Source organism: Pseudomonas sp. 18.1.10 (assembly GCF_024655625.1).
In the GTDB taxonomy this organism is placed as follows: Bacteria; Pseudomonadota; Gammaproteobacteria; order Pseudomonadales; family Pseudomonadaceae; genus Aquipseudomonas.
In genome coordinates this window covers 1-44069 of record NZ_JANLGL010000029.1, presented here as the reverse complement: position 1 = coordinate 44069, position 44069 = coordinate 1, and the positions used below count along the sequence as shown (strand labels likewise).

Annotated in this window: 19 protein-coding genes; 1 reads left to right on the top strand and 18 read right to left on the bottom strand. The window is 64.2% G+C overall.

From position 1 onward, the window contains the following. Positions 1 to 92: 92 nt before the first annotated feature. The 12 genes from NUV89_RS07750 to NUV89_RS07700 all read right to left on the bottom strand — a co-directional run bounded on the left by NUV89_RS07750 (position 93) and on the right by NUV89_RS07700 (position 37029). Positions 93 to 2045, bottom strand: a complete 1953-nt coding sequence (locus NUV89_RS07750) for a MacB family efflux pump subunit (protein WP_257780855.1) — start codon at positions 2043 to 2045, stop codon at positions 93 to 95. Positions 2046 to 2048: 3 nt separating this feature from the next. Further along, a complete protein-coding gene (macA, locus tag NUV89_RS07745) occupies positions 2049 to 3200 on the bottom strand; it encodes a macrolide transporter subunit MacA (RefSeq protein WP_257780854.1) in 1152 nt (383 codons plus the stop codon). A 178-nt stretch (positions 3201 to 3378) separates the two neighbouring features. After that, positions 3379 to 14682, bottom strand: a complete 11304-nt coding sequence (locus NUV89_RS07740; RefSeq protein ID WP_257780853.1) for a non-ribosomal peptide synthetase — start codon at positions 14680 to 14682, stop codon at positions 3379 to 3381. Then, positions 14679 to 15974: an amino acid adenylation domain-containing protein gene (locus NUV89_RS29905; protein WP_374684465.1), complete on the bottom strand. Its 1296-nt coding sequence runs from the start codon at positions 15972 to 15974 to the stop codon at positions 14679 to 14681. Before NUV89_RS29905 ends, NUV89_RS07740 begins: the two co-directional genes overlap by 4 nt. A 9-nt stretch (positions 15975 to 15983) precedes the next feature. Beyond that, complete coding sequence (locus NUV89_RS07735; RefSeq protein WP_374684464.1) at positions 15984 to 27485, bottom strand: amino acid adenylation domain-containing protein; 11502 nt, start codon at positions 27483 to 27485, stop codon at positions 15984 to 15986. 199 nt (positions 27486 to 27684) lie between these two features. Further along, positions 27685 to 28737, bottom strand: a complete 1053-nt coding sequence (locus tag NUV89_RS07730) for an OmpA family protein (RefSeq protein ID WP_257780852.1) — start codon at positions 28735 to 28737, stop codon at positions 27685 to 27687. A gap of 10 nt (positions 28738 to 28747) precedes the next feature. Next, entirely contained in the window at positions 28748 to 29158 is a 411-nt protein-coding gene (tssE, locus tag NUV89_RS07725) for a type VI secretion system baseplate subunit TssE (protein ID WP_257780851.1), read from the bottom strand. 3 nt (positions 29159 to 29161) lie between these two features. Further along, the gene (gene tssJ, locus NUV89_RS07720) at positions 29162 to 29689 is read right to left on the bottom strand and encodes a type VI secretion system lipoprotein TssJ (RefSeq protein WP_257780850.1); all 528 of its coding nucleotides are present in this window, start codon (positions 29687 to 29689) and stop codon (positions 29162 to 29164) included. Next, positions 29670 to 30758 (bottom strand): type VI secretion system baseplate subunit TssG, encoded by a 1089-nt coding sequence (tssG, locus tag NUV89_RS07715; protein WP_257780849.1) that lies wholly within the window; start codon positions 30756 to 30758, stop codon positions 29670 to 29672. Before tssG ends, tssJ begins: the two co-directional genes overlap by 20 nt. Then, positions 30722 to 32491: a type VI secretion system baseplate subunit TssF gene (gene tssF / locus NUV89_RS07710; protein ID WP_257780848.1), complete on the bottom strand. Its 1770-nt coding sequence runs from the start codon at positions 32489 to 32491 to the stop codon at positions 30722 to 30724. Before tssF ends, tssG begins: the two co-directional genes overlap by 37 nt. Before the next feature lie 24 nt (positions 32492 to 32515). Further along, on the bottom strand, positions 32516 to 34081 hold the full coding sequence (gene tssA / locus NUV89_RS07705; RefSeq protein WP_257780847.1) for a type VI secretion system protein TssA: 1566 nt from the start codon (positions 34079 to 34081) through the stop codon (positions 32516 to 32518). Next, on the bottom strand, positions 34078 to 37029 hold the full coding sequence (locus tag NUV89_RS07700) for an ImcF-related family protein (RefSeq protein ID WP_257780846.1): 2952 nt from the start codon (positions 37027 to 37029) through the stop codon (positions 34078 to 34080). The genes tssA and NUV89_RS07700 overlap by 4 nt, the downstream gene beginning before the upstream one ends. On the opposite strand from NUV89_RS07700, the gene NUV89_RS07695 reads away from it, so the two are divergent. Beyond that, entirely contained in the window at positions 36919 to 37173 is a 255-nt protein-coding gene (locus tag NUV89_RS07695) for a hypothetical protein (protein ID WP_257780856.1), read from the top strand. The two genes, NUV89_RS07700 and NUV89_RS07695, sit on opposite strands and share 111 nt — an antisense overlap. Before the next feature lie 240 nt (positions 37174 to 37413). On the opposite strand, the gene NUV89_RS07690 is transcribed toward NUV89_RS07695, so the two are convergent. The 6 genes from NUV89_RS07690 to NUV89_RS07665 all read right to left on the bottom strand — a co-directional run. Further along, positions 37414 to 38469 (bottom strand): hypothetical protein, encoded by a 1056-nt coding sequence (locus tag NUV89_RS07690; RefSeq protein WP_257780845.1) that lies wholly within the window; start codon positions 38467 to 38469, stop codon positions 37414 to 37416. A gap of 65 nt (positions 38470 to 38534) precedes the next feature. Continuing rightward, complete coding sequence (locus NUV89_RS07685) at positions 38535 to 38798, bottom strand: PAAR domain-containing protein (RefSeq protein WP_257780844.1); 264 nt, start codon at positions 38796 to 38798, stop codon at positions 38535 to 38537. A 73-nt stretch (positions 38799 to 38871) separates the two neighbouring features. Further along, the gene (locus NUV89_RS07680; protein WP_257780843.1) at positions 38872 to 39651 is read right to left on the bottom strand and encodes a hypothetical protein; all 780 of its coding nucleotides are present in this window, start codon (positions 39649 to 39651) and stop codon (positions 38872 to 38874) included. Between the two features lie 274 nt (positions 39652 to 39925). Beyond that, positions 39926 to 40717 carry a hypothetical protein gene (locus NUV89_RS07675; protein WP_257780842.1) on the bottom strand — a complete coding sequence of 264 codons (792 nt, stop codon included), beginning with the start codon at positions 40715 to 40717 and terminating at the stop codon, positions 39926 to 39928. Beyond that, complete coding sequence (locus NUV89_RS07670) at positions 40714 to 43356, bottom strand: glycoside hydrolase family 19 protein (RefSeq protein ID WP_257780841.1); 2643 nt, start codon at positions 43354 to 43356, stop codon at positions 40714 to 40716. Before NUV89_RS07670 ends, NUV89_RS07675 begins: the two co-directional genes overlap by 4 nt. Positions 43357 to 43386: 30 nt before the next feature. Continuing rightward, positions 43387 to 44069, bottom strand: a 683-nt coding sequence (locus NUV89_RS07665) for a DUF2345 domain-containing protein (RefSeq protein WP_257780840.1), incomplete at its 5' end; no start/stop codon positions are given.

Below are 44069 nucleotides of genomic sequence, written 5' to 3'. Positions count from 1 at the left end.
AGCCAATGCATCAGGTGACTGATTCACCGCATTCGCGAGCAAGCCCGCTCCCACATTTTTGACTTTGATTGTTCAGAAAAATCTCGTCCGACTCAATCCCGCGCCAACGCCTCAATCGGGTCCAACCGCGCCGCATTCCGCGCCGGCACAAACCCAAACACAATGCCGATCAACGTCGAACAGGCAAACGCCGTCACCACCGAGCCCAGGGAAAACACCATTTCCCACTCCTTCACAAACAGCGAAAACAACCCGCCCAACGCATACGACAGCGCGATCCCGATGATCCCGCCGATCAAGCACACCATCACCGCCTCCACCAGGAACTGCTGGCGGATATCCGACTGCCGCGCCCCCACCGCCATGCGAATGCCGATCTCACGGGTGCGCTCCGTCACCGACACCAACATGATGTTCATCACCCCGATGCCGCCCACCAGCAAGGAAATCACCGCGATCAACGACAGCAGCAACGCCAGCGAGCGGCTGGTTTTCTGCACCGTCTGCATGATGCTGTCGAGGTTGTTGGTGAAGAAATCCTTAGTGCCGTGGCGTTGCAGCATCAGCTGGTTGACGTTGTCTTCCACCACCTTGCTCGGCTGGCCGTCCTTGATGCGCACGGTGATGCTGTCCAGATGGCGCTGCCCGAGCAAGCGCCCCGCCGCCGTTTCGTAAGGCACCCACACGTTCAACGCCTTGCTCGCGGCAAACATGTTCTTGTTGTCGGCGGTCACGCCAATCACCGTGCACGGCAGGTTGCCCACCAGGATCACCTGGCCCAACGGGTCAACGTTGGGCCCAAACAGGCGCTGGCGGGTGTTGTGGTCGATCACCACCACTTGCGCCTGGCGCCGCGCGTCGCTTTCGCTGAAGGCGATGCCGGCTTCGAGTTTGAGGCCCTTGACCTTGAAATAACGTTCGCTGACGCCATTGACCTGCGCATCCAGGTCGATATTGCCAAAGCGCAGCAACAGGTGGCGGCCCACCACCGGCGTGGCGCTGTCCACGTAATACAGCTGGTTCAACGCGTCCACATCCGAGGGCAGCAACGTCTCGATGGCCGACGCGCGGCTGTCGCCAAAACTGCTGCCGGGAAAGATATCGATGGTGTTGCTGCCAATCGCCTGGATGTCCTTGAGCACATAGCGCTTGGCGCCTTCGCCGATGGCCGAGATCGACACCACCGAGGTGATGCCGATGACAATCCCGAGCATGGTCAGCAAAGTGCGCATGCGGTGGGACACCAGCGCGACCCAGGCCATGTTGAACGCTTCCTTGAACAACCCCAGGCTCGCCACCAGGCGTCGCGCGCCGCTGCGCTTGGGTTCAATCGGCGCTTCGCCGGGCAGCTCCAGGCCGGTATTGCGCGTGTCACTGACGATTTCACCGTCGCTGACCTCGACGATGCGCTGCGCGTTGGCCGCCACCTTGGGGTCATGGGTGACGATAATCACCGTGTGCCCGGCCGCATGCAGCTCGGCGAGGATCTGCATGACCTCCTTGCCACTCGCCGTGTCGAGGGCGCCGGTGGGTTCGTCGGCGAGGATCACTTCACCGCCGTTCATCAAGGCGCGGGCGATACTCACCCGCTGCTGCTGCCCGCCCGAGAGCTGGCTTGGGCGATGGCCGACATGCCCGGCCAGGCCCAGGCGCGCGAGCAACTCCCGCGCGCGGCTGTGGCGTTGGGTTTGCGGCGTGCCGGCGTAGATCGCCGGCATTTCCACGTTGTGCAACGCGCTCAGGTGCGTCAGCAAGTGGTAACGCTGGAAGATGAACCCGAAGTAGTCGCGGCGCAACTCGGCCAACTGCTCGTCGCCCAACGAGCGGGTCTCGATGCCGTTGATCTTGTAGCTGCCGGCCGTGGCGTAATCGAGGCCGCCGAGGATGTTCATCAGGGTGGACTTGCCCGAACCCGACGCGCCGATGATCGCCAGCATTTCCCCGGCCTCGATCGTCAGGTCGATGCCCTTGAGCGCAATGAACTCACGCTCGCCGGCCATGAAACTGCGGGTGATGCCCTTGAGTTCCAACAGTGGCTGGCTCATCCGTCAGTTCCCCGCCACGGCGGGCGTGGCGTCGCCGATCACCACGGTGTCGCCCTCGGCCAGGCCGTCGAGGATCTGCACCTTGACGTTGTTATTGATACCGGTCTGCACCTCACGCGCCTGCGCCCGCCCTTTGGCGTCGAGCACCCGCACGGCATAACGACCGTCGTTGTTGCGCGGGCCGAGCGCCGCCACCGGCACGATCAACGCCGCCTGGGCGGTGGCGAGCACGATGCGCACCTGGGCGGTCATGGCGATGCGCAGGCGATGGCCGGGGTTGGGCACGTCGAACAGCGCGTTATAGAACACAGCGGTGTTCTGCTTGGGCGTGCCGGCAGCCTGGGTTTCGAGGAAGTTCTGCGGCGCCGGCTCCGTACCGCGCAGCGTGGCGTAGTAGCGCTTGTCGGCCTCGCCGAGGATGGTGAAATACACCTTCTGGCCAGGGCTGATATGAATCACATCCGCCTCCGAGACCTGGGCCTTGACGGTCATGGTGTCCAGGTCCGCCAGCTTCAGCAGCACCGGCGCCAGTTGGCTGGCGATCACCGTCTGGCCTTCCTGGGTGACGATGCCGACCACGTCGCCATCGATGGGCGCGACGATCCGCGTGTAGGCCAGGTTGATCTTGGCGGTGTCGATCTGGATATGCGCGCTCTTGATCTGCGCATCCAGGGACAACAGGTTGGCCTGCTGCACCTGGAACGTCGATTCAGCGCTCTCGAAATCCTGGCGCGACACCGACTCGTCATCCTGCAAGCCCCTGTAGCGCTCATACACCGAGCGCGCCTGCCTGAGCTGCGCCGCCGTCGCGCGGCGCTGGGCCTGGAGGTTTTCTTCATCGACCTGGGCCTTGCGCAGGGTGTTCTGCAGGATCAACGGATCGATTTCCGCCAGCCACTGGCCCTGCTTCACCTTGTCGCCAACCTTGACCTTGAGCGACTTCAACTGCCCGGACACCTGGGCGCCGACGTCGACCTGCTTGATACCCTCCAGCAAACCGGTGGCCAACACGGCGTTTTCGATATCACCGCGCTCGGCCGTCGCGGTGAGGTACTGCGGGCCCTCGGCGGGGGCTTGCACGGTGTAGACAATCAGGCCAATGGCAATGGCCAACACGCTGAACAGACCCGCTTTGCGAAATTTTGAAGTGTGCATAAATGACCATAAACAAGGGGTGAAATGCGCTCTAGCGCGGGCACGGTTCAAAAATGTGGGAGCGGGCTTGCTCGCGAAAGCGGTGTGTCAGTCAAAGATGTTCCAACTGAACCACCGCATTCGCGAGCAAGTCGAATCGTCGCACCGCCGCTCCCACACTGGGTTCGGTGTACATCCGTCACGAAACGCCCTCTCGCACCACCGCACCTTGTAACCACCACTGGGCAAGCCCCTGCACATTCGGCGCCTTGAGCAAGGTGAAGTGATTGCCGCCGCCATACCACACCTCCAACTCCCTGCCCTGGCGGCGCCAGCCCTCGATCATCACGCCCTGCTCGCGCTGATTGCCCGCCGCATCCAATGCCGGGTCTTGCGCCAATACCAGGCGCACCACGCCGTCAAAGCGCCGCCCCGGCCGGTACACCGTGCGCAACGCCGCCCCATAGGTGCGCGCCGGCCCGTCCATCGCCGCCACACTGGCCCGCGCCGGCAACAAACCGACCGCGACCATGCCGGCATGCAAGCTTTGGCGCTGCGCCACCTCATCGCGCCCGGCGAAGTCCAGCGGGTCGATCCCCAACGACTTGCCCGCCGCCAACTGCATCGACTCGATCAAGCGCAGCAACGCCGCCGTGGTCGTGTACGCGCGGCCCGCACCACCCGGTGCTTCGCTGTCGATCACCGTGAGCGACGCCACCTCGCGCCCTTGCGCCTGCAACTGCAACGCCATCTCCAGCGCGACCCAGCCGCCAAACGAATGCCCGACCAGATGCACCGGGCCTTCAGCAGACTCCTGCGCCAGCGCCGCCAGATTCGCCCGCGCCGCCGCTTCCACCTGGCTGTGGGGCACCGCCTCGCCATCCAGGCCACGGGGCTGCAAGCCAAACAGCGGCCAGTCGCGCCCCAGGGCTTCGCTCAAGCCGACAAAACCGGTGACGCTGTCCCCCGCCCCCGGCACGCAGAACAGCGGCGCATGCCCGGCGCGCCCGCCCTGAATGCGCAGCAACGGTGAATGTGCCGCCTGCGCCACGGGCGTGCAGCTCGCCAGTGCCCCGGTGATTGCCTGGCCCAGCGCCTGGATATGCGGCGCCTGCATCATGCTCTGGTGATCGCCCGGCACTTGCACTTGGCATAATTGGCCCGGCACCAGCGCGGCCTCCCAGCCCAGGGAAACGCTACGCCGCGCCAACTCGGTGGGCCGCTCTTGCGCACTGAACAGATGCACCGTCATCGGCAACGGGAACAGGCTGTAGTGCGCCAGCGCATGCCCATGCCCGACTTCCCGTGCCAGGTAATGCGCCAGGTCGGCATCCGTCGCCGCCGCCATTTGCGCGTGCAGCAAGCCGACCGCGCGGCAGCGGTGCAGCAACTCGGCAAATTCCAGCTGGGCCATGTCCGCGTCCAACTGCCCAAGGCGCGCCAGCAAATCTGCCCGGTCCTGGCTTTTCCAGTACGCCGTGCACTGCAACAGCAACTGGCGCTTGAGCGCATCCGCCCCGCTCCAGCGCGCCTTGCCTTGGTCGGTCAGGCGCGGCACGTAGCTGTCGAGCAAACCGAGGAACGCGACCGGTTCATCCGCCCCCAGCAACTGCATCGCCACTTCGTAGGCCAGCACGCCGCCAAACGACCAGCCAGCCAACCGATACGGGCCATGGGGCTGGATGCCGCGGATCAAGCCGACCAACCGCGCGGCCAGGCCCTCCATGCTGTTCAGGTGCGGCTCGCCGAGGGCCACGCCTGGCAGGCCATAGATCGGATAGTCGCCGGGCAGATGCTGGCCCAGCGCCGGGAAATACACGTCCATGCCGCTGAATTCGTGGACCAGGAACAACGGCGCCTGGCTGCCAGCGCTGCGCACCGTGACCACCGGGCTGTCACCCAGCGGCGCGTCGCTGCGCTGGCGCAACAGCGCCGCGACGGCGGCCACATTGGCATGCTGGAACAGCTCGGCCAGGGACACCGGCAACCCCGCCTCCTCCAACACGTTCACCAGGCGGATCGCCAGCAACGAATGCCCGCCCAGCTCGAAAAAGCTGTCATGGCGCCCCACCTGTTCCAGCTTCAGCACCTCGGCCCAGTGCTGTGCCAGGGTTTGCTCCAGCGCATCGGCCGGTGCTTCGAATGCACGGCTGACCAGCGCCTGCAATGGCGGCACGGGCAAGGCCTTGCGATCCACCTTGCCATTGCCGGTCAGCGGCAACCGCGCCAGCGCCACATAGGCCGACGGCAGCATGTACTCCGGCAATTGCTCGAGCAGATGGGCACGCACCTGGTCGATCTCCAGGGGCTGCGCCGCCCAGGTGAAATACGCCACCAGGCGCTTGTCTCCCGGCACGTCCTCGCGGGCCAGCACCACCACGTCCTGGATGGCCGCCAAGGCGCCGAGACGCGCTTCAATCTCGCCCAGTTCGATACGGAAACCACGGATCTTCACCTGGTCGTCATTGCGCCCGATGCACTCCAGCAGACCGTCGGCCGTCCAGCGGCCAAGGTCGCCGGTGCGGTACAGCAGCGCGCCGCCATTGAACGGGTCGGCCACGAACTTCTCAGCGGTCAACGCGGGGCGATTCAAATAGCCCAGGGCCACGCCATCGCCACCGATGCAGATTTCCCCGGCCACGCCCAACGGCACGGGCTGCAAGTGCGCATCCAGCACATGCACCTGGGTGTTGGAGATCGGCCGGCCGACGGGCACGCTGTCGGCGTCAGCGGCCAACGCGCGCACTTCATGGGTGGTGGCGTAGGTGGTGCTTTCCGTCGGCCCGTAGCAATGCACCAGGCGCAATGCCGGCGCCCGCGCCAACAGGCGGCGAAACGCCGCCGGGTCGGCGCGCTCGCCGCCACACAGGAGGATGCGCAAACCCGCCAGGGCCTCGGGGATCAGTTGCACATAGTGGTTGAACAACGCGGTGGTCACGAACAGCACCGTCACCTCGGCCAGGGCCGCGCCGAACGCCACCGGGTCGAGCACGGTGGCGTGGTCGATCACCTGGATCTGCCCACCGTTGAGCAACGGGCCCCACACGTCCATGGTGCTGGCGTCGAACGCCGGGTTGGAAGCGAACGCCACGCGGTCGCTGGCATTGAAGTCGGCATAGCCATTGTTGAGCACCAGCCGCGTGATGCCGCGATGGGGCACCAACACGCCTTTGGGCGTGCCGGTGGAGCCGGAGGTGTACATGATGTACGCCACGCTCTCCGACGACTGCGACAGGCCGGGGTTGTGGCTCGGTTGCGGGTCGAGGGCCAGGGTGTCCAGGTCCAGGCGTTGAACCGCGCCATCGACCACGGCATCGCTGCGCGTCAACACGCAGGCGGCGGCACTGTCTTGCAGCATGAACCCCTGGCGCTCGGCGGGCGCGTGGATGTCCAGCGGCACATAGGCAGCCGCGCACTTCAGCACGGCGAGTTGGCTGACCAGTAGGTCCACGGAGCGCGGCAACAGCAGCGCAACGTTATCGCCGGCCCGCACCCCCAGCCCCAACAGGTGATGGGCCAGGCGGTTGGCGCGACGGTTCAGCTCGCCATAACTCAACCGTTGCGCGCCCTCCACCACGGCCAGCGCGTCAGGCCGCGCCTGGGCCTGGGCTTCGAACAGGCGCTGTACCGTGTGCTCCCGGGGGAACAGGCGCGTGGTGGCATTAAATCCGGCCAACCGCCGGCGCTCGGCAATCGACAGGATCGGCAAGTGGCCGATGGCAACCGCGCTGTCGTGCTCCAACGCCTGCACCAGTTGCTCCACGGCGGTGTGCAGGTAGTCGCAGAGACGCCGCGCACCCTGGCCCACGGCCGTCAAGGTGAACCCATCCGCCAGGTCATCGACACTCAGGGACACGCCGTAGTTGCTGTGTTCCTCGGCCTTGAGCACTTGAATCCCCTGCCAGCCCTGGCTGCCCACCGGCGCGGCACTGTGGCGATAGTTGAACAGCGTGCCAAACAACGGCGTGCCCACCGGCACGCCGCTGCACCGCTGGGCCAGCGCGAGCGGCGCGTGTTCATGGCTGAGCAACTGGGTCAGGCGCCCGTGGGTGGCGCGCAACGCATCCAGTACGCTGTGCTCACCCAGATCGACCCGCAGCGGCAAGGTATTGATAAACACCCCGATGGCGCGCTCGGCGCCGTCACCACCGTGCAAACGGCCGAGCATCACCGTGCCGAACACCACCGGCTCGCGGCCCGCGACCTTGCCCAGCACATGGGCCCAGGCCAGGTGCATCAGGCTCGCGGCGCTCACGCCCGCTTGCCGTGCCTGCGCCCGCAGGCGCTGGCTCAACGGCGCATCAAGCTGGCGCTGGACGTGCTCGTCGGCGCCCAACGCTTCGACGGCGGTCGGCTCATCGATGGCGCCGAGCATCTCGCTAAAGAACGCCGCATGATCGTCCACACCCAGGCGGGTCTGGGCCACATAGTTGCGATACGGCACAGGCGCGCCGAGGGTGTGCGGGGTGCCCAGCAGGAACGCCTGCATCTCGTGTTGCAGGATGTCCAGGGCGATGTGGTCCATCACCAGGTGGTGGAACAGCAAGGTGGCGACCACGCGCTGCGGTTCCTCGGCGTACACCAGGCGCATCAACGGCGCCTGGGCCAGGTCCAGGCGTGGCGGCAACGGCCCCGTTTCCACGCGCAGCACGGCCTCGCGCCACACCACTTGCAGCGGTTCTTCCAGGCCCTCCCAATGGAACGATGAACGCAACGCGTCATGGCGCTGGATCACCGCCTGCAAGGCCTGGGCAAATGCGTCCAGACGCGCGCGACTGTCGAAGGCGAACTGCGCACGCAGCACATAGTCGTCGCGGCCCTGCGCGGCGCGATGGTGGTAGAGCATGCCGGCCTGCAATGGCGCCAGCGGGTAGATGTCCTGCACATTCGCCGCACCACCGGGGATGCAGGCAACCACACGGTCGATGGCCGCTTGCTCCAGGGTGATGAGCGCGAGCATGTCCGGGGTGATGTGCGTGCAATCGGGTGCAATACGATTGGCCGGCACCGCGACTTCGCGCCCGCCGCCCAGCGCGGCGGCCAACGCCGCCAACGTCGGCTGGGCAAACAACACTTTCACATCCGCCGACAGCCCGAGGCGGCGCATGCGCCCCACCAGGCTCACCGCCAACAGCGAATGGCCGCCCAGCGCGAAGAAGTCGTCGTGACGCCCCACCCGCTGCACATTGAGCAATTCGGCCCACAGGCTGGCCAGGGCGATTTCCGTATCGCCCTGGGGCGCTTCGTAGTCGCGGACCAGCACCGCATCCGCGCCCGGTGCGGGCAAGGCCTTGCGGTCGAGCTTGCCGTTGGGGCTCAGGGGCAGCACGTCGAGGTGCACGAACAGCGCTGGCACCATGAACTCCGGCAGGTGCTGCAACAGGTGGGTGCGCAGGGCGTCGATCTCGCTGCGCACGCCGGTGTAATAGGCCACCAGGCGCTCGTCGCGGGCGATCACTGCGGCTTCATCGACGCCCAGATAGTCGATAAGACGGGCGTGGATTTCCCCCAGTTCGATGCGCAGGCCACGGATCTTGACCTGATCGTCATTGCGCCCCAGGTATTCAAGAGTGCCGTCGGGCAGATAGCGGCCGAGGTCACCCGTGCGGTACATGCGCGCGCCGGTGAACGGGTCCTTGAGGAAGCGTTCGGCCGTCAGCTCAGGCCGGTTCAGATACCCCCGCGCCACTTGCACACCGCCGATAAACAGTTCGCCAACCACCCCCAGCGGCACCGGTTGCAGTTGCCCGTCCAATACGTACATGCGCGTGTTGGCGATGGGTTTGCCGATGGGCGTGTTATCCGGCGTGACGGCGCCCGCGCAATGCCAGGCGGTCACATCCACCGCCGCTTCGGTCGGGCCATACAGGTTGTGCAGCTCGCTGCCCGGCAACTGCTGCTTGAAACGCCGCACCAAGCTGCCGGGCAAGGCTTCGCCGCTGCACATCACACGCACCAAGCCGGCGGCCTGGGCGATGTCGCCGTGGGCGAGGAACACATCGAGCATCGACGGCACGAAGTGCAGCGTGGTGATCTGCTCGGCCGCGATCACTTCGCACAGGTACAGCGGGTCTTTGTGCCCACCCGGGCGCGCCATGACCAACCGCGCGCCAGTGAACAGCGGCCAGAAAAATTCCCACACCGACACGTCGAAGCTGAACGGGGTTTTCTGCAAGACCGTGTCAGCGGCAGTCAGGCCGTAGGCGTCCTGCATCCACAGCAAGCGGTTGACCACACCTGCGTGGTCGTTGATTACGCCCTTGGGTTGGCCGGTGGAGCCGGAGGTGTAGATCACGTAGGCGCCCACGGCGCTGACCTGCGGGTTGTCGGTGGATTGCTGCAACCAGGTCGGTTGCTCCAGGTCGATCACCGCTACCGCGCCCAACAGCGCGCGCGTCGATGCCTGGGCCAGCACCACGACTGGCGCGCTGTCTGCAAGCATGTAGGCCAGGCGTTCTGGCGGATACGCCGGGTCCAGCGGCACATAGGCGGCGCCGGCCTTGAGGATCGCGTACAGGCCGACCACCATGTCCACGCCACGCTCCACGCAGATCGCCACCCGCGAATCCACCTGCACGCCCTGCGCCAGCAGGTGATGGGCCAACTGGTTGGCCCGTGCGTTCAGCTCGGCATAGGTCAACACAAGGTCGCCCGCCTTCAGCGCAATGGCTTGCGGCGTGCGGGCCACTTGCGCTTCGAACATCCTGTGCAAGGTCTGGTCGAGGTTGTAAGCCACTTCGGTCGCGTTGAATTCACCCAATAGCTGCTGGCGCTCACGCTCATCCACCAGCGGCGCATGCGCCAGCACCGCCTGATCGTTATCGACCATGGCCTGCAACACGCGGGTGAGGTAACCGGCATAACGGCGCACGGTGGCTTCATCGAACAAGGCCTGCGCATATTCCAGCGCGCCGAGAATGGCGCCCTGCACTTCGCCCAGGTCCAGGGACAGGTCGAACTTGGCGAAGTGGCTGTGTTCGACGATGCCTTCCAGCGCCAGGTCGCCCAAGGCCAGGGCCGGCGCGCTGCTGTCCTGCCAGGTGAGCAAGGTCTGGAACACCGGGCTGTGGGCCAGGCTGCGAGTGGGCCGGGTGATTTCCACCACTTGCTCGAACGGCAGGTCCTGATGGGCCTGGGCGGCCAGCGCCTGGGCCTTGACCCGCGCCAACAGCGCTTCGCTGCTCACGTCGCCCGAGGTGTCGATGCGCACCGCCAGGGTGTTGACGAACAGGCCGATCAGCCCTTCCACCTCGACGCGGTTGCGATTGGCCACGGGGGAGCCGATCACCAACTCCGACTGCCCGGACAGCCGCGTCAACAGCGACGCCCACGCCGTCATCAGGATCATGTAGAGCGTGGTGCCATGCCGTTGGCCTAGGGCCTTGAGCGCGGCCGTCAGGCGCTCATCCAGGCGCACCTCGACGCTGCTGCCGGCGTAGTCCTGCCGCGCCGGGCGCGGGCGGTCGGTGGGCAAGGTGAGCAACACCGGCGCACCGGCCAGCGCTTGCTGCCAGTAAGCGCTTTGCCGATGCAGCACTTCACCGCTGAGCCACAGGCGCTGCCACACCGCAAAGTCGCCGTACTGGATCGCCAGCGGCGGCAACGGGTCGGCTTGCCCAAGGCTGAACGCCTTGTACAACGCCATCAATTCGCGGGTGAGCACGCCCATGGAGCCGCCATCGGAGACGATATGGTGCAGGGTCAGCAACAGCACATGGTGATCGTCGGCCATCACGATCAAGCGCCCGCGCAGCAGCGGGCCGCGCTCCAGGTCGAACGGCGCGGACGCCTCGCCGTGGATCAACGCCTCCAGCGCCTGCTGCGGTTGCGCGTGGTGGCGCAGGTCCTGCACTTGCAGGGGCAGCACGTCTTCCGGTGGCAGGATCAGCACCCGCGCCTCGTCGCCGTGCTGGGCGAAGCGGCTGCGCAGGGTTTCATGCCGCGCGACAATCCGCGCCAGCGCCCGTTGCAGCGCCTCCACATGCAATTGCCCGCGCAAACGCAGGCCGATGGGAATGTTGTAGGCGGTGTTGGCCCCTTCCAGCAGCGCGAGGAACCACAGGCGTTGCTGGGCGAACGACAGCGGCACGGCGTCGTCGCGATTGGCCGGGAGGATGTCCGGCAAGGTGCTGCGCCCGGCGCTGGCCAATACGTCGGCGACGGCGGCCAGTTCGGCGTTGGCGAACAGGTCGCCGAGCAACAGCTCCACACCGAGGCGCTGGCGCACCTGCGAGACCATGCGCATCGCCAGCAGCGAATGCCCGCCCAGTTCGAAAAAGTGATCCCGTCGCCCTACGCGCTCAACCTGCAACACATCGGCCCAGATCTGCGCCAGCACGCTTTCGATCTCGCCCTCGGGCGCGGCGTACTCGCGGCTGAAGACGGCGGCCATGTCCGGCGCCGGCAGGGCCTTGCGGTCGAGCTTGCCGTTGGCGGTCAGGGGCAGTGCAGGCAGTTTTACGTAAGCTACCGGCACCAGAGTGTCCGGCAGGTGCGCCTGCAAGTGCGCGCGGATTTCGCCTACCGTCAGTGCGTCGAACTGCGGGTTCTCGGTGAAGTACGCCACCAAGCGTTCTTCGCGCACCAGCACCACCGCTTCCTGGACGCTGGGCAGTTGGTTGAGCTGGCTTTCGATTTCACCCAGTTCGATGCGCACCCCGCGAATCTTCACCTGATCGTCGTTGCGCCCCAGGTACTCCAGGTTGCCATCGGGCAACCAGCGCGCCAGGTCGCCCGTGCGGTACATGCGCCCGGCGTTGAACGGGTCGTGCAGGAAGCGTTCGGCCGTCAGCTGCGGGCGGTGCAGATAGCCGCGCGCCACGCCCTTGCCGCCCACATACAACTCCCCCGCCACCCCCAACGGCACCGGACGCAGTTGTTCATCCAACAGGTACACCGTGGCATTGGCGATGGGTTTGCCGATATGCAACGGCTGCCCCGCCTCGACCTTGCCCGACGTGGCCACCACCGTGGCCTCGGTGGGGCCGTAGTTGTTGATTACCTCGAAGCGCTGCCCACGGCCAAACTGGCGCAGGCGATCGCCGCCGATCAGCAAGGTGCGCAACGTCGGGTGCTCGATGTGCTGGCTGAAGGCGTACTCGGCCACCGGCGTCGGCAGGAAGCTCACATCCAACGGCTGCGCGCACCACCAGGCCAGCAGTGCGTCGATGTCCTCATTGCCGTCCTGGGCCGGTGGCAGGTGCAGGGTCGCGCCCACGCACAGGGCCGGCCACACTTCCCAGGCCATCGCATCAAAGCCGAAACCGGCAACGCTGGCGGTGTGGCGCCCGGCGCGCAGGTCGAAGGCCTGGCAATGCCAGTCCACCAGGTTGGCCACCGTGTGGTGTTCCACCATCACGCCTTTCGGCTGGCCGGTGGAGCCGGAGGTGTAGATCACATAGGCGAGGTGTGCCGGCGTCACCGCCACCTGGGGATTGCCCGCCGAATGGTGCTGCCAGGTGTAGCGGTCGAGGTGGATCACCGGCATATCGAGGGCCGGCAAGCGCTCCAGCAACGCCTGCTGGGTGAGCACCGCCACCGGCGCACTGTCGCTGAGCAGGTAGTGCAGGCGCTCGGCCGGGTGCGACGGGTCAATCGGCACATAGCAGGCGCCCGCCTTGAGCACCGCGAGCAAGCCGGCCAGGGTGTCGAGGCCACGGCGCGCGACGACGGCCACGCGCTGGTCAGGCTTCACCCCAAGAGCGAGCAGATGATGGGCCAGCAGGTTGGCTTGTTGATTCAGCTCGCTATAGGTCAGTTGCCGGCTTTGCTGCACGGCGGCGATGGCGTCGGGCGTGAGGGCGGCCTGGGCTTCGATGCGCCCGTGCAGTGTGCTGCCCTGGGGGAAATCGGCCCCGGTGGCGTTGAACTGTTCCAGCAGCAACTGCTGTTCGGCGATGGGCACCACCGCGAGCTGGCCCAACGCCGTCAACGGCGCCTGCTCAAGCGCCGTCACCAGATTCTCGAGGGCGGTTTGCAGGTAGGCGCAGACACGCTGCGGATCGACCTGGGTGGTCGCCAGCAGGCGCAGGATAAAGCCGTCACCCAGGTCATCCACACTCAGGGTCAGCGGGTAATTGGTGCGTTCATCCGAGCGCAGCGTCGTGATGCCCTGCCATGCCGCCTGCGCGTCGCTGCTGCCGGTGGCGCTGTGGCGATAGTTGAGCAAGGTGCTGAACAACGGCGTCGGCGCCAGCACGCCGCTGCACCGCTGGGCCAGGGCCAGCGGCGCATGTTCATGGCGCAGCAGGCCGGTGAGGCGTGCGTGGGTGGCCTTGACGGCGCTGCGCACGTCTTCACCGCCCACATCCAGGCGAAACGGCAGGGTGTTGATGAAAATCCCCAAGGCGCGCTCCGTGGTGTGCCCGCCGTGCATGCGGCCCATCAGCACCGTGCCGAACACCACCTGGGACTTGCCCGCCAGCGCACTCAACACCCGGGCCCAGCCCAGGTGGAACAGGCTGGCAACGCTCACCCCCAACAGCCGCGCCTGGGCGCGCAGGCGCTGGTTGAGCGCGTCCGCCAGCGGCCAGTCGAGTTCGTTGATGCCCCGGCCATCGCCCTGCACGTCCTGCAAGCCAAAGGGCAAGGTCGGCTCGACCACATCCCCGAGCATCTGCCGGAAGAACGCCTCATGTTCCTGCTCACTCACCCCCAGCCGCGCCTGGGCCACGTAGTCGCGAAACGGCACCGCCGCGCCCAACTGCGCGCCCTGCCCTTGGAGGAACGCCTGCATTTCATGGCGCACCACCTCCAGGGCGCTGTGGTCGAGGGCCATGTGATGGAACAACAGCATCGCCACGATGCGCTGCTGCGCCGGGTCCGCCGCCCAGGCCAGGCGTAGCAGCGGCGCCTGGGTCACGTCCAGGCGGTAGTGGCGCGCGTCGAAACGGGCGTGCAGTTGTGCGGCGATATCGCCGGCGGCCGGGTCCAGTTCCACCGCCTGCACCGGCAGGCAAGCGTTGCGCCACACCACTTGCGATGGCTGCTGCACGCCCTCCCACACCACGCCGGTGCGCAGGATGTCATGGCGCTCGATCACGCCTTGCAGGGCTTGAGCAAACGCGTCGAAACGCTCGACGCTGTCAAAGGCGAACTGCGACTGCATCACATAGGGGTCGCCCTGGGCGGTGCGCACATGGTGGAACAAGATGCCTTCCTGCAACGGCGCCAGGGGGTAGATGTCCTGGATATTCGCCACGCCACCGTCGACGCTGGCGACGATGCGCTCGATCTCGTCCTGGCTCAGGCTGGACAAGGTCAGCATGGCCGGCGTGAGGTGCTCGGCATCGGCCGGAATGGCATTGGCCGGCACCTCATTGGCGGCCGCGTATTCACCGGCTTTCAGCAGCTCGATCAACGCCGGCTTGTGTTCACGCAAGGCGGCGAGGATCAACGGGTCGCTCAACGCCTGTTTGTTGCCTTGCACCGCCAATTGCTCGCCCTTGAGCGCCAGTTGTACATCCTTGGTTTTCAGTGTCGCCAGCAGTTCGAGGATGCTCACAGGACGATCTCCATTCGTTCAGTTATTGCGGCGTAGCCCGCCAGGGTCGGCTGTTCGAACAACGCACGCACATCGGCTTCCATGCCCACCTGGCGCAAGCGCCCGATCAAGCTCACGGCGAGCAGCGAGTGCCCGCCCAGTTCAAAGAAATTGTCCTGGCGCCCGACCCGCTCCACCTTGAGCAGTTCGGCCCAGAGCTGCGCCAGCAGGATCTCGGTGTCGCCCTCGGGCGCTTCGTACGCGTGTGCACTTAGCGCCTCTACATCCGGCGCCGGCAGGGCCTTGCGGTCGAGCTTGCCGTTGGGGCTCAAGGGCAAGGCGTCGAGGTGTACAAACAACGCGGGCACCATGAATTCCGGCAGGCCGCGCAGCAGATGTTCACGCAAGTCGCTGGCCCGTGTGCCGGTGTAATAGGCGACGAGGCGCTCGTCGCGGGCGACCACGACGGCTTCCTGGACCTGGGGATGCTCCAACAGGCGCGCCTGGATTTCCCCCAGTTCGATGCGCAGGCCACGGATTTTCACCTGGTCATCGTTGCGGCCCAGGTATTCCAGATTGCCGTCGGGCAGGAAGCGCCCGAGGTCGCCGGTGCGGTACATGCGGCCGCTGCTGAACGGATCTTTGAGGAAACGTTCAGCGGTCAGTTCAGGCCGGTTCAGATAACCCCGCGCCACTTGCACACCGCCGATAAACAACTCGCCGACCACCCCCAGCGGCACCGGCTGCAACTGCGCGTCCAGCACATACATGCGCGTATTGGCGATGGGCTTGCCGATCGGCGTGTTGTCCGCCACCTCGGGGCGTGCGCAGTTCCACGCGGTCACGTCGACGGCGGCTTCGGTGGGGCCGTACAGGTTGTACAGGCCTATTCCCGGCAGTTGCTGCTTGAAGCGCCGCACCAGGCTGCCGGGCAAGGCTTCGCCGCTGCACATCACGCGCACCAGCCCGGCCGCCTGGCGCACATCGCCTTGGGCGAGGAACACGTCGAGCATCGACGGCACAAAGTGCAGCGTGGTGATCTGCTCGGCCGCGATCACATCGCGCAGGTACAGCGGGTCCTTGTGCCCGCCGGGGCGCGCCATCACCAGCCGTGCGCCGGTGAACAGCGGCCAGAAGAACTCCCACACCGACACGTCGAAACTGAACGGGGTTTTCTGCAAGACCCGGTCGTGGGGCTTGAGGCCGTAGGCGTCCTGCATCCACAGCAAGCGGTTGACCACACCCGCGTGGTCGTTGATTACGCCCTTGGGTTGGCCGGTGGAGCCGGAGGTGTAGATCACGTAGGCGCCCACGGCGTTGACCTACGGATTGTCGAGGGGTTGGTGCGACCACGCCGGCTGGTCCAGATCGATCACCGCCGCAGTGCCCAGCAACGCACGCGTCGAGCCCTGGGCCAACACCACCACGGGCGCGCTGTCTTGCAGCATGTAGGCCAGGCGTTCTGGCGGATACGCCGGGTCCAGCGGCACATAGGCGGCGCCGGCCTTGAGGATCGCGTACAGGCCAACGACCATGTCCAGGCCGCGTTCCACGCAGATCGCCACGCGGGAATCCGGCTGCACGCCCAGCGCCAACAGGTGGTGCGCCAGCTGGTTGGCCTGCGTGTTCAGCTCGGCGTAGGTCAATACGACGTCGCCCGCCTTGACCGCAATCGCATCCGGCGACCGTGCTACCTGCCGTTCGAACATGCCGTGCAGGGTCTGATCGAGGTCATAGGCCACCTCGGTGGCGTTGAACGCGCCGAGCAACTGCTGGCGCTCCTGGGCCTCCAGCACCGGCAGGCGATTGACCGGCAACTGCGGCGCCTGCTCCAGCGCTTCCACCAGGCCTTGCAAGGTCACTTGCACATAGCCGCAAATGCGTTGCGCACCAATCGGTGTCGCCGCCAGGGCGGTCAGGCGGAAACCGTCGCCCTGGTCATCCACGTTGAGCGTCAACGGGTAGTTGGTGCGCTCTTCGCTGGCCAGTGTCTCGATGCCCTGCCACGCCGCCGACACCGGCGCCTGCCGGCTGTCACTGTGGCGGTAATTGAGCATCGCGCTGAACAACGGCTGCGGCGCGGCGACACCGCTGCACCGCTGGGCCAGCGCCAGCGAGGCGTGTTCATGGCCGAGCAGCGCGCTCAGCCGGACGTGGGTGTGCTTGACCGCAACACGTACGCCGGTGGCGTCGATGTCCACCCGCAGCGGCAAGGTGTTGATGAACATGCCCAACGCGCGGTCGCTGCCTTTGCCGCCTTGCATGCGGCCCAACAGCACGGTGCCGAACACCACATTTTCCTGGCCGGACGTACTCGCCAGCACCCGTGCCCAGGCCAGGTGGAACAGGCTGGCCGCGCTGACCCCAAGCACACGCGCCTGGGCCCGCAGGCGCCTGTTGAGGTCGGGCACCAGGTGCTGCTGGGCCTCTTCGATGGCCGTGCCGTCGCCGCGCACATCCTGCAGGCCGAACGGTAGGGTCGGTTCATCGATATCCGCGAGCATCTCGCGGAAGAAGTGTTCGTGCTCCTGCTCGCTCACCCCCAGGCGCGCCTGGGCCACGTAGTTGCGGTACGGCGTGGCGTCCCCGACGGGCTGCGGCTGGCCGAGCAGGCTGGCTTGCATCTCGTGGCGCACGCGGTCGAGGGCGGTGTGGTCGAGGGCGATGTGGTGGAACAACAGCAGTGCATTCACCCGCTGCTGATCCGGGTCCTGGGCGTACACCAAACGGATCAACGGCGCCTGATCCAGCGGCACGCGGTAATGACGCGGGTCAAAGCCCTGCAGGTCACCGGCCTGCACCTGCAACCGGGCCTTGCGCCACACCACTTGCAGCGGTTGCGCCAGGCCCTCCCAGACCACGGCGGTGCGCAGGATATCGTGACGGTCGATCACCTGTTGCAGCGCCTGGGCAAAGGCCTGCAGGCGATCCAGGCTGGCAAACGCCAGGTGCGATTGCAGCAGGTACGGGTCGCCCTGCCCGGCCGTGATGTGGTGGTACAGAATGCCTTCCTGCAATGGCGCCAGCGGGTAGATGTCCTGCACATTGGCGGCGCCACCGGGGACCTGGGCGACCACTTGGTCAATCGTGCCTTGGTCCAGCGCCACCAGCGACAGCAGGTCCGGGGTGATGCGCTGGCAACCGGCGGGGATGCGATTGGCCGGCACCGCTACCGCGCGGCCACTGCCCACGGCGGCGGCCAATGCGGCCAGGGTCGGCTGGCTGAACAGCACGCGCACATCGGCACCGAGGCCGGCCTGGCGCATGCGTTCGATCAGGCTGACGGCCAGCAGGGAATGGCCGCCCAGTTCAAAGAAGTGGTCATGCCGGCCGACCTGTTCCACCTGCAACACCTCGGCCCAGATCGCCGCCAAGGTGGTTTCCACGCCCCCTTGCGGCGCGACGTACTCACGGCTGAGCACCGCGCCCTGATCGGGTTCAGGCAGGGCCTTGCGGTCGAGCTTGCCGTTGGCGGTCAGGGGCAGCGCGTGCACCTGCACATAGGCCACCGGCACCAGGGCGGCGGGGAGTTGCGCTTGCAGGTGCGTGCGCAAATCCTCGATATCCAGCGGTTGCCGCGCGGTGAACCAGGCGAGCAAACGCGCTTCGCGCACCAGCACTACCGCTTCGCCAACGCCGTCGAGTGCGGCGAGATGGCTTTCGATTTCCCCCAGTTCTACGCGTATGCCGCGCAACTTCACCTGGTCATCGTTACGGCCCAGGTACTCGAGATTGCCATCGGGCAACCAGCGCGCCAGGTCGCCCGTGCGGTACATACGGCCGCCGTTGAACGGGTCCTCCAGGAAGCGCTCGGCCGTGAGGTCCGGGCGGTTCAAGTAACCCCGCGCCACGCCGCTGCCGCCCACGTACAACTCGCCGGCCACGCCCAACGGCACCGGGCGCAAGTGCGCGTCCAGCAGGTAGACGCTGGCATTCGCCATGGGCCGGCCGATATGCAACGCCTGCCCGGCACGCACGCGGCCGGAGGTGGCGACCACCGTGGCTTCGGTGGGGCCGTAGTTGTTGATCACGGCAAAGCGCCGCTCCTGATGGAACTGGCGCAGGCGGTCGCCGCCGATCAGCAGGATGCGCAACGTGGGGTGCAACAGCTGCTGGCTGAAGGCGTACTCGGCCACCGGCGTCGGCAGGAAGCTCACGTCCAGCGGCTGCGCCAGCCACCAGGCGAGCAGCGCGTCGATCTGTTCATTGCCCACCTCGGCGGGCGGCAAGTGCAGGGTCGCGCCGGCACACAGCGCCGGCCAGACTTCCCAGGCCATCGCATCAAAACCAAAGCCGGCAACGCTGCTGGTGTGGCTGCGGGCATCCACGCCAAAGGCGTCGCAGTGCCAGTGCACGAGGTTTTCCACGGTGTGGTGTTCGACCATCACGCCCTTGGGCTGGCCGGTGGAGCCGGAGGTGTAGATCACGTAGGCCAGGTGCGCCGGGGTCAGCGCGCTGAGTTGTGGGTTGCTGGTGGGCTGGTCCAGGCCGTGTGCATGCAGATCGACATACGCGACCGCGCCCAACAGCGCGCCCGTGCTGGCCTCGGCCAGCACCGCCACCGGGGCGCTGTCTTGCAGCAGATAGGCAATGCGCTCGGCGGGATACGCCGGGTCGATGGGCACGTAGCCGGCGCCCGCCTTGAGGATGCCGAGCAAGCCCACCAGCATCTGCGGGCCGCGACGGCAGCAGATCGCGACGCGGTCGTCGGGTTGCACGCCCTGCGACAACAGGTGATGGGCCAATTGGTTGGCGCGCCGGTTGAGCTGCTGATAGGTTAGGGAGACGCCGTCTTGCACCACGGCCACCGCGTTTGGCTCGCGCTCGACCTGGGCTTCAAAGGCACCGTGCACGGTGTGGCCGGTGGGGAAATCGGCAGCGGTCGCGTTGAATGCCCGCAGCAGCGTTTCGCGCTCCGCCGCTGGCAGGCTCGGTAGCTGGGTGAGCGCCGTCGGCGTTGTGTTTTCCAGGCCGGCGACCAGCTGTTCCACGGCGTTGTGCATATAGCCGCACAGGCGCTGGGCGCCGATCTGCGGCAACGCCAGCACCGTCAGGCCAAAGCCGGTGCCGAAGTCATCCACGCTCAAGGTCAGCGGGTAGTTGCTGCGTTCTTCGCCGCCCAGCAACTGCACGCCGGCCCAGATACCCTGGCCGTCGCGGGCCATGGTGTCGGGGCTGCTGTGACGGTAATTGAGCAGGCTGCTGAACAACGGCGCCCCCGCCGCCACGCCGCTGCAGCGCTGGGCCAGGGCCAGCGAGGCATGCTCGTGGCCGAGCAAGGCGCTAAGCCGCGCGTGGGTCGCCTTGAGCGACGACGCCGCGCTCGCCGCCAGGTCCACCCGCAGCGGCAAGGTGTTGATGAACATCCCGAGTGCACGGTCCGCGCCCTCGCCCGCTTGCAGGCGGCCCATCAATACGGTGCCGAACACCACGTCATCACGCCCGCACACCAGCCCCAATACCTGCGCCCAGGCCAGGTGCATCAGGCTCGCAGCGCTAACGCCGCAGCGCCGCGCCTGTTCGCGAACCCGCTGGGCCAGCGTCGCGTCCAGGGCTTGCGCGGCCTCTTCGATATCACGCCCGTCGCCCTGCACATCCTGTACGCCAAACGGCAGGCTGGGTTCATCGATGTCGGCGAGCATCTCGCGGAAGAACTGCTCGTGTTCCGCCTCACTGACACCCAGGCGCGCCTGGGCCACGTAGTTGCGAAACGGTGCGGCAGCCGGCAACGCATGTGCTTGGTTGCACAGAACCACTTGCATCTCTTCGCCGACCACCTCCATGGCGGTGTGGTCCAGCGCCAAGTGATGGAACAGCAGGATCGCCGCCACGCGGCCGTTGGCCGGGTCTTCGGCGTAGACCATGCGCAGCAGCGGCGCCTGGGTGAGGTCCAGGCGATAGTGACGGGCATCGAACCGCGCGTGCAGTTGGGCGATGACGTCACCGTCGGCCGGGTCCAGGGCCACGGCCTGCACGCTCAACTGGGCGTCGCGCCAGACCACTTGCACCGGGTTGTCCAGGCCTTCCCAGACCACGCTAGTACGCAGGATGTCGTGGCGCGCCACCACCTGTTGCAGCGCGCCCATAAAGCCGTGCAAGCGCTCCAGGCTGTCAAAGGCCATGCGCGATTGCAGCAGGTACGGATCGCCCTGCTCGGCGCTGAGGTGGTGGTAGAGGATGCCTTCCTGCAACGGCGCCAGCGGGTAGATGTCCTGCACATTCATCGCGCCACCGGGGACGCTGGCGACGATACGCTCGATGGCCGGCTGATCCAATGTCAGCAGGGTCAGCATCGACGGTGTGATCTGCGTGCAACCGGCGGCAATACCATTGGCCGGCACCACCACTTCGCGCCCACTGCCCACGGCCGCTGCCAACGCCGCCAGGCTTGGCTGGCTGAACAGCACGCGCACGTCGCAGCTGAGGCCGACCTGGCGCATGCGCTCGATCAGGCTGACCGCCAGCAACGAGTGCCCGCCCAGCTCGAAGAAATGATCGTGCCGACCCACGCGTTCCAGCTTGAGCACGTCCTGCCAGATCTGTGCGAGAGAGGTTTCCACCGCGCCTTCCGGCGCTTCAAAGCCACGGCTGAGCAATGCGCTCGCGTCGGGCACCGGCAAGCCTTTACGGTCAAGCTTGCCGTTGGCGGTGAGCGGCAACAGGGCCAGCCACACATAGGCCGATGGCACCATATAGTCCGGCAAGCGGCCTTGCAGATGGGCGCGCAGGGCTTGGATGTCCAGCGCTGCCGGGGCGGTGTAATACGCCACCAGGCGTTTGTCGCCGGGCACGTCTTCGCGGGCCAGCACCACCACGTCTTTCACACCGGGGAAGGCGGCGAGGCAGGTTTCGATTTCCCCGGGCTCGATGCGGAAACCGCGAATCTTCAGTTGCAGGTCACTGCGCCCCTGGTACAGCAGGTTACCGTCGGCCTGCCAGCACGCGAGGTCGCCGCTGCGGTACAGCACGCCGTCGCCAAAGGGGTTGGCGATGAATTTTTCCGCGGTCAGTTGCGCCTGGTTCAGATACCCCAACGCCACGCCTGCGCCGCCGATGTACAGCTCGCCGGTCACGCCCAGGGGCAGCGGTTGTTGGCGCGCGTCCAGCACATAGGCCTGGGCGTTTGCCAGCGGCCGGCCAATGGGAATCGCCGTCGTGCCCGCCGTGGTGATTTCAAAGGTGGTGGAGAACGTCGTTGCTTCGGTCGGCCCGTAGCCGTTGAGCAAGTGTCGCGGCTTGCCATGCTTGAGTACGCGCGCGATCACCAGCGGGTCGAGCACGTCGCCGCCGACGATCAGGTAACGCAGCTGGCGAAACACCGGCAACAAGGCATCGGCGTACTGATGGAACAGCCCGGCGGTCATCCACAACACGCTGACGGCTTGCTCCTCTAGCAACGCGGCGAAGGCGGCCTGGGACAACAGCACCGCCTGCTCGACCACCACCACACAACCGCCGTTGAGCAAGGGCGCCCACACCTCGAGGGTGCTCGCGTCGAACGCCGGGTTGGAGGCGAAGGCCACGCGGTCGCGCGCATTGAAATCGGCATAGCCGTTGTTGAGCACCAAGCGCGAGATCGCGCGATGGGGCACTTGCACGCCCTTTGGCGTGCCGGTGGAACCGGAGGTGTAGAGGATGTAGGCGACGCTTTCCGAAGACTGAACCCGTTCGGGATTGCGCGGCGACTGGGTGTCCAGCGCAAGCACGCTGAGGTCGTCGAGTACCCGGCGGGCGCCGCTGTCCTGCACGATAAAGGCTTGGCGCTCGGCCGGCGCGTTGACGTCCAGCGGTACGTAGACCGCCGCACATTTGAGGATCGCCAGTTCGCAGACCAGCAGGTCCAGGCCGCGCGGCAGGGCAATCGCCACGCTTTCCCCGGGTTGCACGCCTTGTTCGATCAGGTAGTGCGCCAGGCGGTTGGCGCGGCAGTTGAGGTCGCGGTAGCTGAGGGACAACGGGCCGTGCACCGCCGCCACGGCTTCGGGGTGCGCCAGCGCCTGGGCTTCGAACAGGTGGTGCACGGTGCGCTGCGCCGGATAGTCGCGGGCGGTGGCGTTGAAGCCCACCAGCAGTTGGTGACGCTCGGCGGGCGGCAGGATCGATACGGCCTGCAACGGCGTGGTCGGCGCCTGTTGCAGCGCCGTCACCAGGTGGCGCAGCGCGGTGAGCAGGTACTGGCCGACACGTTGCACATCCAGCGTGGCCACGCCTTGCACGGTGAGCGCGAAGTCTGTGCCGAGGTCATCGACGTTGACCACCAGCGGGTAGTTGCTGCGCTCCTCGGAGCTGAGGATCTCGATGCCGCTCGCCGCGAACGGGTTGGCGCCCGGCGCTTCGTCCGCCGCGCTGTGGCGATAGTTGAGCAAGGTGCTGAACAGCGGCAACGAACCCGGCACGCCGCTGCAACGCTGGGCCAGGGACAACGACGCGTGCTCATGCCCAAGCAATTGCGCAAGCCGTGCATGGGTGGCGCGCACGCCCGCTTGCACGCCCACCGCGCCGAGGCTGACGCGCAGCGGCAAGGTGTTGATGAACATGCCCAGCGCCCGGTCCGCGCCCTCGCCGCCCTGCATGCGCCCCAGCAACACGGTGCCGAACACCACGTCTTGCTGGCCGGAAACCTGCGCCAAGACCTGCGCCCAGGCCAGGTGCACCAGGCTCGCCGGGCTCACCCCCAATTGCCGCGCCTGTTCGCGCAGGCCCAGGCTCAGTTCGGGCTCCAGCGCCAGGTGTGCCTCGACGACACCGCTGCCGTCGAGGTTTACGTCGTGCAGACCAAAGGCCAGGGTGGGTTCGTCGATATCGCCGAGCATCGCGCTGAAGAACGCTTCGTGCTGCGCCTGGCTGACGCCGAGCCGCGCCTGCGCCACGTAGTTGCGATACGGCACCGCCACGGGCAAGTGCGCGCTGCGCCCGTCGAGGCTGGCGCTTATCTCTTGCACCAGCACCTGCAAGGCGGTGTGGTCGAGCAGGATATGGTGCAGCAGCAGGATGCCGACAAAACGGCCCTGCTGTTCGCTGTAGGCGAAGTGCATCAGCGGGGCGCGGGACAGGTCGAGGCGAAAGTGCCGGGGATCGAAGCGCTGTTGCAGCTGGGCCAGGGCTTCGTCGATACGCTCGACGGTTAGCGACGCCTGGCGCAGGACCACTTGCACCGGTTCGTCGAGGCCGTCCCAGAGGATCGCCGTGCGCAGGATGTCGTGGCGTTCGATCACGCTGTGCAGGGCGTGGATAAATGCGTCCACCGCCGCTTGCTCGGCAAAGCTGAACTGCACCTGCAACCCATAGGGATCGCCCTCGGTGGTTGCCAGGTGGTGGTACAAAATCCCCGCCTGCAACGGGGCGAGGCCGTAGATGTCCTGCACATTGGCCAGGCCGCCGGGCACGCGGTCGAGGATGTGGTCGATGGCGGCCTGGTCGAGGTCAACCAGGGGCAGCATTTCGGGGGTGATGCGCGTGCCGGCCGGGGTAATGGGGTTGGCCGGCACGTGCACCTCGTCGCCCACCGCGGCGGCCAGTGCAGCCAACGTGGGCTGGCCGAACAGCACGCGCACGTCGGCGCGCAGGTCCACTTGGCGCATGCGTTCGATCAGCTTGACCGCCAGCAGCGAATGCCCGCCCAGCTCGAAGAAATTATCGTCGCGCCCCACGCGGTCGACTTTCAGCAAGTCTTGCCAGATCGCGGCAATGGCGATTTGCGCCGCGCCCTCGGGTGCCTGGTAGTCGCGACGGGCCAACGCCTCGGCATCCGGTGTGGGCAAGGCCTTGCGGTCGAGCTTGCCGTGGGCGGTCAGCGGGAAGGCATCGAGCTGGACAAAGGCACTGGGCAGCATGTAGTCGGCGAGGCTGCGCAGCAGATGGTCACGCAAGGCGCCCGCGCTGAATGCGCCCTCGGCAATCACGTAGGCCACCAGGCGCTGGTCGCCCGGCGCGTCTTCACGGGCAATCACGATGGCCTCGCGCACGCCCTCGGCGGTGGCCAGATGGGCTTCGATTTCACCCAGTTCGATACGGAAACCGCGGATCTTCACCTGATCGTCGTTGCGCCCCAGGTAGTCGACGCTGCCGTCTGCACAGCGGCGGCCAAGGTCACCGGTCTTGTACAGGCGCTGGCCGCTGGCGGGGTCGGTGAGGAAGCGTTCGGCGGTCAGCACCTCACGGTTGAGGTAACCGCGCGCCACACCGGCGCCGCCGACGTACAGCTCACCGACCACGCCAATCGGCACCGGCTCGCGGCGTGCGTCCAGCACGTACAGCTGCAAATCGGGGATGGCCACGCCAATCGGGCTGACGCCGACCCGCTGCGCATCCGCCGCTTCCAGGGCGCGGTAGGTTACGTGCACGGTGGTCTCGGTGATGCCGTACATGTTGACCAATTGCGTACCGGCGTTGAGCGCGCGGGCATACCAGGGCTTGAGCATCCCTGGTTCCAGGGCTTCACCGCCGAAGATCACCTGGCGCAGGGAGTGGGCCTGCGGGTTGTGCTGTTGCGCCGCGATCAACTGGCGGAACGCGCTGGGCGTCTGGTTGAGGATGCTCACGCCGGCATCGCACAGCAGTGCATAGCACTCATCCGGCGCGCGGCTGACCAGTTGCGGCACAATCAGCAACTGGCCGCCGTGGACCAGTGCGCCCCAGATTTCCCACACCGAGAAGTCGAACGCGAAGGAGTGGAACAGCGCCCACACATCGTTGCGGTTGAACCCGAACCAATGCCCCGTGGCGCTGAACAGCCGCGCGACCTGGCGGTGCTCGATCATCACGCCCTTGGGCTGGCCGGTGGAGCCGGAGGTGTAGATCACGTAGGCGAGGTTGGCCGGGCTCAAGTCCAGGCGCGGGTTGACGATGGATTCGTCGCGCAGGCCGTTGAGGTCGATCTGCGCCAGCGCACCCACCCGATGGCGGGTGTTGGCTTGCACGAGCACCGCCAGCGGCGCGCTGTCTTGCAGGGTGTAGGCGATGCGTTCCCGTGGGTAGGCCGGGTCCACCGGCACGTAACCGGCGCCGGCCTTGAGGATGCCCAGCAGGCCGATAATCATCTCCGGGCCGCGCTCCACGCAGATCGCCACGCGGTCATCAAAGCGCACACCTTGGGCCAGCAGGCGATGGGCGACCTGGTTGGCGCGTTCGTTGAGTTGCCGGTACGTGAGGCGTTGTTGCTCGAAACGCAGGGCGATGGCGTCGGGATGGGCGGCGGCGTGGGCTTCGATCTGTTGGTGGATCAGCGGTGTGTCGGCGTAGGTTTCAGGGCTGTGGTTGAAGCTGTGCAGCAGGTGCTGGCGTTGGTCTTTGGTGAGGATCGCCAGACTGTTCAGTGGCGTATCCGGTCGTTTCTCTAGCGCCTCGGCAAGGCTGTCGAGGGCCGTGTGCAGGTAACCGGCAACCTGCCGGGCGTCGAGGGACGCGTGCACCATCACTGTCAGCGCGAAGTCTTCCCCGAGGTCGTCGACGTTGACCGTCAGCGGGTAGTTGGTCCGTTCTGCGGCGCCCAGCACCTGGATGCCGTCGGCGACCTCAATGATGGCCGCCATGTCCGTGGCCGCGCTGTGGCGGTAATTGAGCATGGCGCTGAACAACGGCACGGGGGCCACCACGCCGCTGCAACGCTGGGCCAGGGCCAGGGACGCGTGTTCGTGCTGGAGCAAGCTGGTGAGGCATGCATGGGTCGCCTGGACCCCGGCACGCACGCCCTGCCCGCCCACATCCACACGCAGCGGCAAGGTGTTGATGAACATGCCCAAGGCCCGTTCACCGCCCGCACCGGCGCCCATGCGGCCGAGCATCACGGTGCCGAAGACCACGGCGTCGCGCCCGCACACCACACCGAGGACACGGGCGAACGCCAGGTGCATCATGCTCGCCACGCTGACGCCCAGCGGACGCGCCAGGGCGCGCAGGCGCCGGCTCAGGTGGCTATCGACGGGGATGCGCGCTTCGTCGATACCCTGGCCGTCGCCCTGCACATCCTGCAAACCGAAGGGCAGCGTCGGCGCGTCGATGTCGGCCAGCATCTCGCGGAAAAACCCTTCATGGGCCTGCGCGCTGACGCCATTGCGCACCTGGGCGATGTAGTTGCGAAACGGCACGGGCTCGGCCGCTTGCGCTTGCTGGCCCGCGAGGTACAGCTGGATTTCTTCGCGCACCACGTCGAGGGCGGTGTGATCGAGGATGGTGTGGTGGAACAACAGCAGCGCGTCCACACGCGCGCTGCCGGGGGTTTCGCGATACACCAGGCGCAACAGCGGCGCCTGGCCCAGGTCCAGGCGCACGTTGCGCGGGTCAACGTGCGCCGCTTCGCACACCAGCGGCGCCTTGCGCCACACCACTTGCAGCGGCTCGTCGAGGCGCTCCCAGGCTATCGAGGTGCGCAGGATGTCGTGGCGATCGATCACCCATTGCAGCGCCTCGGCAAACGCGTGCAGGCGGTCGCGGCTGTCGAACACAAACTGCGCGTGCAACACGTAGGGATCACCCTGCTGCGTCGACAGGTGGTGATACAGCATGCCCTCCTGCAGCGGCGCCAGCGGGTAGATGTCCTGCACGTTCGCCGCGCCACCGGGGATGGCGGCGACGATGCGCTCGAGGGCGGCCTGGTCGAGACTGACCAGCGCGAGCATGTCCGGGGTGATGCGATACGCCGGGCTCAGCCAATCGCCGCCATGCTCGGCCACCAGCGCCAGCAGCCGGGGCTTGTGGGCGATCAGTTGGTCCCACACGCCCTCCTCCAGCGCCTCGTCATCGCCCAGGACGATCAGGTCGCCGTCTTCCCGTTGCAGCCGGATCGCATGGGTGGAAATCACTGCCAATAATTCGCTGAACTGCATGGGGGTAACCTGCCTGGTAAGTCACGGTTGAGGAGAAAGTCCGTTTTCAGCTGCCGCTTGGTTCGGGGTATCGATTACAAACTGCGGACGCAGCCGGGCGCCTGAAAGGGCTTCCGGTAGGGGTGAAAAACTAAGGGATTTGGCGGGACGGAGGTGACATGGGAAGCGGGGACAAGGGGAAATCGGTGCAACGCCGAGGTTATTCGCACGCCCCCAGCTGCGGCACCAGCTGGATATCCACACGCCGATTGGCCGCGCGCCCGGCCTCGGTTTGATTGCTCGCAAGCGGTTGGCCCGCGGCCAATCCCTGCACCGCAAAGCAGCTGTCGGCGAGATCGCCCATGCGTTGCATCCAGTCCCGTACGGCGGTGGCGCGCGCATGGGACAGGGCCAGGTTGTGCTCAGGCGCACCGCTCGCATCGGTATGCCCGGCAATGACGATCAACCAGCCCGGTCGGGCCTTGATGCCGATGAGGGCGTTGACCAGGACCTTGGTCGAGCCGGGCTTCAGGGCTGAGCTGCCGCCCTCGAACAGCGCCAGGCTGTCCAGCCGGATCGGTTCGGGCAGCGGGGTTTCAGTCTGTGCTGGCGTGCGCCAGAGCTGCCATCCCGCCCCCATCGCCATGGCGAGTGCTGCAACGCACAACCACAGGCCCCGGCGCGGCATGCGCGTGACCAAGGCGGGAGGCGGCAGCACCACCACCGGCGCCAAGGGTATTGCGCCTGCGGCGGGCGGTGGTTCCAAGCGTTGGCTCATCTGGCCGATGTGCTGCCGCAGCGCTGCCAGTTTCACCAACGGCGCACTGAGCTGAGGAGTCAAGCGCGCCTGCAAACGCGCCAGTTCGGCGTCCAGTTGCACCAGCACGGCAACGCTTGGCGACGTCACCGCGTGGCTGCGCAACAGCAGGTGCAGATGCTCGAACAGCCACTCCAACAGCCCCACGCGCACTGCAGCCATCGGTGGCCAAACCCGTGACCATTCACCGCTCAGCGCGGTGACCAACACCACGCCTTGGAGAACGCCCTCGGGCCCGTAGCGCTGGCCGCGCGCCAAGGTGTAGAAGCAGGCGCCATTGAGCTCCACGCCGTGTGCCTTGAACAGCGCCAGGCAGCCTTGCTCGACTTTTGCCCAGTCCACATCAGGCCGGGCAGGATGGCCGAGCTTCGCCATCTCGGCGTGCAAGGCCGTGAATTCAGGGCAGTGGCGTGGGTCGCCACCGACCTGGATATGCATTTCAAACAGTGCCGTCATTCGACCGTCCTTATCGGTTTAGCGCGACCTTGCCCGCTGGCGCCAGGGTGGTGCCGACCGTCACGTGCTGCCCGTCCTTCAACTGCAGCGCCAGGGCGTATTCAAGATGCCCAGGCAACACCTGGGGCAACAGCTCGATGGCGAGCGCCTGCAGGCGCGGTTCGTACTTGAGCAAGGTGTCGTGCATGACGCCCATCAGGCCGTGGGCCGTGGCGGGCAGGCCTTGCAGGATCAGGCCCATGTCCGGCAGGCCGTAATCGGGCAAATGGCTGAGCGCACCCGCGCGGCTGTTGAGGATGCGTTGCAGGTTGTCCAGGACGGACAGGCTGTACTGGTCGGCCTCGCTGGCGTGATGCAGGGGCAACTCATCGGCGAAATTCTGCAGCAACAACTCGTACAGCGAAGGGTTGGCTTCGCCCATGGCTCAGTCCTCTGCCAAGGGGCGCAGGGTCAAGCGGTTATCCGCCAGTTCGATCACCCGTGGCCGATCAGGGTCGAGGTCGGCGCGGGCCAGTGTCAGGCGCCAGCTGTTCGTGCGGGTATCCGGGCTGCGAAACAGCGCCACCACCGTGACGAACTGTGCCTCTTTGTCCATGGGTACGCTCAGCGGCGCACCCGCGTCGGGCCTCACCACCACCGTGCGTTTGTCCAGCAATGCGCCGGCCAGTAGCTGTGCGTCATCGCCCAGCACGCGGTCGTAGGTCGCCTGTGTCACGGCGTTGGCGTCGCGCAATTGGTACACCCGCACCAGGGTCGGCACCGACAACCCATTCATGTCACCGGCATCGGTATTCAGGGCCGCGCGTGCACTGAAATCCAGGTGCAGGGTTTTCACCTGCTTGTAGAAAATCGCCTGGGTGGTGGCCGCCGTGCCGTCGGCCACGGTCTGCGCCAGGCCACAGCCACCGAGGGGCAGCGCAAGCATCAACAGGCTAAAAAGAGTACGCGACATGCTGAGTCTCCCGGTTGCTGGGGTTTGTCGACAGGCCCTGGTAGCGGCCCAGGTTGATGGTCAGGCGCTGCTGTTCTGGCGCTTGCCAGGCATCGGCGCCCAGGCCCAGCACTGCGGTCATGCCCAGGCGGATCGGCGCGTGCCCGAGTACTGGGACCGGCAAGCTGCGCAGCGGCAGGTTCAGATGCAGCTTCGCCGTACAGCGCCAGCCCAGGTAGACGCGCAGCAGCACCAGCAGGTCCTTGTGCAACGGGCCCGCAGGCAACCAGTCGCGCGCTTCCTGCGGGTCGTTGGTATGGAGCACCAGCCGCAACTGGCTGTTGGCATCGCGGCCGACACGGCCCAGGGGGGCTTGCCGGGCCAGGCGCACCGGACGCTGCGGGCAAAGACTCGCTGGCTGCGCGAGGACAATGTCCTGCGGCCAATGCGCGGTGACTTGCACCCGGGTGCCAGGGGCCAGCAACTTGACCAACGCGCTGATGCCTTCGGCATTGCGCGTGGGCAGGCGCATCACGCTGAGCAAGGCGAGGAAACGCGAGAGCGGCGTGCCGATCTGTTCGGCGGTGCCGGGAATACCCAGGCCGATAAGGCCCAGCAGGCATTGTGACGTCGCGTCAACGCCCCCCGGCTCAAAGGTGGCCGGATAGGAGTACTTGCGCCAGATCCGATAGAACTGGGTGAAGATCCGATGGTTGAACATATCCAGGAAGGCTTCCAGCGCCTCATGGCCTTCCCGGCGTTGGGCAATATCATCCAGATAGGTGCCCGGCAGAGGCGAATCTACCCCGTACAAGCCCAGCAGGCGGGTGCGCACCGTGGCCGGGCCTTCGGCCACGGTTTCAATCCCGCGCAACTCGCCACCGGGAAAGCCCATGCCGGGGTCGGGCCGAAAGCGCACCGCGTCATCGCCCGGATGCGCGGTACTGCCCAGGGGCGGACAGCCGGGCAAGGCCTGCTCCAGCAACTGGCAAAACCGGTACAGGTTGGCTTCGGCCACCGGCCCGCGCAGCACCTCGAGCAAACCGCTGGCGCTCAGCCGGGAATACGTTGATTGTGGTTCTCGTTCCATCGCAGGCACTTTCCGGTGGGTTGCAGGACCAGCGTGAGCTGGGTGTACAGATGCACGTCCGCGTAGAGCGCAAAAAAGCGGTTGAGCATCTCGCCAAACAGGCTGATGTCGCCCTCCCCTGAAAAGCCGTGGGCATCCAGGACAATTTCGATATCCACGCCGCGCAGCAGGAAGCCTTTTTCAAAGCGCTGCACCAGGTGATGGCGGACCTCGGCAATCGCCGCCAGGCGCCGCCGATTCAGCTCGCTGCCCGTCCAGTCATAGAGCGCCAGCGTGCCGCGCAGCACTTCGGCGTTGTCGAGCATCGGCAGGAAATTCGACCCCAGGTGGCTGAGCACCCGCCAGTGGAAGCGGTCGCGGTTCGGCGGGTAACAGGGCATGGTCGGCGCACACAGGTTGCGCACCCGCACGCCGGCCTGGGTGGATTGCACCACGGTGTCGAGCGAGGTGCTTTGCAGGGCCTTGCGGGGCAGTTGACCGTGGGTGCCGGTGAGGCGCAGCGACAGGCTTTTGTGGGCCAGCAACCGGTCCTTGTCGAAGCCCTCACCGCCGAGGATCAGCCAGGTGTCGTGCAGGCCATTGGGCGCGCGCTTGAGGCGCGCATGGAAATAGCGCTCGGGCGCCTCGGCGCGCAACATGCCGCCCTTGTGGCGAAAGCTGGTGAACGGCACATAATCCTCGCGCTCGGCGTTTTCCGAGACGGTGACCCGATCCACCGAATAGATTTCCGTGTGCCCGTCCTGGACTCGCATGGGGCGCAGCAGGTAGTCGGTTTGCAGTGGCGCCAGGGTCAGCGGGTCCGCTTCCAGTGCAAACAGATTGATGACCGGCACGGCGTGCAGGCGGATGTGTTCGCTGCTCAGCTCGAACGTGGCCGGCCAGGGTTCGCGCAATACCACTTCCAGCTCGAACCAGGCCACGCCCGGCGCGATCTGCAATTGCTCCAGCCCGCACAGGGTCACGAACATGAACTTCTCGCGAAAGGCGAAGTACTCCAACAACAGCTGGTAGCCGCTGAAAGCGCTATCACCCTTGGGCCACAACCGGTCCTCATCGGCGAACCCCTTGGGGCTGAAATGCCCGGCCAATGGCTGGCGTTCGGCCTGGCCCGGCCAACGCACATACAGCCCGTGGACATTGAGGGTCAGCGCCTGATGCAGCGCGCTGGCCAGCGGCGCGTCGGCGTTGAGGTACAACGGCAGGCGGCTCAGGTCGATCTGGCTCCAGTCGCTTTGCGGCCCACAGGCAAACCGCAGGCGCAGGCGTGAGCGACCGTCGGCGTCGTAGCCGCGCCCGACTGCCGTCAGGGCCAGTGGCCGCAGGGTCAGGTCCTGGGTGGTGGTGTAACGACACCGGGTACGCTGCGGCCCAATCGGCTGCGACAGCACTTCAAAGCCCTGGGCGATGGTTTCACTGCGCTTCATCTGGTCCAGTTCGGGCACCAGTTCGATCACCGACAGTGAGGGAATCGTGCGCAGGTAATGGGGCCATAACAGGCTGACCAGGCCTTCGGTCAGTTCCGGCAGATCGTCGTCGAGCTTTTCCCGCAGGCGCCCCATCAGGAACGCAAAGCCTTCGAACAGGCGCTCCACATAAGGGTCCTGCGCGCCCGGACGATCCAGGTTGAGCTGCGCCGCCCGGTCGGGAAACGCGTCGGCAAACTCCTTGCCCGCCTCGCGCAGGTAGCGCATCTCGGCATCGAAGTAGCGCAGTGTCAGGTTGTCCATGTCCATCGTTATCATCCTGATTGTTGACGTTCAGCTACACAGCACGGCGGCGCGTACCGGGTCGATGACCACCAGCGCCGCCAGCAAGGCTTCCATCCTGCGGGCCAGGCTGGGTTTGTCGGCGTCGTTGCGCTGGGCTTTGATGCGCAGCAGCTTGAGCAACCGCGCCTTGACCTCGAAATGCAGGTCGGGCTCCCACTCGGCCAGGGCCTGGCGTTGCGCGCTGGCATCCAGTTCGCCCAGCAGGTGGATGGCCAGGTCGCCCTTGCCATGCTGCTCGGCAACACGCGCCATCAACAGCCGCAGCAACCAGCGCTGGCGCCCGGTGTTGATGCCTGGGCGAGCCGCCAGCCAGGCCAGGGCCTGGTCCACGCCGTCGCTGTCGGCCTGGGCCAGTGCTTCGCTTTCCAGCAGCAGGACGTCGGCGGCGTCCGTCGTTGGCACGACGGGTGCAACCGGAAGCCAGGCCTGGGGGCGATTGCCGCAGACGTGCTGGGCGATCCACTCGCGAGTGGTCTCATCGGCGAACGGGCTGGCGTCGCTCCAGCGCAGGTCTTCCAAGCCCGGCAGGCGTTCAAGGAACATGCCCAGGTCACGCTTGGTAATCTCCGCCCAGCCATCCTGGGGCGGCGGTTGCCGGCTCAGGGCCTGGTACAGGTACCACTGCAGATCCAGCCAGAAATGGTGCACGCCCTCGGCGTAGATGCGCTCGACCTGATCGAGCAGTTCGGTCCAGCCCTGTTGCAGGTACAGGCGCTTGAGCTGGGCGCGATAGTCCGCTCGCGGCGGCGCCAGGCGGGTGTTGCCATTGGCCTCTTGCGGGGGCGCCTGGTGCACCGTGTCCCAGCGCAGGCTTTTCATCAGGCGGTGGGCGGCTAGCCAGCCCTGGGGTTGCTCGCGCAGATAACTCGCCAAGGCCCGGCCGCTGTCCAGCAGGTCACGGCCGGAGCGGATCATGGGCGTGGGCGCCGCCGGGCTGGCGCTGTTCTGCGGCACCAGTGCGTCCATGCCACCGGACTGCGCGAGCCGCGCGGTCAACGCCGCATAGAGCGGGCCCAGCGCCGGGCGTTGCGCCTGCGGCCACGCACTCACGCCCCGCTCCAGCCAGGCCAGCGCCGCAGCGGTACGGCTGGCCTCGGCCTTGACCACTTCCGGGTACAACAACAGCGTGTCCAGCACCTTGGCGCTGGCCAGCCATTCCAGGGCCAGCTTGCGGCTGTTGGCGCGCGCGGGCAGCACCTCGGTACCGAAACGCTCCACCAGTGCCGCCAGCAAACACAGACCGTCGGCGAGCCCGGCTTCGCCGTCCTGCTGCAGGCGCGCCCACAAGTAGTACGTGGCCACGCGCAGGTCCTTGCAATGGTGGAGCAACAGGTTCTGCGCCAACTCGGCCACCTGTTCGGCATCCGCCCCCGAGAGCTTGTTGACCTCTTCGCGCATGCGTTGGAAGTCGTCGTTATAGGCCGGGTCTTCGCCAGCGGCGCAGTCAGCGCTGATGGGCAGCAGCCAGGGTTGCCAATGGCCCGCCTCGGCCTGGGCGATGGACAACGCGTCCCGCTCACCCAGGCAGCGATCGATCAGGCTTCGCAGGCTCATGGTGCACTCCCGTTTTGCGCATAAGGCGTGTCCATCCCTTGCTCGCCGAGAAAGATCTGCCGGGGCAGGTTGAACCCTCGCAACTTGAGCAATGCCAACGGCCCTGCCTCCAGTTCGGTGCGCAGATGCCAGACCAGATTCAAGCCATCCGGCGCCTTGAGCACCACGCGGTAGCGGCTGTCGACATCGTCCAGCGGCGTGACCTGGGCTTTTTCCAACAGGCGCAACAGGCCCCAGGTACCGGGAAAGTCGCCGAACAAGCGCTCGCCGGTATGCACGCTGGTCCAGCTCAGACTGGCGCCGGGATAGTCACCGCGCCCCGGCCAGTTGAAGCGCTGCCAGCTTTCCTTTTGGTTGAAATAATCATGGGTTTCGCCATTGAGGATAAAGCGGGTTTGCACCACATCGCGCACCGGCTTGCCTTGCAACTCAAAGCGCAGGCCCATGCCGCCATCGGTGTAGAGCACGTCGGCCAGATCGCTGAGCTGGTTGATCGCACTGAGGAACTGCGGGTTGAAGCGCAGGCCCTGGCTGTGGCGCGGGTCGGCCAGCCAGCGGTTGCCCTCTTTGCGTAACACGCCGCTCAATTGCTGCTGCAAGAACTGTTCGATGCGCCCGGAATCAGCGCGGATCATCTGCCCTAGCATGGGCAAGGAGGCGTCGCTGGCAGTGGCCGCAAACGGATAGCGGTTGGCAAAGGCGCTGTCCCACTGATTGACGATGGAGCGTTGCCATTGACTGTTGAGCCCGGCAGCCGAGGGTTGCAACACGCGCTGCCAGGCCTGCTCAAGCGGCTGCACAAACAAGGTTTGCGCCACCCCGCCCCACTGCGCCCCCAGGCTGGCGGCCAGCAGGCTGCCGTAGGACTGGGTGTCGGTGAGGTCGATGCTGCGGCCCTGGAACACGCTTTGCGCCAAGGTTTGGGTCATTTCCAGCGGATCAGGTGCGGTGCTGACCTGCTGCAGTTTCAGGCGGACCCGGGTCACGCGGGTGAGGAAGGTTTGCAGGCTCAAGCCGTCATCGTTGCGCTTGTCGAGCAGCGTCAGGAGCGGGCCAAAGGTCGCGTCCAGTGGGCTGCCGGGGACATCGGCCATCTGGTCGATCCGCGGCGCGTTATCCTGCCCGATCAGCTTTTGTGCGGACTTCACCAAGGAATCCGCCAAGGCCTGCGTCCGCGCCCCGGCCTGCCCCTGGTAAGCGAGGGTGTTCATCAACGCAATCAGCGGCGACTGGCGCACATCGCTCATCAGCGTCAATTGGTCGATCACCTCATCCAGACTGCCCGCCGCCTGCCAGCGCAGGCTGTTGAGCATGTCCAGCCAGGCGCTGGCGTAGTCCTGGAAGTAACGCTCGGTGAGGCGCTCGCGCAATTGCGCGGGGCTCAGCCGGGTGTCGAGGTCGGCGGGGTTGTCGCTGAGCACCCAATCGATCTCCTCGCGCCGCGCCTCGGCGACCCTCTCGATGGCATCGCGCACCTGCCCTTCCCAGGCCTGGCGGGTGAACACGCCAGGCACGCTGGCGTCGGTGGCGAACAGCGCGACGGCATCGGTGTCACCCACCAGTTGGTGCAGGCCCAGGGCGGGATAGTGATTGGCGGCGCCATCGAGGACTTGCTGGTAGAGGCTGCCCTCGGCGTGGCGTTGGCCCAACTGGCGCAGCAGAAGCTGCCGGACTTGTGCGACCAGGCGGGGATCGAGCGGGATGCGCCAGGCTGGGTTGGCGGGCAGGTGCTCGGCATAGAACTGGCGCAGACTGGGCGGCATGCCTGGGCGTGCGGGTGCAAGTTCGTTGAGGGTTTTGAGCAAGAGTGCGGCGTCGGTTTTTTCGGGGCGCGCCATCATCAGGTAGGCCTTGAGTGGGGCGTAGGCGTCCTTTGTCCGCTCGGGGTCGCCGGCTGCCGGTTTGAGCAGCGCCGTGAGCTGCTGGTGCAGGATCGCGGCCAAGGGATCGCGGATCAGGCGGTTGTTGGCTTCGACGTAATGGGGCCAGAGGGTTTCCAGCAGTGGTTGATTTTGATTGAGGCCGAAACGTTGGTGCCAAGGGGTACCGTGGACGGCGCGGTAGTCCAGGCGGGCCAGTTCTTGGACTAGATCGTTGAGGGCTAGCAGTTGGGCGTCGCCTTGGGGGGTGGTTTGCAGGGTGTGGAGAACGGTTTGTGCGCGGGTGATCTGCGTGCGGTTGTGGGTGAAGGATAGGAGTAGGCCTGCGGTCCACAGTAGGGTCAGGGATAGGGTCAGGGTGTATGCCACTCGGGTAGCGCTCCAACCCAGGCGGCGTTTTGCGGGTTTGTCGCTGACAATGCCTTGCCAGGCTGGAGGAGCGGGCCAGAAGTGTTCAGGGCAGTTTTCGATAGGCGGGATCGGTTGGCTGAACCATAGCCCGCGTAGCGGTGTACCCTGGGAGAATTTGTCTAACAGCGGTGCGAGCGTTTGGCACCAACGGGTAACTCCTTCCACCTGCAGATCGCGGGAAAGGCGCAATAAAAAATCGTGATTCATATCATCGTGCATGTTTGCCAAGCCTGCGCGGCGCAAGGGCGACGGCAAGTCTTCCAAACAGCCCTGCAACACCTGGACATCAAGGGGTATCGGCAGCAGACACCCCACCGCTTGTAAGGTGCGCACATCCTCAAGCCAGTGACTATTGCGAACCTGCCAAAAATGCAACGGCAACTGCCAATTCAAACTACGAGCCAATTGCTGCAACTGTTGGGTACCTGCGCCCATCAAAACGTCTTCAGCACAAAGCACGTGGTCTAGTGCCCAGATGACACCGTCCAACGCGCGCCAGCGGCTCAGCCCAGCCCAATGCAGAGGGAACAACTTTTGCAATTCTGCTTGAGCACGACCGCCCCACAACAGGACGGTATGCTGGCCTTCCAGCCAGCGTTGTGCGCCAAGATTGGGGGCGATGGCCTCAATGTGGTCGGGCTCACCCACAACCAACATCAGACGGACCTTTCGACGCCAGAAAAAACCATAACGAGCCTGCAAGTGCTTTTTCAACAGGTCGACACACTGCGCACTCTGAGCGTCAAGGCGCTGAGTGACAACAGCCTGTTCGGGCTGAATCAAGTCGTCTGGCACCTGTAGCCGGTAAGCCGAGCGCCCCAACTGATGGCCCAGAAAATGGTAAGCCATCAAGAACGTCATCAAGAAAAAAGTCATAGCCGCGCTCAGCCACAACCCGATGGTTTGCCCAACACTGCCGGGCCGTATCCCGACTGTCTCCGGATAACGCCATATCAACGTGCCCAATACCGCACCGACCAACAGCAGTGCGGCCAATACAACCACCAACCAAACAATCCGTCGAAATTGCATCCGAAAATCCTACTTCGAAAATGATTCCACCGGTGTCAAGACCGTGCACCAGAGCCCTTGCGCTCCGTTGCCGTCACCACTAAAGATGAACTGCGATCCGACACCGCACTCAATGGCCTGCGTTGCTGAGGCAATTGCCAGCCAAGGTGATGCCCTGCCTGGATTACCCTGCGAGGCATCCAGGTCATTAATCCTTTGCTTGTGCGTTGACTGAATTGGCACTTTTTCCAACACCGCCAGCAACTGCGCACCACCCTCCGTATCAACCCCCGCTCTCCAGATCTGCACGATGGATTGCGCATTCAACGGCACCCACTCCAGTGCTTGGCGCACGGCATAAAGCAAAGCATCGGCATTTGCCTCACGCGCTTGCTCCGGTCGATGCAGACAGGCCTTACAGGGCAGCGCCTGATGCGTCGTGCGATTGGTGAGCAACATCCCGATCACCACCTCAGCTCTACCCTCCGGCCGTTGCGGCATGAACTGAGTCGCTACCACCAGGAGTAACGCCTGATCAGCTATGCGACGGTCCAACCAACCGTCCAAGGCATCTAATCCGCAGCTCGAAACGGGAACTATCGACTGCCGAATTCCAGAAAGACTCCAGGCTCGTCGCCATGCTTGTCGCGATACGACCTGCGGCAGAGCACTCTCGACTTCGAATAGCACAGCCAATGGCACGTCCCCAGGCACCTGCTCCAGAACCGGCGCGAGGTCAGCAAGTACTTGCGTCAGCGCCTTTTGCAGCCTCAGCCCTGAAGCGTCTTCGATGCTACCCGCGACGAAGTGATGACTTGCAGCCAACACCCATTGAGCACGCCGACCACGCCGGAGCTTGTGAGCAAGATCCTCTTCACGCGCCATATCCCACCCATCGGCGACTTGTTGTTGCCCCAAGTACAAGAAGACACGTCCAAATCCCAACAGACACCAACCAAGCAGTGGAACACCCAGTGCCAACCCCAAAAAATTGATCGGGCGCTGATGCAGAAGTTGAGCGCCGAATAAAGACACCCCACCCACACCAAGCAAGAGCAGAAACAGCGGTAATCCTGCAAACCACAACCATCTCCCCGGGCGAACGGGTCTGGAAGCCTGGGCAGGTACTTGATCCAACCTGACTGGCATGACTAACGCGCACTCACAGCAGGCAGTGACGAAATCAAGGCGCAGCCGCAAGCACATCGATGTCCATCGAAGGCCACTGGAAGACCGCGATCACGAAACGCAGGATGGCCCTCGGCAATCACCGTTTGGCCATGACCAGGGATTGGGCAACTCACGACATCGCCTTGGCGTGCCGCGCCTATGCCTCTGAAAATCATCGTGGTAGAGCCTGATAGGACTGTGCCCCCACTGGTTGTTTTATCGCCGATGAGGATGATGTTTTTCATGGATACTTCCGACCATTAGAAATTAGAGAGTTGGCTAGACCAAGCAATAACCATCGACTGCAACGCTGGACACTTAGTTTTTACCGAAAATCAATGACTTGCATTGCATCCATCGCTTGATTTCCTTCCCGCCCCCTAAATACGAAACCTTGCACCAGCCTGCCGTTGAGTCTTCAAGCATCACCTTGTCCCCTTTTATCAAGTACATGCCTTTAGGATCTTGCACGGAGGGCTCCACATCACCTCCATATAGAAACGCTTTTTCTTGAACCACACCAAATACCGAGACAGACGCGCATATAAAATCAAACAACAGAGAGCGCACAGCACCAACCACCGCCCTCCTTTCCTTATAGGGGTATACGTAACCACCTTTCACATGCCTATCAAGCAAGTCCCCGCCCAAGCCAAAAAAACGAGAAAGTTTTTCATCTTTAACAAGTCGTCCGGTTTGAGCCCTAATCACAGCCACATCGTAAATATCGCTTACAGCATCCCAAGACATTGGCGCCTCAACGCTATGAACTACAAACAGAACCTTCTCAATTGCATCAGTAACAGAAAAAGCAAACACATCACTGATCACTCCCTTTGTCCCTGCATATGGAAGATCATAAACAAGCATCCGCCCCTCAGATTTAGATACTGAGTAAATTGCAATACCATATGGGTCTCGCGACAGCTGTCCTTGTTTCTCCCGTGGCATTTCCACGTATACAAAGCATGCAACAACTCCGTTAAGCTCTACTGGTCGATATGCAAGCCCACTGCCAACGCCAGCACATAAGTGCTCATCCGCAATTACAGGAAGCGCCCAAGCACAGAATAAGACAAACAATAGAGATTTCAACATTTTGTACGCTCACGTCTTCAGCAACGAAAGAAAATCTGCGCAACACCTAACTCTTATTACTATCGCTCAGACAGACCAGCCAACCCCACTTTTATAGATCAAGCTCCAACTGCAACTGGAGCACCTTAAAAACTGTCGAGCACTCCACTACCGACATCATATTTTCTTAAAATCAAAAACACAAAACAGCCTAAAAATCAATTGAAATCGCACTCTAAAAATCTGCGGCTTAATACCTACAGCGAACCCAGCACTCCAATCTCACGGCATTAAATTAACCAAAATCACACCCACCAACATCGCTACATTTCAACCACCCCTCAGGGCTGGAATCTTCTGAAAACCTGAATTCAACCCATTCCTGCCCGCGCACACTTTCAACATTCAAAAAAGTAACTTTATCTCCCACCTTCAAATATCTATCAGTTGGCCCCGCAGCCTCTGGTGAGGAAAAAATCCACGCCCTCTGCGACTTTACTTCAGCGACAAATGGAACTCTCCCCTCGAAATCCATATCGTCAGACACTAAGAAGCTAAAAAAGGAACTATCATGCCGGTAAGCTCTGCGCGTCACCTCGCCGCACCCAACACAACTATCCGAGAGTTCAATAAAAAACTTTCCATCTCGAAAAAAATATACATCCTCAACCCATACAGCGCCATTTTTATAAGCGCTAATAACGCGGCCATTTTCAACCCTGTAATTGCACAACTCTCCCCCAGAAAACAACAACTCACCTAGAGATCTATCCCGCCCCATATAAGTCAACACCTTGTAGCACGTATTAACACCTCGGCTTCCCAGACGAAAAAATACCTCCGCCACACCATCACCCGTTAGGTCTTCAACATACACATCCTCGTACATCTCAAAAATATCGCGCATGAATTTTTTTGATGGGGACACTGCAAACGTTTCTCCCTTTTCGGAAACAGAAAACAAGAGTGGCACAGCGCTAACCACGTCAATGATAGGCAACTCTACTCGTCCATAGCTTGCACATGAAAAAACATAAAAAAATACGGCTCCACAAACTCTAAAGACATACGTTACAACCGGCCTCATAACAGCCTCCACTCTTTCCGAATAGCCTCATATATTTTCACACGCTCATGCAGCCCGTTGTCACCGCCATTCACTGCGCGAGTTATAAGCTGAACGTTATCAGGCTCATGGTTTACCAAAATATTAATATCACCCCGCGCATCATGCTTCTTGCTAACAGCTCCGCTATATCGCCAATACCAGCACGACACGTCTATCGCATTGAACATACTTTCAGCTAGCGCTTCCGGGTCCTCTACAAAATCAACCCCTCTGTAACTAGAGTAGGCCGCATAGTTATTCTTCCACGTCAACTGAATCAACCCTCTACCTTTGTACTTCGGCCCATCACCAACCTTTGTATTTCCGTTAGCCACTGCGCCAGCATGCCGCCCAGGGTCATACTGCATACCGGAACCAAACTCAACTGTCGTTTCGAAGGCAGCAGACTCATGAAAACATTGCGAAACAAAGTGCGCCTGCTGATGCGCGGTTACAATCCCGTAACGTTCAAGTGCCTCATTCAGCTCACTAACAAACCTGGCCTTATCGTAGTTATATATTCGCGGATACTTTTCTTTAAATACTTCAGCAAACGTACGACCTCCACCTTTTCCGGAGAACCAACCGCCGGACTTACCAGTTATCCTCTCTAATAGGTCTACTGTGATTCTTCGTCTGTCTGTGTAGAACTTCCCCAGCAACCCCAACGGATGCAAGTGATAAACCTGCCCATGCCCCGGCAACCCAACCCCTGCCGCCACTTCATCCCACCAACTCATCGCGTTGATCCGCCCCTTCTCCGCCACCCAATTCAGCTGCGGTGTCGAGCCGTTATGACCCAAAATCTCGTCCAGGCCATCCCACTTACTCGGCGTATGACGCCACTCGCTTTCATAAAAGATGATCAGTTGCGCCAGTGACTGTGCATGCGCCGGCAACGCCATCGCGGACTGCAACTCTTCGGCACCCATACTTCCATCGCGATTGCAGTCGATGATGTCGTAGAGCCGCGTCTTGAGCGGGCCGCTATCTGCCATGTCCGCCAAGGCACCATGACGTTCGATTTGCTCAGGGCTTAAACGGTTTGCCGCCCGGAGGAAGGAGGCAAGGGACTGGCGAGGCGTGTCGTAATTGAAGATCACCTCGTAGCCATCCCATGACCAGGGACTGACCCAAGGGGTGACGCCGACCTCTTCGCGAACCCAACCGTCGAGCAGGTTACGGTCTGCGTCGTGAAGCAGGCCCTCCAGTCGATACCAGTTGCAAGCCTTGCGACCCGGCATCGCCGCCACCTGGACTTTTTTCTCGGCCGGGAGCCCGTCCAGCAGGGTTTTGGGCACCCATAAATGGGCATCGCTGGCGGTGCTGGCCGCGTTCAGAGTCGGTGGTTGGGTTGCGCTGAAGTACGCCTGATGCGTTACCACGGCGCTGCCTTTGGCAAGTTTCAGCCAGGTTTTGCTGGTCGCCGGCAGTCGCTCAGTCCAAGCACGGCAATCATCGATAAACGTTTCCACGTCATCGCCACTGAACACTTCCAGATGCAGTTTTTCTTCCGGGTAATCGCTAGCACAGTCTTGATACAGGCCGAGATGACCGATCAAGTCAGCGGCCTTGATCGCGACGGGTGGATCGAGGACAACGATGCAATCCGCTACCGGTTCACGAGCCCCCTCCAGGGAGTCGGAGTGAACATACTGGTTCACACGCTCCAATTTACGGAAGGTGCCTTCACCACTGACGCAAACTTCCGTGCCCTGGGGCAAGCGCATAAGGATACGGCTATTGGCACTCGCTTCGGCGCGAACATTTAGTGCACTGGCCTTGACCCGATACTCTCCCCCACCACACGGGACCAGATACTCATGGGCAACATAACCTTGCAGGCGACCCTCGGCATCTTTCAACACGTCAGGGCCATCACTGCCCTCTAACTTACGGTACCCCCCCACCCCACTGACCATCACCTCCGCGCCCCTAAGCAGCATGGCCAGCGCCTTGCCACGCCGCGTCTGGCCGTACACATTCAGACCTTGCTGACCGGGATAATCGGCATGGACATCACTTACCGTGACCTTGACCCGGCGCGTCTGCGCTTCGGGCCAGAACCCTGGCCGAGCGATAGCTGGATCCGTCTGGTACACCGCCCAGTCGCGCAAGTGCATATACAGGCTGTAAAAGACCAGGCTTGGCGGGGTGTCTGTGTTGCCCTCGACTTTTGGTGCTTCAAGGCGGTGGCGAACCAACACGAAGTTGCGTGAAAACGGCTTTTGTACGGTTAGTTTTTCAAAAAAGTAGGTCGTGGTAGGTGAGTGCTGATCAATGCGATAAGCCACCACTTCACCATCGGCCAAGCAATGCACGCTGGATTGATCCAGAGTCCCCGCAGTGCCGCCGTCGAAATGCACACCGCCGTGCCACAGGCCATTACGCCCCACGGGGTAGTAACCCGCAGCGGCTTTAGCCATTTGGGTCAATTGCATGAGCGGATGGGCTTTATCCTTGAAGGGATGGCTCCAGTTCTTCAGCGGCAACGGCGTTGGCGAAGGGGCATCTGACTGAGTAGAGCCGCTCTCTGCAGTGGGCGAATCGGGCAAGTAAATCGGCATGTTTCGAGCGGGGTTGAAGAGCTCGAAAAACCGGAAAAACAAATTGGCCATGGGGTGCTTCACTCCTGGTTTCGCAAAAGATCAGCCTGAGAAACCCGTAAGCCCGGAGGGCACGGATTTATGCTCGGTCAGTTGAGGGGGCTGTGGTATTTCCAGCGACTGGCGGGCAGGCTCCAGGAACTGGAAGTCTGCAGCCTTGATATTGAAGTCGCCTTGTGTGCCGGATTCGATGCTGCTTTGATTCAGGGTGATGTAACTGCCGCCGGCATTCAGAGTGATCTTCTTCTTGGCGGTGATGCGGATTTCGTCATCGGTACTGGTGATGTCCATCCCATGACGCGCAACCAGTTCCAGCCTGTCGTTCTGTGCCTGGACACGTACAGGGCCTTGGTTGGCGATCAACTTGATGCCCACCTTGCGCACAAACAGGCTGACGCCCTGCCCGACCCCGATAAACAGCCGTTTGAGCACACTGATATCCGCCTCGGCTCCGGCGTTGACCATCAGGTTGTGCTGCGCGGCCAGCTGCAAGTGCTGCCCACTGGTCAGGGCAACGCCTTGAGGGGCGCTGAGCAGCAACACGGACGATTGCAGTTGTTCCAGGTCTTGCTTGAGCAAGTTCAATTGCGCTTGCACATCGGCGGGGTCGGCACTCGCGGCGCTGGCATCAGCAGACAATCCCTCCAACTGCTCACCCGCTTGCTGTAGACGCGCCACCGCCGCACTCATTTCCAGCATCTGCCCCTGCGCTTTGGGCTGCCCAT

Excerpts from the sequence above, each read along its gene's own strand:
- NUV89_RS07670 (WP_257780841.1), bottom strand. The coding sequence starts at position 43,356 with ATGGCCAATTTGTTTTTCCGGTTTTTCGAGCTCTTCAACCCCGCTCGA.
- tssG (WP_257780849.1), bottom strand. The coding sequence starts at position 30,758 with ATGGAACGAGAACCACAATCAACGTATTCCCGGCTGAGCGCCAGCGGT.
- NUV89_RS07685 (WP_257780844.1), bottom strand. The coding sequence starts at position 38,798 with ATGAAAAACATCATCCTCATCGGCGATAAAACAACCAGTGGGGGCACA.
- tssE (WP_257780851.1), bottom strand. The coding sequence starts at position 29,158 with ATGGGCGAAGCCAACCCTTCGCTGTACGAGTTGTTGCTGCAGAATTTC.
- NUV89_RS07735 (WP_374684464.1), bottom strand. The coding sequence starts at position 27,485 with ATGCAGTTCAGCGAATTATTGGCAGTGATTTCCACCCATGCGATCCGG.
- tssF (WP_257780848.1), bottom strand. The coding sequence starts at position 32,491 with ATGGACATGGACAACCTGACACTGCGCTACTTCGATGCCGAGATGCGC.
- NUV89_RS07750 (WP_257780855.1), bottom strand. The coding sequence starts at position 2,045 with ATGAGCCAGCCACTGTTGGAACTCAAGGGCATCACCCGCAGTTTCATG.
- tssA (WP_257780847.1), bottom strand. The coding sequence starts at position 34,081 with ATGAGCCTGCGAAGCCTGATCGATCGCTGCCTGGGTGAGCGGGACGCG.
- tssJ (WP_257780850.1), bottom strand. The coding sequence starts at position 29,689 with ATGTCGCGTACTCTTTTTAGCCTGTTGATGCTTGCGCTGCCCCTCGGT.
- NUV89_RS07730 (WP_257780852.1), bottom strand. The coding sequence starts at position 28,737 with ATGACGGCACTGTTTGAAATGCATATCCAGGTCGGTGGCGACCCACGC.
- NUV89_RS07700 (WP_257780846.1), bottom strand. The coding sequence starts at position 37,029 with ATGTTGGTTGTGGGTGAGCCCGACCACATTGAGGCCATCGCCCCCAAT.
- NUV89_RS07675 (WP_257780842.1), bottom strand. The coding sequence starts at position 40,717 with ATGAGGCCGGTTGTAACGTATGTCTTTAGAGTTTGTGGAGCCGTATTT.
- macA (WP_257780854.1), bottom strand. The coding sequence starts at position 3,200 with ATGCACACTTCAAAATTTCGCAAAGCGGGTCTGTTCAGCGTGTTGGCC.
- NUV89_RS07680 (WP_257780843.1), bottom strand. The coding sequence starts at position 39,651 with ATGTTGAAATCTCTATTGTTTGTCTTATTCTGTGCTTGGGCGCTTCCT.